Source organism: Bacteroidales bacterium (assembly GCA_022647615.1).
In the GTDB taxonomy this organism is placed as follows: Bacteria; Bacteroidota; Bacteroidia; order Bacteroidales; family UBA932; genus Egerieousia.
This window is the reverse complement of sequence record JALCKZ010000001.1, coordinates 1,845,489-1,903,159: the sequence shown is the minus strand read 5'-3', so window position 1 is coordinate 1,903,159 and position 57,671 is coordinate 1,845,489. Positions and strand designations below refer to the sequence as shown.

Genomic DNA, 57,671 nt, shown 5'->3' with positions numbered 1-57,671 from the left:
CCAATCTGATGCTCCGGATGAGTCTCATCTGATATCCTGTTGATGCGTGCGTCAAACATTGTTTCCCATCCCATGTCAAACAGGATGCTTATCTCTTTATTACGCTCTTTTGGAATGTATCCAACCTTATAATTGCCATAGTACAAGGCAATTGCGTAGGGGTCAAATTCATTGTGCTTCTCCCTGACAAGCCTTAGCTGGGTGCCTACGTGTAAGTCATTAAATACAATTACGCCATCCCAGTAGGTGAAACCGGCCAGGTCAAAATTCATAAAGTGCAATCTTTCAGGTGTTTGCTCTCTATGATTATCAACTTGAATCTTTTGATTATTGTTGTTCTTCTTTGTTCTCTCTTTGTCTTCCATATAACTGCTGTTTTAAATGTTGCAGCAAAAGTATTCCGCTGCGGTGACAATTTTTGTCACGACAGATTATTTTTTGGTATTATTTGTGCAGTAAGGGCGGAAAGTTTGCATTGTATAGTAGAGAAAATTGGCAATTTACTTAATGCCGCAAATGATTTTTGTTCAAAAAATTAAGTTATTATGTTTAGAAATTTAGTTGCAATATTATTGATTATCAGTCTAATTCCTCTTGCTCAGTGCGGCAGGCACGGTTCTACAGATATGGTTGCACAGTATGCCGTTAAAGCATCTCCGGTTAGTTCAAATACAGCAGAAGATACTATATCTGCTGCTGATGTTTCCAGCAGCGTTGCATTTACTGTCGCTGACCATTATTTTGTAAATAATACTGTGAAAGAGTTTAATAGTCACAAGATTACGGATGCCGCTGAGTTTTCGCAGGTGTTTGGAATGGCGGCTGTGATGGGCAAGAACGGAGAGCCAACAAAAATAAATTTTGCAAAGCAGTATGTCATAGCTGTTGTAAAACCTGAAACTGACCATGTTACAACGCTTACCCCTGTAAGTCTTGTAAAGCGCGGAGACGGCAAAATGGTCTTCACGTACCGCTGTGAAACAGGTGCAAGCCAATCATATACAATGCGCCCATGCCTTATTGTTATTGTTGATAAGGCTCACGAAGGGGACATTTCAATAAGAGAAATCCAGTAAGGGAAACTACTTAACGTATTTAGCCGTAAAATCTTTGATATACTTCTCCAAACCGGGGGAGCTGATGATTTTTATATCATCCATAAGGCCAATCACAAAGCGGCCGACACCTGTATAAGAGGAGACCTTAGTATCTAATAACCAGTGAGTTTCATCAATAGGGGTGCAGTCTCTCTCTCCAAGCGGGAACTCCTCCAGCAGCAGATTATGCGCCATAACTCCAAGCTCCAGCTGCACTCTGATTTGTCTGTAACTGCTTATCCTGAAGATATCTACAAAGCCTGTCTTATGTTCGCTCTCAAACTTCCACTTTAGCGGAAGTCACATCCACTGAGCACATTCTGGCGGTGCGGAACAACTTATTTGCCTTAGCCTCGCAGTCATAGCACCACACCTCAACATAATTAGCGGTAAACCCAAACGGCTCCACTAATCTGTCGCGAACTTCCTTGGAATTAGATGATGCATAGTGCTTTAGAATAACTTGCCTTTTATCATTGATAGCTTCTGCAAGCTCATTTACGCACAGCGCATGAGAACCCTGCGTCACAATCTCAGTCATATTGGTGCAGTTATAGACGCTGGCAAGCTTGCGCCTCAAAGCCTGCTTCATAAGATTATCATCAGACAACCCATCTATCAGAGAATTAACCACATACGCCTCCTCATCAGAAAAGTGAATCAGCTGGGAAATATCCTTAAAAAATCTGCTCTCCTTCCCAAGACGGTAAACTCCACCCTCCTTCATCACAACAAAACCCGCCTCCTTAAACGTATCAATATACCTGTAAACAGAACGCTTATCAATCTCCAGCCGCTCCGCAATATCATCAACGGTATAATTCAAATTTCCTGTCAGCATCTTCATTAGCCGCAGAACTCTCTCAATTTTAGGTTGGTCCATAATAAAATATCTTTTTTTATTTCACTAACTAACAATTAAAAAATTCGGAAAACTAACAAGTAAAAAAACGCTTGCGTTTTTTTACCGCGCGGAGCGCGTGCATCTCCGCGGCGGTAGCCGCGTGAACCACAGTGCGTTGCGCTGCTTTGTGGCACAACGCTTCACAGTTTGCAGAGCAAACTGTGTGTTTTTGTTCACTTCTTAAGCAACCATTTCCATGCAGGTACAACGTTAATATCCAGATTATTAATCTTTATAATCTCTTCATCATCATTAGTTACTATTGTCAGATTTTTACAGCCAGTTGCTTTACTTGCCTCTAAAATTCCATTTAATTCTCTGTTACGTGTAGATTCTGCATGCATATCCCATGTTACTTGTATTAGGTTACTTATTTTGTCACCGTTTTGCTTTACAAAATCACATTCATTTTTTCCTGAATAATAATATATTTTATCTGTTGGTAAGCAATTACGTTTTAGATGTAGGAATACGCTGTTTTCTAGCGATTTGCCATTGTCTTCATTTTGTGGTATGAGTACAGAATTCTTCAATCCGTTATCTATGCAGTAATATTTATGTAAAGAATTTTCTTCTTTTATTATTGACTTTACATATTTTGGTATTTTAAAGAACATGAATATTGAGCATATATGCTCAGAAAGTTCATACAACATCTCTTTGCCTACCGCATATCCTTGAGATTTTATATCCTTATAAATTTTAAGAATAGAAGTAGGGCATCCGATATTTGCCATAATCCTTTTTATAAAATATCTCGCTATTTCTGGATTAGATATTTTATAATGCTCCACTAGATCTCTAAATAACATAGTGTTAAAGTATCCTTGCAATTTATTGTCTTTTAGAGAGTTTTCTTTAGTTAACGCAATTTCAGGGAAACCGCCTCTATTGTTAAATTCAATAAAAGCTTTTTTGATTTTGGCCTTGCCATTTTCTGTATACGATGTATAATCAACTTGTTTAAAGTTGCAGAATTCTTTAAATGACAGAGGGTATGCGTTATATTCAATTGGCCAACCTCGTAGTGCGGAAGATAACTCACCGGATAATAGAAATGCATTACTGCCTGATATATAAATATTTTTGCAGTATGATTTATACAGTCTCAATACAAATAATTCCCATTTTTCAATTATCTGTATCTCGTCAAAAAACATATAAACTTCCCTGATTGAAATATCAGGAAACATTTCCGAGTATGCTGTTATAACTTCATCTAGTTCGCTAGTTGTCATGTCATATAGACGTTCGTCGTCAAAACCAAGCCATAGAATTTTTTTCTTATCAATGCCTTTTGCAATAAGATCATTAATGGCTAGCATCATCAAAGAAGATTTGCCACAGCGTCTTACACCTGGAATAGTGATTATCTTTTTCACTTGCAGTGGAAGCTTTAACTCTCTAGCATTCACACTAAAAGGTATTTCTGACTGTTTATTGGCAATAAGCGCCTGTATTATTTCTTTCCTTTTCATAAGGACAAATATACAAAAAATTTATCTTTTACAAGGAAACTTTCTCCAAATAATTCACTACTTTCCCGTGTGCCTTCGCATACTCAATCTCGCTCCGCGTGCTGTTTCCAATATACCCGCCCACGTTAATCACAAAAATCTCATCTGCCATATCAATCTTCCTCTTATGCATATCATCCAGCATCTCCTTGGTCCCTGCAGTCCAAACTTCATCATCCCCGCTGTGCCCAAACAGTCCAACAGAAATAACAATGCATCCCTCAAGAGTCAGCCGCTTCTGCTCAGCAAAAAACTCATCCTTAAACTTGGTGCTCCCGCACAAAGTCACCACCTTATACTTTCCTACCATATTGCAGCCAATTAATTGTTATTATTATCCTGTTTCTCAACTTCTCCCTGATACTGAATGCTATCTCTCCCGGCCGGCTGCATCCTTATATATGTCTGCCCGTTAGTAAAAATCTGCACCCTGCAATTAATCTGCTCATGCAAGTTAACATTCTCAAAATTAAACGTTAACCACCAGCACTTCTTCTTTGCATTAAACACCTTATTCATACTAACCGGCAACGCCTCAGCCTTAATTCCGGTATCATCACTCCCCATAATTGCAGTTTGTGAAGTCCCAATATAAGGCAAATAACACGTCAACTTCCCGTCCTTCAACTTAAAAGAATAACTATCCGTAGACACATCCTTCATCCTCATAGATAGGGGAACAACCTGTTCCACATGCACATACACACATCCGCTCTCCACAGCATCCTTAACCATAGCCGCCTGCTTATCCTTCTTGGTCTGACCCATGCAGAACACCGGCAGCAAAATCAGCAACAGTGTAATAATCTTTTTCATAACCAGTTATTTTTTAAAACACAAAATCAAATCAATAACCCCCACAAGCGCCGCAATCGCCCCGCAAACAAGCTCTCCGGTATTAGACTCCAGCACGATAAAGAAAAACGCAATTCCAATCAAAGAAGCAATCACCGCATTCCCCGTGGTCGCATTCTTATGCGTCATTTCCAGCAACTTATCAATCAAAATTCCACCGCAAATCGCCACAATCAGCGCTGCCAAAACTCCCGACTTCAGCACCAGAACAGCCACTATTGCAAGCACTATAAAAATAATAAGGTAGATAGTTTGTTTTTTCATCTCGATAGTTTTTTAAATGTTATTACTTCAAATATACACTCATTTTTTCACAATCTCCATGCCGTTATTTTTTACACATTTTACAGTACTATACTGCCCTCAAAACTAATTGTACTCCTCCCAGGCGCTTGTATTCTCAAATAAGCCAATCCATTGCTATACAGCTGAATCTGGCATTCTGTCTTCTCGCTGTCCTTATCTCTAATAAATGCAATGTTAATTTTCCATAATTTTTTCTTTGGGTTAAAAACGGTGGTACATTCAGCCGGAGTATTGTTAGCCCTAATTGAAAGATCCCGGTCATTAACCACTCCAGAACCGACGTTGCCATAATATGGCAAATCACAGTTAACCTTTCCCTTAATATATTGAATGTAATAATTACTTGTATAAAGATCTATTATGCTCATACCAATAGGTTCCGCAATATTCACGTGAATAAAAACAGATTGACTCTCAACCTTTTGTTGAATAAATGATGAAAGAATTTCTTCATTGGACTGCGCCTGCATAAAAACAGGCATAAGCAGTAGAGCAATTGTTAAAAGTTTTTTCATCTTATTAAGTTTAAATATGTTTCTCAATTCCTCCCTGATACTGAATACTATCTTTTCTCTTCTGCTGCATCCCGATGGTATTATTTAACTACTAACTACTAATGATCTTGTCCCCAAGGCCGAAGGCCCGCGACCGTAGGGAGCGTGCATCCTCGCGGCGGTAGCCGCGTGAACCACAAGGCGTTGCGCTGCTTTGTGGCGCAACGCTAAAAGGGGTTATAAACCGTAAAATGCAACGCAATCATCTGAATCACAAATGATTTTTACATCTTTTGATAGATGACAAAATGGACAATTATTTAATTCTTTTTCCATATCTTAAATCCCATATTTAAAGCTATCTGTTCAAGAGGGGAAAATGTTTTTTCAAAAACTTTGTAGAAACTTTTATCATCCATTTCTATTAACTCATCAATGCTACTTCCAAGAGATAAGTAGTCCTCTAAGATTTTATTTGACTTGCTAACAACAGTAAAAGTCTTCAACGCCTTATGTTGAGAATCAGCTAATTTGGGTAAATAAATTTTTAAATCAGGTAATCCATCACTCTTACTTGAATTGATTTCAGGACTTACGGGAACGAGATTCCATAATAAGTCATGTGATACAAAACTCCATGGAATAAAATGATCTAAATCATATTCTCCTACTTGAAGTTCTTTATTTGTGTATATACACTTAAAATTACCTTCTACGGTTATGACTGTATTCCAGAATTTTCGCTGACTGTTTAATGAAGTCCTTAGATCAGGCTTGATAAGCTTGTTAGGTATGTTCGGAACGTTCGGATTGCGATTTTGTAAGAATAGTGCCAAATTCCAGTAGGAAAAATCAAGAAGTATTTTGCAATTAGTTGTGATGTATTCACTCCATACGGGATTTATATCAATCCACCAATCATTTGATTCTCTTCGAATTGCATATAGGCAGCTATTTTCGAAATGAGTTGAGCGTTCAACTGTTTCTTTATCGTCAGAAGTGTCAATCCATGGCCTTAGAAATCTAAATGGAACATTCAGGGTAAAAATTCGTAGCAGATTTTTTACTTTATTACTTTTGACCTCTTGTTCTAATATGCTGATTATCTCTTTCTTATCTGTATCAATAGGTATGTTAGTTATATTTCTTAGTTCCTTTACGACGTCATACATTGAGTCGCTTTTGCCAAATGATAATTTAAAATAGTTGATAGGGTACCATGCGTTTGCAACCATTCTAATAATGATGTCCCATAGATTAATCCTTGGATTGTTTTTCTCTGAATATATCTCCAGAATTGATATGAACCAATAAAACTTATACGTTGCCACAGTCTTATTGAAGATTTGGCTGAGACGATTTATTGGTAGATATGGTGAGGATGGGAGGTTCATCGCTTTTATATAACCTTAACAAAGATATGAAATAAGTGACAAATGGCGTCATTTATTTTAGTGATTTTTTATAATAATTTATTGGGATACAATGTAATTGCAATTTTACTAACTTTGTGAGTGATCGAGAGTGGTTATGAAATACTATATCGGAAATACAGATAAAGATTGGTATGATTTCCTTAAGGAATTGTCTCCAGACGATATTAACTTCTGGCAACCGGGTGGTTCCACTGTATTTCGTGTTCTTGAGCCAGGTGCTCCATTCTTGTTTCGTCTTAAAAGTCCAATTAACAAAATTGCTGGAGTTGGATTCTTTACTTCAAGCTCAATACTTCCATTAAATTATGCTTGGGAAGTATTTCAGGAGGAAAATGGAGTAAAAAACTATCAAACTTTTGGTAAAAAGATCAACGGTTACAGAAAACTGTCCCTGAAAGACAATCCTAATATTGGTTGTATTGTACTTTCAAATCCAATTTTTTTTGAAATAAATGATTGGATACCAGTCCCTAATGGCTGGCCTACAAGCGCCGTCCAAGGTAAGTCATATTCTACTGATACTGTGGAGGGTTTAGAGTATTGGAATAAAGTGTCAGAAATGATTATGAGATATTCTAAGCCAGGAATTAAAACTGAACCTATTCTTGAAGACCTACAGAAGCCAAGATATACCCAGAGAATCTCTAATGTACGCATTGGACAAGCAGGTTTTAGAGTTCTTGTAACTGATGCATATACAAGAAGATGTGCAATTAGTGGCGAAAGAACTCTCCCTGTACTTGAAGCTGCGCACATTAGACCATATTCTAACGATGGACCAAATGTAACTAGTAATGGATTGCTATTGAGATCCGACCTACACAAATTATTTGATGATGGATATATCACTATTACTGACACATACAATGTAGAAGTTAGCAAAAGAATAAAGGAAGAATTTAATAACGGTCGTGATTATTATAAATATCATGGCCAGAAACTACTTATTCTCCCAAATACTATTTATGACCAACCTAGTAAGGATTTTTTGAGGTGGCATAATGAAAATGTATATAGATAAATTATGAATCGCTCCTTCTACACATCCACCATCTCAACCTTCCTAACAACCTCTGACACAGAGATCATGGGACAACTAGTGAATAACGGAGAATTCAGCATAGACATCACCCAACGCGACGCCTGGCAAACAGAAATCGCGCTAATGAAACAAATCCTGCCACTATACACCGGTCAAATCCTCTTTGAATACTCCATACCAAGACTAAACCGTCGCATAGACATAGTCCTTATAATCAATGGAATAATATTCGTCCTAGAATTCAAAGCCGGCAATGACACATACACAAACGCAGGATTAGACCAAGTATGGGACTACGCATTAGACTTAAAGAACTTCCAAAAAGGAAGCCACAATGCCACAATACTTCCTATCCTAATAGCCACACAAGCTCCTGATTTAGGATACTTTACATTTGAAAAATACCAAGACAAAATAGCCAACGATGGGGTATACAAACCAATTGAGTGCAACAGTAATAATCTTGGAGAAGTCATAGGAGGAGCAATTACTGCACAATTAGGGACAGCGACTTTAGATTCTGTAGAGTGGGGGAACAGTGCTTATTCACCAACCCCAACAATCATAGAGGCAGCTTCATACATGTTTCAAAACCAAACAGTTGAAAATATTACAAGTACTGCTGCTTCAGCAAAAAACATTGAAGATACCTGTAAGAGTATATTTGATATAATAGAGGACGCTAAGGCAAACCATAAGAAAGCAATCTGTTTTGTAACCGGTGTTCCGGGAGCTGGAAAGACGTTAGTAGGGTTAAGGGTAGCGGTGGAGCAACAGGATAAAGACAAAAGCATTCCAGCTGTATATCTGTCTGGGAATGGGCCGCTTGTAGCAGTATTGCGTGAGGCTTTAATACGTGATAGTATCAAACGTGCAAAAGATAAAGGAGAACGTTTAACCAGAGTCAATGCAGGTGTGACTGTAAAGGAGTTCATTCAAAACGTACATAACTTTAGAGACGATTGTATTCAAAAGCAAGGTCCACCACCAGAGCACATTGCGATCTTTGATGAAGCTCAACGCGCATGGACAAAAGATTATGCGTCATCATGGATGGCAAGGAAAAAGAATGTGTCTGACTTCAACTATTCTGAATCTAACTTCTTAATTTCCTGTCTAGACCGTAATTCTGATTGGGCAGTAGTAATTTGTCTTGTAGGAGGTGGACAGGAAATAAACAGTGGAGAAGCCGGTATAAGTGAGTGGTTTAATGCATTAAATGAAGAGAAACTTTCTAATTGGGATATTTATGTTTCTCCGAATTTACACGATAGTGAGTATGCTGCTGATGAGGCATTAAAAACCATTGTAAATCCTTCCAGAATCCATTATAATTCTGCTCTACATTTATCAGTTTCTATGCGTTCTTTTAGGGCAGAAAAGCTTGCCTTATTTGTAAAGGAATTGTTGGATCTGCGCCGTGACGTTGCGGCCTCAACTTATTCAGAATTAACTAAATATCCGATAGTATTAACACGTTCTGTAGAAGCTGGTAAGAAATGGATTAAGGAACATGCTAGGGGAAACGAGAGGTATGGCGTCATGGTTTCTTCTCAGGCATATAGGCTGAGGCCATTTGCAATTACAGTTCAGTTGCAAACTGATCCGGTTCATTGGTTTTTGGATGATAAAGATGATATACGTTCTTCATATTTCATGGAAGATGTAGCAACCGAATTTGATGTTCAAGGATTGGAACTAGATTGGGGTTGCATTGTTTGGGATGGGGATATGAGATATACTGCAAATGGTTGGGACCACAATGATTTTAAAGGCTCTAAGTGGCAGCATATCAATAAGGAAGAGAGGCAGTTATATCAAAAAAATGCCTATAGAGTTTTGTTAACTCGTGCTCGCCAAGGTATGTGCATTGTTGTTCCAGAAGGTAACAATGAAGATGCTACCCGTAAATGTGAGTTTTACGATACTACTTACAACTACTTGAAATCCATCGGGATTAAAGAGATCTAAATTTTTAAAAAAATCAAGCGGTGCGGCACAAGTGCACCGCACCGCCTTGTGGTCTAACGCGCTCCGCGCGAAGCTGCACGCTCCCTACGGTCGCGGCCTTCGGCTTGGGGAATATGTCCTCTATCTCGCTTTTCTAGCTATAAATGCGCCCAGATTTTCACCTGCTTCCTTCAGCGCATCTCCCATTAAATTAGAAATAGAACCATGGCTCCCACCTGAATGCGAAAAAGTGACCTTCGCTAAAGATTTATCTGAATCATTAGGTGTAAAATCTATAATGCCTTTAATTCCGCCTTTGCGATTGACCGAAATTATATAAACTGTGGCCTTATACTTTGAATCTAAGTTATTTACAATCCGCAAACCAGATCTATGTTGCGACAAGGCTTGATTCATATTGTTAACAAACTCATACCTAAGCACGTCGTTATTAAGTGTTTTTTTATTCCACCCTTTTTCCTCATTATCAAGTGATTCTGACTCCAAGGGAATAACGTCAATGAATTGCTCAGCAGTAGCTCCATTTATATCTGCTTGAGAGAAATCAAGAATTATTTTAAGATTTCTTTCAGTTTGAAGAAAATCTAAATTGCCTTCAATCAATTTTTGGTATACATCGTTTTTCAGCTGTTTTTTATATACCTCAGCATACTTAACCTGTGCAAACAAACTGCTCGTAAATAAGCAGATAAAAAAGAGCATCAATAATTTTTTCATAATCATAAGTTTATGTATCAAAATTAATAAATTACCTGCAAAGATGAAACACCTCTTTGACATTTTCTGTCGCGAGTAAAAAATCAAGCGGTGCGGCACAAGTGCACCGCACCGCCTTGTGATCTAACGCGCTTAGCGCGAAACTGCACGCTCCCTATGGTCGCGGGCCTACGGCCTTGTTATCATTAATCTATGATAATCCGTCGAGATTTTAAAATTTTTTTTCTTTGTATAGTAGCACACCCTTTTCTGTGAGCAGATATTTTTGATGCGGGTGCTTTGGGCTCTCTGGGTATAGCATGGTGATATATCCGGCTTTCATTGCAGGGGATAGATATTTCTCCATAAAATTTTCACGATCTTTTAATTTCATGGCAAATAACATTTCTTTTACTGATAATTGTTTGCCATTCAAGATTTTAATTAAAGATTGCAGTGCAGGAAAACTTGTCGGGTACTTGTCGGGTACTTGTCGGGTACTTGTCGGGCGATGACTCATTTTATTCCAATTGGCCGGAGCGTTGATTAGCATGGAGCGGTTGATCAGTTCCGTTTTCTCTCCCATCATTAAGTTTCTAAAAAAGGAAATTAGGAACCGTTTATCCGGCTCAATCTCTTGACTGACATTTCTATAATTTGCACGAACTAATGCATTGCGAAAATACCATGAATTATTTGCGAATAAATCATTGTCCACTTCAAACCCAATGGAACGTAAATATTTAATTGTAAAAACCGCAGTGGTACGTGTGTTACCCTCTTTAAAAGGGTGAATCTGCCATAAATTTGAAACAAATCCAACAATGTGGTTTACAATATTATCCATTGATAGCCCTTTGTAGGAGAAGTTATTTTCCTGCTGCAGATCATACTCTATGGCTTTAAGTAAATCTTGATAGTTTACATAGAGTACTGTTGCTCCGCCAAGAACCCACTCCTTTTTAGTGATATCATAATCCCTAATTTTGCCTGCAAATTCAAATACGCCTTCAAAAAGACGTCTGTGAATTGATAGAAAACCTGCTGCTGAGAATGAAAAAGACTTCTCATTCAAAATTTTAGCGATATTTGCTGAGACTTTGTCAGCTTCTTCAGTATCTAGACTCTCTTGTGCGTGTGATGTTTTTGACTCGTAATAACTATGAATAAGTTTTCTGGCTTCTTCAATATTTATATCACCTTCAATATGCTTGCGTGCAATATCTTGCAGGTAAACAGAAGTTTGTAGGCCATCCACTTCCTGCAGTCCAATGGCTGTTCTCCATGCGTGGGCTTTCTCCTTTCTTTTTGGTTCACTGCCATGTATATATGAGTCAAAATTTATATGCTTTCTTTTAGGCATATCTCTAGGCGTTGTTTATCAAGTCCAAAATTATAAAAAATAAATTATTTGGTAAGTTTTGACTAATAGCACTGTTTTGCAGTCTGATTGTCATTACTTGATTCCATAGGCGATATAATTAATTTTTCACTTGTAAAAGAGCTCTACCACAATTTTCATATCCTCCGGAAGAAAGGTTAATGCTCTGTTTTTCAGCTCTTCAGGAATACCGTATTTAGCCTCTGCAATGCCGCCGGTGATGGCAGCTATGGTGTCTGAGTCTCCGCCAATGGAGATGGCATTGCGGATAGCATCCTCAAAACCGGTACTCTCCAAAAATGCTACTATAGCCTGTGGCACAGTGCCTTGGCATGTTTCATCAAACATATTGGTTTCCTGTAGTTTAGTACAGGTCATATTAAGATTGTATTTGAATGCCGCCCTGATTTTGCTTTTGATCTCTTTCATGCCATTCCCGCTTTTTGCAAGATAAACTGCAAGCGCAACTGCCTGAGCTCCTTTGATTCCCTCCGGATGGTTGTGGCTTACAACAGCCGTTGCTTCCGCATAATCCAGAATGTTTTTGACATTGTTAAAATAGACGCCAACTGGTGACACGCGCATTGCGGCGCCATTGCCAAAACTATTGTAAGGCTGTGGGTTAGGGGAGTTGAACCAATTATGAAAACTGCCTCCGTAAGAGCGCTTTGGCTCCGGGTATTTAAGGCACCATCTCTGCAGAATGTTGGTGTAGGTATCATTGCCCGTGAGCTTTGCTCCTTTGAGCAGCCAATCAATGGTTGCAATTGTACAAACAGTATCATCTGTAAAATAACAATCATCGGCAAGGAGCGTGAACTCCTTGCTGCGGCGATTGTTGAACTCATACTTGGAACCCGCTATGTCTCCGATGATTGCACCTAACATTTTATAAACGAATTTTAACTTGTGTAACTTTTATCGGGTGCAAAGATACTGCGGTGTTGTGACAGGTTTTGTCACATGTTTCCTATCTGATGAAATTGGTGCGGGCACGGACGGACTCTGGCTGCGGAGTCTCTTTACCATGGGTGTTTTTCATTAGCCAGGCAAGATTTTTTGCAAGGGTGCGCATGATTTGCATTCCTTCTTTGTCTTGTGCCGCCTCTCCTGGCACTGCTCCATGGACTCCGTTCCAATATTGTGATGTGGCAAGGGGCATGTTGTTGATAGTGAAATACTTGTTAAGCCTGTCGAGAGTAGCAGTATCACCACTCCTGCGGCATACGGCAACTGCTGCTCCAGGCTTGTACATGAGCAAATCTGAACTGGAATAGAACAGGCGGTCCAGAATTGCGCAAAGAGCTCCGTTGGGGCCGGCATAGTAAACCGGTGAGCCAATGACAATTGCATCTGCCTCTATTGCAGCGGCGCGAATTTTCTTAAAAGCTTCATCTTGGAAAACACAATCTCCTTTCTCCGCGCATTTGTTGCAGGCAATGCATCCCATGACTGGCTTGTTGCCTATGCCAATTATCTCATAATCAATACCATTCTTATTTAACTCGTTTCCTATTTCTGTTAATGCAAATGCGGTGTTGCCGTTGTTGTGAGGGCTGCCGTTAATTAGTAGTGCTTTCATCGTTTTATGATTTTATGTCTCAAATTTAATTATATTTGAGTATAAATTTAAAACTGAATTATCATGGATGTAAAATTTTTTAGATGCAGACATTGCGGCAATATAATTGCCTATGTACACAGCAGCGGAGTTAAAGTTGTTTGCTGCGGAGAACCAATGCAGGAACTTGTCCCTAATACTACGGATGCAGCTCAGGAAAAGCATGTTCCTGTTGTTGAGGTTTCCGGAAATAATGTTACTGTTACAGTTGGAAGCGTTGAGCATCCAATGACTCCGGAGCATTACATTCAGTGGATTTGCCTTCAGACAAAGCAGGGCAACCAGCGCAAAGAGTTAAAGCCGGGTGAGAAACCTTGTGCTTGCTTTACGTTATGTGAAGGTGATGAGGTTGTTGCAGCATTTGAGTATTGCAATCTGCACGGCCTTTGGAAGAAGTAAGAGTATGCCGATGTTATAAAAAAAAGGCCGCAGAAATGTGGCCTTTTTTATGTTATTTTACGTACACAAGTTCCTCTGTATTATCCAGTTTGCCGTGTTTGTCATACGTGATGCTTTTAACGGGGCCTATGCCGCGCGCATACCAGTTGACCGTGCGTTCTGTTTCTCCAAACATCATGGCTTTAGCCTTTTCCGTTTGCTCTATTTTGCAGCAGTCATAGGTAACACTGTTTATTGTAAGTTTCTCAATTGCAGTCACCTTTCTGTTTAATGCTAATGCTGTCAGCTTAAGGAACTTAATCTTTACTGCAAAGCTGTAGTTAGGAAGAGTCTCTCCAACCTTTGGATTAACGGGGAAGAATTGTGGTTCACCCGTCCCGATAAATGATGTATCTACGTCAGTGCTCTTTCCTGTCTTCTTGTCTTTGAAGGTTGCATGAACAGCAATTTTTGGGGCAGAAATGTAAAGGTCTCCATTTTTTATAGTTGCGGTGCATGACATGTCCCCCATATCCTGGAGCTTTTTATTTTCATCTAACATCTCTATCCTCATTATAAGCGTTCCGTTGGATTTATCTGTCATCTTGGAACTTACGATGGTTGTTTTGGTGTAGCCGCTAAGTTTGCCAGCAGCGTTTTTTTCTGCTGTTATCACGATAGTTCCCGCTTTAGTAGGAATGAACGGTTCTTGCGCTTGTGCTTTTTGTGATATGCCGGCAGCTGATAATGAGAGTATTGCCAGAGCAATAGCAAATAGTATTTTTTTCATAGATTTTGCTTTACTTTGTTCTGCTTTGATTTATATGACAAAGGTATAGAATTTAATTCTAAGATTATGAAAAAGAGAGTTGTAATCATGGGCGCCACTTCTGGCGTTGGGAAAATGCTGGTTGCTAAGTTTTTACATGACGGTTTTATTGTGGGTGCAGCTGGCAGAAGAGTTGAACTGCTGGAAGAGTTGAAGGTGCAGGCGGCTGCAAATGCGAGTGCAAGTGCAAGTGCAAGTGCAAGTGCTTGTGCAAGTGCTTGTGCCGGATGCAGCTTGTTTACAAAAGTCATTGACATAAACGAAGATACAGCTGTCGGGAACTTAAAAGATTTAATAAGTGAAATGGGCGGAATGGACATTTACTGCCATGTCTCAGGCATTGGATTTTATAATCCCGATTTGGATGAGGTGCGGGAACTTTCAACGGTTCAGACTAATTGTCTGGGGTTCAGCAGGATGGTAGGGGAGGCCTTTAGGTATTTTGCCATGAGGAGAGATGCGGCCAATGGAGGTGCTGTTGTGAGAAATGCTGGTAATAAAGTTGTTAGCCCGGGATGTTTTCAGATTGTAGCAGTAAGTTCAATTGCCGGGACTAAAGGCATCGGTGCTGCGGCGGCATATTCCGCTTCTAAACGCTTTCAATCCAATTACTTGCAAAGTCTGTCCCAGCTCTCAAAGATGCGCGGATTGGGAATTTGTATTACGGACATCCGCCCTGGCTTTATGCAGACAGCGTTGCTAAAAGATGATAAATATCCTATGACCATGAAGCCTGAATATGCTGTTCCATTGATTTACAAGGCAATACGCAGCCGCAAACGCGCCCGTATCATTGACTGGCGTTATTCTGTGCTTGTATTTTTCTGGCGGATTATGCCGCGCGGTTTCTGGGAGCGGTTGAAAATCAAAATATAAAAATAGTATTTTGTATATTAAATATATTTTATATCTTTGTAACGATAAATATAAACTATATGGCTACAGTAAGTTTAAAAAGGAAAAATATCGATTTGCCAACGGATGCATTTAGAAAGCTTTCCATTATGGCAGCGGCGAATGGTGAAAGTGTTAAAGCTTTTATAGAAGGTATTCTAATTAGCAAGGCTGAGAGCATGCAAATAGAAGTGAGCGCAAATCCTAGTCCAAGTGGTGATAAGTGGTTTGAAGATAATCAAAATTTAAATGAAACCATCTCTAGGGCAGAGGCTTATAAGACAAAGAAATCTAAAGCTGCCGTTACATTAAAGTCAGAAAAGGAGATAAAAGAGTATTTTAAAAAGTTTAAGAAGTAGAGGTAAGGTTATGATTTTCAATGTGGTGTTGACTAATGAGGCGGAAGACGATTTGGAAAAATTGAGAAGTTCTGGCCAAAAAGCAGAAATTAGGAAAATAGAGAAATTACTTGTCGAGTTAGCCACGCATCCTAGAAGTGGCAGTGGTCAAATTGAGCCTCTCAAAGGCTCATTAAGCGGTTTTTGGAGTAGGCGAATCAGTAAGGCAAACAGACTCATATACTTTATTGATGACCAAACAAGCACGGTAAATGTCATTTCTTGTATGGGACATTATAAATAGCATGCAGTGCATTTTTTTGCATGCATTTATTGTTTGTCAATTACTCCATATTCATAATCTTAATTGTAGTATATCTAGCAGTGAGCTTGGCAAGCTCTTTCATGTCTGATGCTTGGCCGTTTTGATTGCCGTAATGGTACGGATAGAAGATTTTTGGACGTATGGTTTTGACTGCCGCCGCCGCTTGTTCAACTGTCATTGTGAATGGCTGGTTTACCGGCAAAAACACAACGTCGATTTTCTTTAAGTTACTCATTTCCGGTATGTTCTCAGTGTCCCCCGCAATGTAAATACGTGACCCTCCAATGTTGATTATGTAGCCGCAATCTTTGCGCGCTTGTGGGTGAAATTGCAGGTGACCTTTGGTTGTATTGTACGCCGGAACCGCCTCAATTTTTATCATCATGTCATTTGATTTTGCCCCCGTCATCATACCAATATGCGCAATGCCGTGTTTGTTTATGCTCAAAGTTGCAGCCTGTCCCGGAGACATTGTCATGCAAGTTGCTTTTTCCTGATTTTCAGTTGAATTGCTGTTTTTCCCTCCGGCTTCTCTATCCAAAGATGAAACTCCAATTGATTTTACCGCAATGGTTTCTATTGACATGTGCCCTTCATTAGTGTCTGATTGTTTGCCTGTTATGGACTCAGCAGAAGTCCTGTCGCTGAGAATAATAGTCATATTTTTACTTAGCTCGGCGATGGCAACCTTGTCCAAGTGATCTGGATGTGAGTGGGTTATGAGAATGGCTGCGGCTTTGGGCTCTTTGTAAAATTCTCCATATCTGTTAACAGGATCTATATAAATAAATGATTTATTAGCAACCTGTGTTTTGCCTAACGCTTTTTGATTGTTTGTTGTAGTTGGCTGAATCTCAATGGCTATTGAAGAATGACTGTAGAAATGAAACACTAGTTGCGTTCCGTCTTTTGTGACATATTTTTCTGTGCGAGGTGCTTTTATTGATGAACCTGCAGACCCATTTTCAGTTGTATTTGCAGCGCTGGCCGTGGTTGAAAATGCAAATAGTGAAGAAATTCCAATAATCATAGCACAAAGAATCTTTTTCATAATGACCGTATTTTTATCAAAGTTATGAATTATATTTGTTTATGGAATACAAACTGAATACCAAACTGAACGGCAACATTGCCATAACTTACTATTTGCATAAAAGTCCTGAACTTCTGAGAGATAGGAGCCTTTATAAATTCATCTGGGTGCAGAAAGGAAGTTTGCAGATTGTGGTTGACCATGTGCCATTGACAGTGAAGGCGGATGAGATTGTCTCCTTGAGTCCGATGCATCATCTTGAATTTATGCATAATACCACAGAAACTGTCGGGAATAAAAAAGACTTAAAACAGCCGGTCTATCTTAGTCTGCTGTTTAACAGCAACTTCTACTGTATTTATGGTCACGATAGTGAGGTCTCCTGTAATGGTTTTTTGTTTAACGGTTCTTCTAATTTAATGACACTCAAGCTTTCCAAGGCTCAATCTGAGCGGCTGCACAGCATCACCGATATTTTTATGGATGAGTGCAGCATACAAGATGATTTGCAGGAAGAGATGCTGCGCATTGTGCTTAAGCGCTTTATAATAACATGCACCAGAGTCGCCAGGCAAAAATATGCCGTGACTAAAGAAAACGAGAAGAGTTTTGAGATAGTGCGACAGTTCTATGTGCTTGTAGATAACAACTTTAAAGAGAAAAAACAGGTGCAGGATTATGCCGATATGTTGTTCCGTTCTCCAAAAACGCTCTCAAATCTATTTGCCTCTTACAAGCTGCCGTCACCATTGCAAGTCATTCATCAGAGGATAGCTGCGGAAGCCAAACGCCTTCTGCTTTACACCAACATGAGCGCCAAAGAAATAGGTGACATCCTTGGATTTGAGGACGTTGCATCCTTCAGCCGCTTCTTCAAAAATGAAGAAACTATCAACATCTCAGATTTCCGTGCACGTGAATTGAAATAATTGCACGCCGTTATATTGGATATTACAACGTTATACCAGATATAACGGCGTCATTTTGGGTGCCATCGGGAAGTATTGCCAACAGGGGCGGAAGTTTTGCTATTTATTTATGAGGTGTGGAACCTCATCTTTGCAGTGTGAAATTAATCTTAAAATTATAAATGATATGAACACTGTATGCAATTCTAACTGTAAATGTAAACAATTGTGGGATAAGTTCCTGCAATGTGCTGCCAGCAAGGAGAAACTTGGTGCTAATCTGATTCGCGTGGCTATTTTGATAATTTTTGTCTGGATTGGCGGACTTAAATTCTGGAATTATGAGGCGGAGGGGATTGTGCCATTTGTTGCCAATAGCCCTTTTATGAGTTTTTTCTATACGCAGAAAGCTCCTGATTATAAGCAGTATAAACTTAAGGAAGGGGAGTTTGACCAAAAGAAATTTGAGTGGCACCAGGCCAACAATACTTATGGATATTCCCATTTGCTTGGAGTTGTGATTATGAGCATTGGAATCCTGGCATTTCTTGGAATGTTCTCTCCAAAAGTTGGAATGGTTGGAGCTTTCTTGGTGATTTTCATGATGATAGGGACGTTATCTTTCTTGGTTACCACTCCGGAGGTGTGGGTGCAAAATCTTGGAAGCGGAGAGTATGGGTTCCCATTACTTAGCGGCGCCGGGCGGCTTGTAATCAAGGATACTGCAATTATTGCCGGTGCGGTTGTACTCATAACTGATTGTGCCAAAAGGATTTTGGCTAACAGAGAAAAAGCATAAGCAGGTAGATTTTATACATTTTGTTAAACACAAATTAATATGAAAACATACGATGCAATAATAATCGGGTTTGGCAAAGGCGGAAAGACACTTGCCGCAGATTTTGCTAAAAGAGGAATGAAAGTGGCTGTCATTGAAAGGTCTAGCAAGATGTACGGAGGTACATGCATTAATATTGGGTGCATCCCGACAAAGACTTTGGTGCACATGGCTAAGCTTGCTACGCACATGCCTGCAGAGGAGCGTGCTGATTTCTTTGCTAAGGCATTGGAAATGAAGGAGAAAGTAACCTCCGCACTGCGTGATAAAAATTATCATAATCTTGCGGATAATCCTAATATAGACGTGTTTACGGGGACAGGTTCTTTCTTGTCCAAAAACACTGTGAATGTGCATTTTTCCTCCGGGACTTCTGATTTAGTGCTTAAATCTGACAATATCATAATAGACACAGGCGCTGAAACTGTGATTCCTAAAATTAAGGGAATAGATGGTCCTCAGGGAATTGCATCAATTCCAAATGTATTTACCAGTACCTCTATTATGGAGGAGATGAAGCAGCTGCCAAAAAGTTTGGCGATTGTCGGAGGCGGTTATATAGGACTGGAATTTGCCTCAATATTTGTTTCATTTGGCACTAAAGTGACTGTGCTTGAGTATTTTCCTGAGCTAATTACACGTGAAGACAGAGACATTGCTGCTGCCGTTAAGAGTGCATTGGAGAAGAAAGGCATTGATTTTAAGATGAATGTGAGTGTGCAGGAACTTGCAAAAAGGGGAGGAAAAACTGTCGTGAGATATATGTATAACTCACAGCACGACGTTATTGAAATTGAGTCAGATGCGGTGTTGCTGGCTACCGGGCGCAAAGCAAATACGGTTGGTCTCAACCTTGCTGCTGCCGGCATTGAGACAGATGAACGCGGCAATATAAAGGTTGATTCCAAGCTGGTTACGTCTAATCCTAATGTGCGTGCGGTTGGTGATGTTAAGGGCGGTCTGCAGTTTACTTACATTTCACTTGATGATTACAGGATTGTTAGGGACAACATGTTTCCTGAGAGGGATATAATTCAAGGAGATGTTTCTAATGAGCGTAGTACGGCGGATAGAAAAGATGTGAGCTATTCTGTTTTTATTGACCCTCCTTTGTCCAGGATTGGACTTGGAGAGGATGATGCAAGGAAGATAGGGCTTGATGTAATTGTTAAAAAACTTCCTGTGATGAGCATCCTAAGAGCTAAAACAATAGGTGAGACTGAGGGAATGTTAAAGGCTGTTATTGAGAAGAACACAGGAAAAATCCTTGGCTGCTCACTGTTCTGTCCGGAGTCATCTGAAATGATAAATGAAATTGCAATTGTTATGAAGGCCGGATTGAGTTACAAATTCTTGCGTGATTTTATTTTTACTCATCCTAGCATGAGCGAGGCGCTTAATGACCTGTTTATGTAGAGCGTATGAGTTTTTTTTGTAAATTTGAACGTCTAAAAAAAACAGCTATGAAAAAGTACAAATGTGATGTTTGCGGTTGGGAATATGATCCCGCAAAAGGAGATTTTGAACTTGGTATCGCTCCCGGCACTCCGTTTGAAAGTCTCCCGGAAGATTTTAAGTGTCCTGCTTGTGGCGCTGAAAAGTACAATTTTTCTCCTGTAGAGGAGTAAAAAATGCCTGGCCCGTTTAAATATGCCGTCACGAAAGTGACGGTAATATTCTTTGTTATATGTTGTACTACAGCTTTTTGCAGTAGTGCACAGGGCTTACATCATTATACTGGTAAAGTTGCAAGTAGTAATAACAGACAAGTTGCAAGTGATTACAATATGCAGGTTGCAAACCTGCGTGATAGCCTAGATTTATTTCAGTCAGCAAAGACTCTGATGCGGGTTAGCAGAAAACTGTATAATCTTGCTGCAGCTCATAAAGATATTCCTGTGCAGCTTGAGGCTCTGCATGCTTTTGGAAATACTGGAAACATAGATACCCTCGGCTATTATATATCTAAGGCTGAGAAACTTCCGCGTTCTAATGCAAGGGATGAGGTCATCACTCTTTTAAAAGTTGACCGCGCATTTTTAGGATTTGGGCAGGTTAAAGAGGAAGAGAAGCTTAAGAATTTGGAAAATATAATTCTTAAGTATAACAAATCTCTTGGTCATGACATTGGCATATACGGCAATATTCAACAGCTTTTTGGTGTTTGCATATCTGTCTTCTACTCTACAAATGGCAGATTATTCAGCAATTACATGAAGCAGCTGGATACAATGATTAGCAATTTGCCTAAGGATGGAAACAAATATCTGCCCTCTTTGTATTACATTTTTGCTGGCATATTTTACACCAGGGCCGGGATGCACAAAGAGGCTATAGCCGCTGATTTAAAGAATATTAGCATGCTGGACGGACTTATAGTAAAAGCAAGAAAGCAAGGTAGAAAGTATGCTAATTTTGATTTCATTTATTATGATTGTTACAGCCGCTTGCTTTCCAATTCTTCATATTTGTCTCACGCTCAGATTGAACATATCTATGCCAGAATGAAGGAGTTATCTGACCGCAGCTCCCACCTTGCGGAGGAGTTTAACTCACCTTATTCAATTGACAGAATCCGCTATTACATGGCTGCAAAGAAATACTCTGATGCTCTTCCTTTGCTTGATGCCTATTTTGCATCCGGCAAGGAGGCTATCTACAAAGATGAATGCATGGATTATTATCTAACCGCTTCAAAGGCAAGCGGAAAAACCGATAAGTTGCTTCCCGTTGCATTGGATTACATAGAATTGTTAAAGCAAAAGTCAGAGGAGGATATTGCCGCAAAATATACTGAATTCCAAATATTATATGATATAAATTCCCTGCAGCAGAAGGTGAAAAACCTTGATAATCAAAAGAAATTGGCAGATGCCAGGCTTGCAAAGAAGCGCGGGGAAATTGCAATGCTTGTAGCATTTCTGCTTTTATTGTTATCTGTTTACGCATATATTTCTTTGCGCAATAGCCGCAAGCTGGCACGTCAGCTGGTTAAGGCAAAAGAGGAGGCTGAAAGTGCTAACAAGATGAAAACCATGTTCTTGCAGAATATGAGCCATGAAATCAGAACGCCTCTTAATGCGGTTGTTGGTTTCTCTGCTTTAATATCTGAGAATCACAAAGAGCTTTCCGATGAGGATGCTAAGGAGTATCAGGAAATGATTAGCAAGAACGGAGAGTTGCTGCTTACTTTAGTTGGTGATGTTCTGGATATTGCAAAGATGGAGAGCGGGGAAATGCAGTTTAATATCACTAATACTTCTGCTAATTTCTTGTGCGCTACTTCATTAGAAAGCGTGAGAAACAATGCAAAGCCTGGAGTAAATATCTCTTTTCTTCCTCACGATAGCGATTTCCTTTTTAATACGGATCCGCAAAGAGTTGAGCAGGTGTTAATTAACTACCTTACCAATGCTTGCAAGTTTACGGATAAGGGCAATATAAAGATTGATTATTACGTAGAAAAGCAGCGCAATAATAATTCTGCGCAGGATGCTAATAGTGCTGAAAACAAGATTGTTGCGAATAACCAAATTGTTTTTTGCGTGGAGGATACCGGAATAGGAATTCCCGCAGATAAAATTGACACAGTATTTAAACGCTTTGAAAAACTTAACAGATTCGCCCAGGGTACAGGGCTTGGTTTGCATATTTGCAAGCTGATAGCTAAGGGATTGCACGGAAAAGTATGGGTGGAATCTGAGTATAAAAAAGGTTCAAAATTTTTGTTTTCGCTCCCATTTGACAAGTAAATTATCTGTGAAAAAAAGAGACAAAAATTAATGAAACTAAAGACGTGCAAATATTTCTTGATAATTGTTGCTGCGGTATCTGTAACAATTATTTCATCCGTTTGCACGGGGCAAAATTATCATAACAGGCATGCTCGCTATTCAGTCTCACTACCTGTAAATCAAAGGATAAGACTTAAAGATTCTCTTGTAAAAATTCTTAATTCATCCACAATTGCAAAAGATAATTCATCAGCTGCATATAAGCGGAAAGTCAATTTGCTTTTAAATATCTGCGATTTGTCTGTTGATGATTCTTCAATGTTTGCCTACGCCGATAAGTTATACAATATGGCCTCTAAGCAACATGATTTGAATGGCCAGATAGATGCTCTTGTAATTCTTTGTACTGACGAACAGCCAGAACTTCAAAGGTATCTTAACGTTGCATTAAGGCTCCCAAAGAATAACCGTTCCAGGGAAATATCTGAATTGTTCCGTTATAGGATACTGATTAACAGCAAGGAAGCGGCAACTGACAATTCAAGAACTAAGCTTATAAAGGAGCTTATAAAGAAGTATTCTCAAAATGTATATTCCAACGATTATGAAAGGGTTGGAGACTTGCTTGTCCTTTGCAAACTTATTTCTCTCTCTACCAGAGGTGAACTTTATTCTAAGTATATAGCTTATGCTGATAAGGCGATAAAGGCGCTGCCTCCTAACGGAGGAAATATTCTTTCTCTTTTTTATTACACTCAGAGCGCAACTTTCTACGCCAGCCATGATATGCAAAAAGAGGCTTTGGCTGCAGATATGCAACTATTGAAGATTTACAACATTTTAGAGGCTTCTTATAAAAGTCAAGGTAGAGCCTATCTAACTATGAATCAGTACCGTTACCTATGCTACAGGCGATTGCTTACATACAGCAGGGTACTGTCGGGAAAACAATTAGACATGGTTTTTAAAACATTAAAAGAGCTGGCCGCCGCAGATCCAGTTCTCTATAATGACCTGTATGCCAGCAACTCCATTGGACTTGCAAGATATTATTACGGAAAGAAAGAGTATAAAAAAGCAATTCCGTATTTGGATGCTGCAATTAAATCTAATGCTGATTCTTTACAGTGGAGAATGCCTGAGACCTTGAAAATGAGAGTGAAGGCGGGTGTTGCTCTGAATGATACAACTAACTTGCATGAATCTCTTGTGAGGTATGCAAATTATCTTAAAAAGAGCAAAGAGGCTGGAATTACAGAGAAGGAGGCGGAACTTGAAGTCCTGTATGATTTGAGTCACATGAGAGAAAGGGCTAATAACAGATTGCTGTTCCTGATAATTATGTCAGTTGTTATTCTGGTTCTTGCTATTGCTGTGGTATTCAGATTGCTAATGCGTTCCAGAAGAATGAAATCTTCTCTTAAATCGGCCCAGCAAAAATTGCAGGAAGAGAAGAAGATAATTTCCTCCACCATGGTTGATTTAATGAAGGCGGAAGACTTAGCCAACAAGGCCAATAATCTAAAAACCATGTTCTTGCAGAATATGAGCCATGAGGTAAGGACTCCGCTTAATTCTATAATAGGTTTTTCTCAGTTGCTTGCCTCTTCCGGAAAAGAGATGAGTCCTTCTGATGCAGCTGCTTACGTAGATTTAATATCCAAAAACAGCAACCTTCTTATTACCATTATCAGCGATGTGCTAGATATTTCCACTATAGAGACAGGGGAAATGAAGTTTATCCCGACAGATTTTTCTGCTAATGAAATATGTACCGCATCTATTAAGAGCGTAGAGAAAAATGTAAGACCAGGGGTAAGTATATCTTTCTGCAAACATGAGAATGACGTTAAAATGTTTGCTGATATCCAGAGGGTTCAGCAGGTGATTCTTAATTATTTAACTAATGCCTGCAAGTTCACGGAGAAAGGTTCTATAGTTCTGGATTATTTTACTGATAATGATAAGATTACGTTCTCTGTAACTGATACAGGCATTGGAATTCCCGAGGACAAAATGGACCTAATTTTTAACCGTTTTGAGAAGTTAAATACTTTTTCACAGGGAACCGGCCTGGGACTTAATATTTGCCGGCTGATTGCTAATAAGCTGAAAGGCAAAGCGTTTATTGATAAGAATTATAGAGGCGGGTCAAGATTCTTGTTTGAGATACCAATAAAAGAATCTTCTATAGATGATGATAAAACCCGATAATGAGTAATTTTAAAAGACATATTGTTATGGCTTGCGCCGCGGTGCTGATGCTTCTTTCAGCAACGCAGGCCTACTGTATCAAACCGCCTCAAAAAATTGCAGATGAAGGACTTTTAGGTAATTCAATTGGTAATAAGAGTACTAGAGATAGTCTTATTGCAAAGTATAGAAGCGGCAAGTTGTCTTATTCAGAGAGAGTTAAGCTGATTTTGGATATTTATGATTTATCAGTTTCAGACCCTGCAAGATTCAGCGCTGCAAAAGAGATGTTCAATCTTGCTAAGAGCAAGAATGATATACCTCTTCAGCTTGCTGCAATGAGGTACCTGGAGAATAATTATCAAGAGCAGTCTGCAATGGTTCCGTATTTTGATTATTGCAGGAAACTTGCTCCGTCAAATAATCAGAAGGAGACATTCCAGTATTTGAGATATGGCATTGCAGTTCAAGGAATTAACAGGTATGATGACAAGGCTGCGGCCAAGATTCTCCATGTTTTGATAAAAGAATATTCAGAAAGGAAGAAATCTGACATTTATAGCAGAACAGGGGATTTGCTGATTCTTTGTAAGTTCTTGTCTAAATCTTCTGCGGGCAAGTTGTATGCAGATTATTTAAAGACGCTCGGAAAATTGATAGAAAAACTTCCTGATGACGGAAGAGCTGTTTTGCCAGGTACGTATTACAGCATGGCGATTTCATTCTATATAGACCAGGATATGTTGGAGGATGCGTATGCCGTAAATAACGCAATGCTCTCATATTATGACGGCTTGGAGAGAGAATATAAAGCTCAGGGGAGAAAATATATTTCATTTGATACTTACAGGTACATCCATTACAGGAGGGAATTATCAATGAGCCGAATCCTTTCCAAGAATCAAATTGAACTGGATTACTCCAAGATGAAAGAGCTTGCCGATAAAAATAAAGAGATATATTATGATTTTAGTTCAGCTTCTTCTCCTGCAAAAATAAATTATTACATGGCTGTTAAAGATTATGCAAAGGCAATTCCTTTTTTGGATGCGGCGCTGGATTCAAATGCTGATTCTTTAAAGTGGATGCTTTCTGACTGTCTGAAAAACAGGATAATAGCTGGTAATGCTATAAAAGACAATAATATGGATAAGTACTTGTTTATGTACATAGGCAGGCTGGAGGTGGAGCTCTCATCTGACATAGAAGGCAAAACGAAAGAGCTGCAAACCATGTATGATTTAAATTCATTTAAACAGAAATCTACATATAGGAATTTAACAATTGCTTCCGCAGTATTTTTCTTCCTTCTTGCGCTCTTCTTTATTATGCTAAAACTTTTGAACTCATCCAGAAAGATGGAGGTTTCGCTTAAGAAATCCAGCGTTCAGCTAGAAGAGGAGAAGAGGATTCTATCTGAAGCAATGGATAAAATAAGAGATGCAAAGGAACAGGCAGAAAGTGCTAATAATCTTAAAACAAGGTTCTTAAAGAACATGAAGCAGGATATCAGGAAACCTTTGGATTCTATTGTAAAATTCTCTCAGCTGCTTATTGCGGAGAGAGGTACCATGGATGAAAAAGAGGCGGCAAGATATGTGGACGAAATTGTAAATAATGGCCGCTTACTACTGAAAATTGTTGGTGATGTGTTGGAGTCTGCTAGAAAAAACGCAAATGAAATCAAGTAAAACTCATATATAATGGCAGCAAATTTTTATAAGAATATGTATAGAGGATTAGTGATTTTTGTGCTATCTACATTGCTGTTGCCGTCTGCTATTTATGCTCAGAAACAAGCAGCTAAGGCTCCTACGCGAATATCTGACTCTAGAAGGATAGAAATCAGCGATAGTCTTCAAAACGTTTTGAAGCATAATAAGCTTTCATATAAAAATAAGGTCCATGTTCTTTTGGATTTGATGGACCTTGCAACAACTGATTCTATCAGCGAATGTTATGCCGATAAGCTGTTCTGGGATGCAGTAAAACATAAAGACTATCCTCTGGTTAATGAAGCTGTCGGAAATGTTGCCAGCGATATGCGCTTTAATACAATTGATTATTATAATACTCTTTTAAAACTTCCTAAGAATAATTATACAAAAGAAGCATTGCAATTTACTCGTTTTTACCTGGTTAGCCAAAGCATGACCATATACAACAGTAAAAAAATTTCGCAAATGCTGCATGCTTCTATTGAGAAGCAAAAAAGCAGTGAACATGCCGATATCTATGAAAGGGTTGGAGATTTATTTGTGCTTTGCGCTTTCATGGGAAATTCCTCTAAAGGCAAAGTGTATGCGGATTATCTATCAAAATTAAATGCTCTTGTTAAGCAATTGCCTTCTAATTCTCGCACGCTTTTGTCAAATTTATACTACGTAATGGCTGTTACTTATTACTTAAAGCAAGATATGCAGAAAGAGGCGTATGCTGCTAATAATGAGTTGCTGAAGATATTAGATGAGCTGGATAAAAAACATGCGGTTCAAGGGAGAATATATAGGAACATGGACGCATTTAGGTATGTATGCTATAGAAGGATGTTTCAGATGCCTGACGTACTTAACAGAGCTCAGATAGATGAGGCGTATGCAAAGATGAAGGCGTTAACGGATGGCAATGCTGAATTATATGAAGATATGTTCTCTGATGATTCTCCAGCTCAGATTAGATATTATATGGCAATAAAAGATTACAAAAGAGCAACGCCATATTTAAATACTGCATTAAAAGATAGCGCAGCTTCATATAGATGGTTTCAAAAGGAGGCCCTTAAAGATAAAATTATTGCCGGCAGAGCATTAAAAGATAAGGATTTGCAGCCATATCTGGAAAAATATATAGATCAGCTTGAGCAGGATAAAGAAATAAATTTTGAAGCAAAGACTAAGGAACTTCAATTGGTTTATGATTCAAATGCCATTGAGCAAAAATCTATAAGACGCACGCTGCTAATCACTAGCGGCTTTTTGCTATTAGTTGTGGTTTTATTGATTTTGACAGTCCGCCTTCTTTTGCGCGCCAAGAAAGATGAGAAAGAACTGGTGGTTGCAAAAGATGCTGCTAACAGCGCTAATAAGATGAAAACCATGTTCTTGCAGAATATGAGCCATGAGATAAGGACCCCGCTGAATGCTATAATCGGTTTTTCTCAGCTTCTTTCTGAAAATCAAGGAACATTGTCTGCAAAAGACTCAAGTCAATATGTTGATATGATAAATAAAAACGGAGATTTGCTTCTTACATTAGTTGGTGATGTTCTGGATATTGCAAGCATGGAAAGCGGAGAGATGAAGTATAAATTTGCTTCATTTTCCGTGAACTCTGTCTGCAGCATGGCTGTTGATTCTGTTAAGAAAAATTGCCAGAGCGGAGTTCAGATGATTTTTAAATCCCACACCCAAGATGTCTCTATAGTGTCTGATTTCCAGAGAGTTGAACAGGTGCTGATTAATTATCTTACTAATGCTTGCAAGTTTACAAAGTCAGGCTCTATTGTATTGGATTATAAAACAGACCACGTCTCAGGTTATATAACTTTCTCTGTAACAGATACCGGCATTGGTATTCCGGAAGACAAGATGGATGAAGTGTTCAATCGTTTTGAGAAATTAAATAAGTTTTCTCAAGGCACCGGTCTTGGACTCCATATATGCAAACTGATTGCCAGGGGATTGCATGGCACAGCATCAGTTGACAAAAATTATAAGAGCGGGTCCAGATTTATTTTTAGAATCCCGATGGTTTAATTTTAAAGTTTGTTTATGAAGTTTTTGAATGTCGCCCCTAAAGTATTTATTGTCACCTCATTCTTATTGTTTCTGTTGTCAATCACCCCGGTTTCTATTGGTGCACAGAGTGCTGCGCATGTCAGAATTGATAGGGAGGCAATAAGAGACAGCTTGCTGCGTGTCTATAACCGTGCCGGCAAAATGCCTTACAAGCAGAAAATAAAAATTGCGCTTGATATATATGATTTAGCTGATAATGATTCACTTAGAGGTATCATTGCAAAAGACATGTACAGGCTTTCCAAAGAGAATAATGACTATCATATTCAGATAGAATCTATCAAAGACATTGAGCAGCTGGAGGATCCTACAAAGTTTGATTGTCTGGAACTTATAGAAAAAGTTCCTGCATCAGACGAACAAAAAGATGTAAAACAATTTATAAGGTACAGGGAGAACGCAAAGGTTAATGACTATACAAATGAAAAGGTAAAAGCCGCGCATATAAGCAATTTAATCAAAGTATATGAAGAGGGCAGAGGAGGGGATATCTATCAAAAATGCGGCGATTTGCTAATTCTTTGCTATAACCTTTCATATTATTCAAAGGGTGATTTATACGGGAGATATTTGAAGGACCTTGGAAAAATGATAGATAAGCTGCCGCGATATTCCGGAGTTAGTTTAATTTCAAATACATATTATTCTGTTGCAGCACTTTACTATTTTAAGCAAAAGCAAAATAAAGAGGCGCTTGCTGCTGATTTAAACCTTCTTAAGCTGGAAGATAACATGGAAGCATACTACAAATCTGTGGGGAGAATTTATAAGAACATGGACCGCTTCAGGTATGTCAGTTATAGAAGAATGTTAACTTATTCTAATGTCCTTTCCAGAGGGCAAATTGATGCTATTTTCCAGAAAATAAAGGTTTTAGCTGCAAAACAGGATGATGTCAATGATGATTTTTATAACACTCCTATAGCGAGGTCCCGCTACTATTTTTCTACTAAGCAGTATGATATTCTTATTCCAATTTTGGACAGCGCTCTTAAAAAGAAAATTGCAGATAAGGGTTTTTTAAGAGAGGCATTAAAATACAGGCTGGTTGCAGGAGAAGCTGTCGGGGATAAAAATATGCAAGATTATGCTATTCAGTATGTTGCGTGTCTGGAAGAGATGCAGCAGGAGAACATTGCTGAGAAATCTAAAGAGCTTCAGGTGGTATATGATTTTAACAATCTTAAGCAGGCGGCCACAATGAAGATTCTATATATCTCATTTGCAGCGCTTTTTGTTGTTATTGTTCTTCTAATAATTGCTCTTTACTTTTTGAGGCGGTCAAGAAAATTATCTGTCAGGTTATCTAAAGCAATGCGCAATCTTAATCTGGCAAAGCAGAGAGCAGTTAATGCCAATAAGATGAAGACAGTGTTCTTGCAGAACATGAACCATGAGATAAGGACACCGTTGAACGCAATTAACGGATTTTCCAGACTGATTGTGGAAGAGGGAGATACGCTATCCAAAGAGGAGAAAAATGAATATATGCAGCTTGTTACCAAGAATTCTGATTTGATGCTTTCCATGGTTAGTGATGTCGTAGATGTGGCGGAAATGGAGGCAGGGGAGGTTAAATATAACCTTATGCCAAATAGTCTAAACGACATTTGCAGTTTTGTGGTTTCCAGCGTTAAAAATAGAGCCGCCGAAGGGGTCCAGATGATATTTAACCCTCATCCTGAGGATTTTATCCTTGTCACCGACAGAAACAGATTGGCGCAGGTTCTGATTAACTATTTGACAAACGCATGTAAATTTACTGTAAAGGGAAGTATAACGGTTGAATATAGTCTTGAGCAGCAGGGCTTTGTGACTTTTTCTGTGACGGATACGGGGAGAGATATTCCGGCTGATAAGGCAGATGCTATATTTAGACGCTTTACAAAGTTGGACAGATTTAAACAGGGGAGCGGCCTTGGCTTGCACATTTGTGCTTTGATTGCCAAAGGATTGCATGCGGAAGCTAAATTAGATACTTCTTACCGAGGTGGTGCAAGATTTTTGTTCATTCACCCGATAATTAATAATTAAACTTTCTACCTTTGAGTGCAGAAAGCAACCTATTATGAAAAGATATCATCTGTTTGCGGTTGCAGCAGTATTGCAGTTTCTGTTTTGCATATTTGCTGGTCATGTGAATCTAAATGCACAGGAAAATATTCAGTTTCCGGCATTTAGAAGCAATACAAGAGATAGTCTTGTGCGCATATACAATGATAACCTGCCCTATAAACAAAAAATAAATATTCTCCTTAATATATTGGATTTGTCTGATTCCAATGAGGAGAGGAGGAATACATCATTACAGATTTTAAATCTTGCATCCGAAAATAAAGATGTTGATAACCAATATGTTGCTCTGGCAAATCTTGCAAATGAATTTGAAAAAGAGATGCCAAGATTTTTGGATATGGCAAAGCATCTTCCAGTATCTGATAAGCAGAGAGAGCTTGTGCAATATTTAAGGTATTATGATATGGTTTCATCCATATCTCACGGATTGAATACCGCTGATTTTTCCATAAAGGTAAAAGCGTTTAGAGACAAAATTCAGAATAACAAATTCCCAACGCTTTATGAAAAAACGGGCAACTTGCTGATTCTGTCTTATTTGCTCTCATATACCTCTGCCTCTGAACTTTATTCCCATTATATATATGCTACAAGAGATTTGCTGGGAAAGTTTAAGAATCGTCCAAGCTATTTGCTAAGGAAGATTTATTGTTCCATGTCTTCTAAATTTTATTTTGGAAGCAATATGGAGAATGAAGCGCTGGCATCTGATGTTCAATTGATTAAATTCTGCTCAGACTTTGAAAATATGAAGAAAAAAGAAGGCAGAATTTATTTTACAAGAGACCCTATGAGATACGTCACTCTCTGCAGAATGCTCACCCTTTCTAATGTCCTGTCGAGAGCTCAAATAGATAAAATATACTCTTCTATCAAGGTTATTGCCTCCAGGAATGCAGAAGTTTATTATGATTTCTCCAGTCCCGCGCCTATCTCGAAAATTAGATATTATTTTTTTACTAAACAGTATGACAAGGCGTTGCCGATACTTGATGTAGCTGTAAACAGTCCTGCGGATTCTCTTAATTGGATTAGACAAGAGTGCTTGAATTACAGAATAATAGCAGGTGATTCTCTGCATGATAAGAATATGCTTCCTGCTGCCATGAAGTATTTTTATACCACTCATGATTCAACAAATGTCTATTTTGAGAATACTGCCAGGTCTCTTAGATTCTTGTATGATGTTGAGAGTGACAAGCAAAAAGATACTATTAAATTCCCTTATTTCTCTTTGGCGGCGCTGCTGATAGTCATTCTTTTGCTGGCAATTACATTCCATCTGCTGAAAAACAGCCAGAGACTCTCCCAAAAACTATCGGAGACGCTAAAAAAATTGAATATAGAGAAAGAAAAGGCGGAGCATGCCAACAACATGAAAACAGTCTTTATCCAGAATATGAATCATGAAATTCGTACTCCGTTGAATGGTATTACAGGTTTCTCAAGATTGCTGGCGGAGGATGGGGATGTGCTCTCTTCTGATGAAAGAAAGGAGTATATGTCATTGATAGACAAGAACACAGCTATTCTGCTTGGGATGGTAAATGACATTCTTGATATTTCAGAAATGGAATCCGGCAACATGAAATTTGAGTTAAAGTCATATAGTATAAATGAGATTTGCCAGTTTGCTGTTGCAAGTACTCAAGGTTACGCAAATAAAGGTGTTGAGATTTTGTATAAGCCTCATGCAGAGAATTATATGTTTGTCACCGATAGAAGAAGAACTATTCAGGTTCTTGTGAATTTCCTGACAAATGCATGCAAATTTACAAAGGAAGGGAGCATAACAGTAGACTATCAAATTGAGCCGGACAAGTTTGTCGGCGATTATGCTTTAATCCAAGATACAAAGAATGAGGAAGATAGGGGATTAGAGGATAAGGGAGTTATTTTATTTTCAGTTACAGATACCGGGCGTGATGTTCCTGCGGAGGAGGCGCAAATGATTTTCCGCAGATTTGCACGGCTGGATAAATTTGTTGCGGGCAGCGGAATAGGACTTCATATTTGTGCGTTGATTGCCAAAGGGTTACATGCAGAAGTTAAACTGGATACTTCATACCACGGAGGTGCAAGATTTTTGTTTGCCCATCCTATAAAATAAATGTTGCATAAATTGTAATGCATTGGATAAAGCAAATCATTTAATATGAGATATTCCTTTAAGAAAATATTCATATCCGTACTTGCAACTGTATCGCTTGTCATCTTATTTCCGTGTGTGACAGCTGGTTCGCTTTCTAAAACATCAGACAGTCTTGTGGCGGAGCTTTCCAAGCAGCCGTCGTATTCAAGTAAAGTTAGATTGCTCCACAACCTTATGGATATAACTTCAGATACTGCTCATTACATAAAATATAACCGTTTGTTGTGGAACATTTCATCTGAAAGAAAAGATGAGATAACGGAATTGGAAGCAATTAGGAATCTGATGAATATAGATAAATCAGATACAATAGCCCGCTATATTGTACATGCCGAGAAACTTCCTTCCAGCAATGCACAAAAGGAGGTTGTTACATATCTTAAGTATGTTTACACTATTAAGACCTTTGATTATAAAAGTGATAGGGAAAAATCTGAAATGCTATGCAATTTGATTGAGAGTGCTAAGAAAATAAATATTGATGATGCTGATTTTATATCCTCTAATAAAAAGGGGAAAATATATGAATCTGTCGGGATGCTTTTTAACCTTTGCGCTGCGCTCTCTTATGTCACAACTGATAGTCTGTATGCTGATTATATTGGTGACTTGGGGAAATTAATAAACAAGCTCCCTTCTGACGGACGAGAAGTTCTGCCGGGCGTCTATTATGTACTTGCTGCAAATTTTTATTCCCGCAAAGGAATGTTGGAAAAGTCTTATAATGCTGATTTAAAATTGATTGAAATAGGTTCTAAATTGGAGAATAAATATAAAAAAGAGGGGAGGAAGTTTAGAAAATTGGATTCATATTACTACGTCAGCTATAGAAGGATGCTTATGGATACAACGGTTCTATCCAAAGCTGAGATTGAGGCATTGTTTGTAAAAATAAAAGCATTGGCAGATGGTAATCCAAAAATTGCAGAAGATTTTGATGCTCCATATTCTATCTCATATATAAGATATTATATGGCTACAAAACAATATGAAAAAGCTATTCCATATTTGGATGCAGCTCTAAATAGTAAAAGCAAATCTGAAAAATGGATGTGGCAAGAATGTTTGAGAGACAGAGTTCTGGCAGGGCGCTCTATTCCTAATGATCCGGATTTGTTAAAGTATACCCTTGAGTATCTTGATGCTGTAAAAGCGGAGAGAAGCGAGAGTGTTAAGGAAAAAACTAAAGAGCTGCAGGTTCTATATGACGTTAACAAACTTAAAATTGATAATGCCCGTTCTGATTTGAGGTTCAGCAGGATGGTAATTATAGTAGCAATTGCTTTTCTTGTTATACTTACGATTTTGCTTATTGTCGCTATAAAGGTTCTGGCAAAAACCCGCATTTTAAAAAATAAGGCGGAGAGCGCCAATAAACTGAAGAGTGTATTTCTTCAAAATATGAGTCATGAGATAAGAACTCCTTTAAATGCAATTGTGGGTTTTTCCGATATGCTGGCGGATGAAAATTCTGATTTGGAAAAGGCTGAAAAAACGCAATTCTCCAAACTTATTAAAGAGAATACAGAGATTCTTTTAACAAAAATTAATGATGTTATGGATATCGCCATGATGGAGTCAGGAGATATACAAATCACTAATTCAGAATGTTCTCTTAATTGGCTTTGCGATTATTGCATTTCTTCTGCAAGGAAGCATCCTCAATACGCAAATTCTTGTACAGTTATGTCTTTCTTGCCTCATAATGATGACATTGTTATTCAAACTGATAAACAAAAAATAGTCCGTTTGCTTGATAATTTCCTGACAAACGCTGCAAAGTTTACAAAACAAGGTTCAATAATTTTGGATTATGAGATGCTTATCGGAGGGTGCGAAGGTTATAAATTGCCATCTGAGAGAAAAGTTAATCGTAAGGCAAAGACGCAGGAAGTATCAATTAATTCTGTGCTTAAGGGAGCAGATAAAGGCTTGATATTGTTCTCTGTAACTGATACCGGAGTAGGAGTGCCTCAAGATAAATCTGATGCTATTTTTGAGCGCTTTGAGAAGCTTGATACATTTGAACAGGGGACTGGTTTGGGACTTCACATTTGCCGTCTGATTGCTCATGCGCTTGGTGGTGAAGTCTATTTGGATACTTCATATCATGGCGGTTCTAGATTCTTATTTGCTCTTCCTTTAAAGCAGATTTAAAAGCTCCATAAGAACCCGGCCATTACATTGCGCGGACGTATTCTGTATGAACTGCTTACAGATGTGGAGCCGCTGAATACGGTGTATGCGTATTCTTTCTTGTTGAACAAGTTATATGCGTACAAATTGATGCTCAATGATTTATTGACTTTCCACTGAAGCATAAAATCTTGCAAAAGCATGTCTTTTGTCCGCTTGCCTTTTTCTGATGAATTTATTGTTGAATTTGCTCCACCCAGTTCCGTATGATAATGTTCAGTTACAAGTTGGAATGTTACATGTTTTCCCACAACAAAATTCAAATCCAGTTTTTGGCTATAGCTGTTGTGAGAAGTGGTTTTCCGGTCTGCAAATTTTAATGTAGAGTGTTGATAATTAAGCGTATATTCTGTATTAAGCCAGCTTGAAAAATGGAATGTTAAGTGCGGGCTAATGGAGAGTGTGCTGCTAATATATTTGATTTTGTTTGCGGCTGTTGAGATACCCTGAACTCCTGATGATGAAGCAGCAATGCTTTGCATTAAATTATAATTGAAGCGAGTATAACTTGCGTCTAATTTAATTGGACCTCCAAGAGCATCAATATTTTTAGTTATCCCGCCATATAAAAAGTCTGCTGTTGTGTTGTGGCTCTCTTTATAGTATGAACTTATAATATATTCATTATCAAATTGCTGAGAAGATAAATATGGATTTTTGTTCCATGTCCTGGCTGCTCCTGCGTTAAAGAAAAGTCCATTTAGCGGGTCTTTGTAATTAACGGAAACAGAAATGCTTTTAGACTTAGATTGAGCAAAATCATTTATACCGCACGATATATTTCTGTAGCCGGACATAATGCCGCCTGTATATATATTGTCCACATCTGTCGCATCTTTCCCAATTGAGGCGGATGCGGAGAGCATGAATTTTCCTGTAAGGTACCATGTAAAATATATTTCTGGCTTGTAGGTTATCATGCCTGAATTTTTATCCTCTAAATTTCTCCATTTTGCGTTTTCTCGCTCTAACTTTTTATCTGCCTGGCGGATAAAAGAGTAATAATAACCTGTCGGAATCTGAAACTCTATTCTAATTGACGATGTCTTATATGTCAGCGACGGCTTTACATAACAGCCTAAATATCCTGTGGTCAAGTTATTAACCATTATTAGAGATGTGTCTTTTACCCCTTGCAGATTTGTCTTTAAGGATTTCCAAAGCGCTTCTGCACCGCAAGAAAAGTCATACACAAAAGCTCCAACGTTTCCGCTAAAAGCTATGTTATTGTTTGTGTATAAAGCTTTTGTGTTGATTGTCTGATGCTGAAGCAGGCTGTCTGCTGCTACCGCTGATGATGATGATGATGACGATGTTGATGTTGATGTTGATGTTGTTGTGCTGATTGCTGCTGATAATGCTGTAGCAGACGCAATTGCTGATGTATCTCTGTTCACTTGAAGATTCTGATTCTGAGTTATGTATTTAATTACGGAAGCTATTGTGAATGTCTTGCTGTTATCAGCATTTTTAATGTACTTTAAATTGTTTTGGAAACTATTCAGCGGCGTCCATGCATTTTGCCTGTTGGGATAAGTACCTGCTGTGTAAGTTTTTGCATCTTGCCAAGCAAGTCCTGCCTTAAGGCCTTCATACATATAAAACTTATCAGTATTTGCTTTCAAATGCATCTTGATGTCTGCCTTATGGGTGTACGCTTTTGCTGCTTCAAAAGTATTGTCATTTATTGAGCTGTCTTTTAGGTAGTACTTTGTATTGCCTGTATATAAAGATGTTAGACGGTCATAATAATAATCCAGATGAACATTGAATGTGTAATCATCACTAAGCTTTTTTGAATTGTCAAATGACATTAGAGCAGAGCGGTTGAATCTTGTTCTTCTGCTGTCCAGCGGTGCAGCGGTTGTTCCTGCAGAGAACCATGTTTCTGCTTTGTAATCCTTTGAGTCTGCTGCCTCATAATCTTCTATTGTAAAGCTCTCTAAATCAGATGAAAAATCTTTGCCTGTGTTATCTGTTTTTGCAGAAATCATTGTCTGATTTTTTTTCCCCATCCTCATTAGGAAGGCGTTCCCATTATATAGTATAGATCTATTATCTACTTTATCAGCTTTGCTGGCTTCAGTATATGAGCTGTTTGCATATCCTCCTGCTCCCGACTGATTCCCGGCCCATCTGGCTTTGGCCGATTCTTTTAATTTTAAATTGATTGCTGCTTTATCGCTGAATACCTTGTTTTTAAGCGACTTTATTGGCTGATGATGCTCCAGTACTTCAACCTTTTGCACATCTTCCGGTTTTATATTGTTGGTAGCCAGACCATATCGGTCACTTACCATGTCATTTCCGTCTATGTAAAATTTATTTATGGGTTCTCCGTTGTAGTAAATTTCTCCGTCCTTTTTAATCTCAATGCCCGGCATTTTCTTTATTACATCCCCAATATTCTTGTCCTGCGCCTCTGCGTAACTTGCTACATTGTAGGCAAGTGTATCTCCCCTTAATGTAAGTTTAGGGGCCTTTACATAGACTTCTTTTAGGTTAGTGGACTCCATGTTCATCAGAATAATGAGCTTGCCGGCAGATGCCATTACAGAGACTTTTTTGTAGCTCATCATGGAAAATTCCAGTTTCACGGGATTCTGGATGCTCATTGCAAAATCTCCTGCTTTGTTAGTTGTAGTGTATTTGATAATTTTACCTCTGCCATCCAATGCCGTAACAATAACACCTGAAAGCGGCTGTCCATCAGCCTTATCTGCTACATGTCCGCTGTATATTTGCGCAGCCGCTTTTCCGGTTGTTATCAACAAAAACAACACTACTAAAAATATGTTTAAGCCTATGTACTTCATCTATGTCATGATTATTTTACAAGTTCATTTACAGAAGTTGAGCGAGTGCGTTTCGTACGAGTAAGCCAGAGCGAAACCTGTAAATGAACTTGTAAATGGAATTATAAGTGTGCTTTTATTGGAATTACAAGAGTACTTGTAAATGCAATGCAATTACTTCAGTTCAAGTTGATTGTACTGCAAATTCCTGAACTGGCTCATATCAGAAGGAGAACCATCCGGATTAGTAATGGTCATTTTGATATTGGAGTTAGTTGACATGTAGTCTATTGGAGCCTTTTGATACTTTATCTCCTGCTGATTGAACTTTTCTCTATTTGTGCTGATGTATTTAGCGTCTTTATAAGTTATTGGGTGCGAGCATTTTCTAAGTCCTGTGGCTTCATAACTGATGATTCTGGAATCATCTTTTACAGAGAGAATCAGGCCAGGGAGACCGCGGAACTTCCATGGACCCGATGAGGACGGAATCTCATTTGTGTACCATGCTTCATAGTTTCTACCTCTGAATGTGCATGTTGCACGGTTACAGCTATAACCGATTACTTCCTTTGTTTCCGGCTGCAGCATCCAATCTATTTCCGGTTCAGGTTCTGTGTATAAAAATGAGTCCATCAAAATATTGTCTGTATATGTGAGTTTGCCGTCGGGATAATTATGATAGATGTTAAAAGTTACACCGCCATTGAACTTCTCCAAGTTTGCCATAATCTGGTCAGCTGGAGTTACTTCTATAAGGGAGTCTTTTTGGAACGTCTTGTATGAGAAGCATTTGGAAATATTTTTGCCAACCTGAAGCAGCAATAAATCTTCAAAATTTTCCTTATCATGAAACTTCTTTTTCAACGGATCATCTGGGTTTTTAAACCAGAACATTTTGTATGTGACTTCAAATGTGGTAGTGTCAATTGTTTTGATGTCTTTCTTTGAAGCTCCTTTGGTTGAGGTAGAAACTCCGTTTTTATTGAATGTAATTACGGTTTGGGCGTTTATTGTGCTGCATTCTAAGGTTGCAACTGCAATAATGGCGATTGAAAATGCTTTAGATATTTTTCCCATGATAGATTTTTATTTGGTTTATCAACGTTGCAAAAGTGGGTTATAATCAAATACGCGTGTGTTAATGGATGCTTAAGAAGTGTTAAATAGTGTTAAAAGAGAATTTTGTGCACCCTTAATTCCTACATTTGCAGTGCAATACAAGCCCTGTTTAATTAACGGGCTTTATTGACTGGCTGAAAGTAAATTATGAAAAGTGCTGGCATAAATAAAAAATCTTACAAGAGGGTGATTTGGTGGGTAATATCCTGCCTGTTGCTGTTGGCTGCGCTGCAGACTTGGAGCCTTATTAGCATCTATCGCGAGCGAAATGCAGAATTTGACAAAGCCGTTATATCTGCAATGAACCGCGCTGCATATGAGGAGGTTACGACATTTGCATCTGCCAACAAAAAATCTCTTGCTACCATAGAGAATAAAACTGTTATTGAGTCTTCTGAAATCCCTAGAAGCTTGAAACCAAGTTCAATACAGGCAATAACAGTCAAGAAATCAAGTGTTAATGACTCTGTGGATTTAACCAAGATTTATATAGACACTAAAATAGGTACCAAAAAAGATTCTGCCCGTCATTCTACTAAACAAACTTTTAAAACCACATTTGTCTCCTATGGAGGCAACAAACTTGTGTATAATTTGCACAGGTATGATTCTCTGCTTCAGATACATTTGCTTGCCAATAATATATCTTTGCCTAGCAAGGTGGACATTGTTAAGAAAAACATTGATTCTCACAACCTTAAACAAATTAGTAAGAGGAAAAGTGGTGCTGTGCAGGAGATTTCAATCAGTCATGATTCTACTATAATCGATAATAAATCAGATAGTTCTGTGGTTTTGCATAATCCGCGGGCTTATTCAATCAGCGTATATAATGGACATGGTCTCTATTTCCGCGTCAGAATTGATAATCCTAACAGAGTGTTATTTAAAGAGTTGCGGTGGATAATTTTGACAACGCTGCTAATTCTTCTCCTTGTGGCTTTCATTTTTGTTTATCTGTTGCGTACAATTTTCAGACAGAAAACATTAGAGAAGATGAGGATTGATTTTACTCACAATATTACTCATGAACTCAAGACTCCAATCTCTGTAGCGTATGCCGCAAATGACGCTTTGGAAAACTTCGGGGCTGCTGATGATGAGAAGAAACGTGCTAAATATCTGGAGATTATACGTGAACAGCTCAAGTCACTTTCTGGGATGGTAGAGAGAATCCTCTCTGCATCACGTGATGAAGTAGGTGGCTTGCATCTTACTAAAGAGAAGATAGATTTATACGATTTTTTGCAGGATGTGGTTGAGCCATATAGAAGTGAGAACGTGCAGCTGGATGTATCTGTTGAGCCGGATAATTTGTTGCTTGTCGCCGACAGGTTCCATCTTGAGCATGTTTTTGATAATCTGATAGATAATTCTATTAAATATTCAAGCAATGATGCAAATTCGCCTCTCAGTGGATGTGGTTCTGCAAAAACAATAGAAATTAAAATCGCAGCCTGTCGGGAGGAAAAAATAATAATAAAATTTACTGACAACGGGATGGGAATTCCTGCTGCGGCTCTGCCTCATATCTTTGAGAAATATTATAGGGTGACTAATGGTAACTTGTACACTGCCAAGGGATTTGGGCTAGGGCTTTATTATGTTAAGATGGTGGTTGAAGCGCACGGCGGGACTATTTCTGTGACCAGCAAGGTGGGGAAGGGGACATCATTTGTAATTTTATTGCCGCTGTAAATATGTCTGAAAATAAAATTAAAATATTGCTTGTTGAAGACGAATATACTCTTGCTGAGATAATTGCAGATACTCTTGGAGAGAAAGGGTTTGATGTGAAGATTGCGCATAACGGGGTTGAAGCGCTTAAAGACATGGCTTTTCTTCCTGATGTGGTTGTTACGGATATTATGATGCCGCAGATGGATGGGCTCACTTTTGTAAAAGAGCTGCGCAAAACGCATCCTGCACTGCCGGTCCTGTTCCTGTCAGCCCGTACAACTGCAGAAGACGTTGTGGAGGGGTTTGAAACCGGCGGCAATGATTATCTGCGCAAACCTTTTGCAATGAGCGAGTTAATTATAAGAATCAAATCTTTGATTGCCCGTTCAGGCGGAACAATCGTAAAAGAGTTTAAGATTGGCAAGTTTACATTTAATGTTGAACGTATGACTTTAAAGCTCACGACAGATAGTAGTTCCTTCTGCATCAGCATCAGACTCTTACATGGTACAGTTATCAACCCGTGAAAGTCAGGTACTTGCAATGTTGTGCGCTAAGATGGGAAATGTGGTGACCAGTAAAGATATTCTTATGAATCTATGGGGAGATGACAGTTTCTTTAACTCCCGCAGTTTGCAAGTTTACATCACAAAGCTCCGCAAGCATTTAGAATCAGATAGTTCCATCACTCTCTCAAATATTAGAGGAGTAGGGTACAAATTATTTGTTTTGTAATCATAGCCGTGTTATTGCGCAAATAGTGCGTCATTGAATTTTCATTAACTTTGTAACAAATGAATTACAAAGTATTGAAAGAATCACAACGTAACAACAAACTACAAGGTATTGAAAAAATCACAACGTAACAACAAATTGCAAAATAATGAATCATATAGAACATCATAAAGTTTTTCTTATTGCCGGCAGCGAGCCGCTTGGTAGTGCCGGTATTCAAGCTGATATTAAGTCAGTTACGGCTTGCGGAGGATATGCCGCAGGCGCCCTTACTTGTATTGTGAATGAGGATACCAGGGAGGTTAAGGGTATTATAAGCATACCAGTGGAAATGGTTGAGGGCCAGTGCCGTTCATTTTTGGGAGATGTCGGGGCTGATTGCATAAAGACCGGAATGCTTTATTCCCGTGATGTAATACATGCTGTGGCTCAGATACTTAATGACTTTAGTTCTGTGCCTTGTGTTGTTGATCCGGTAATGGTCTCTACCGCAGGGGCGCGACTTCTTAAGGATGATGCCATTGAATGCTATAAAAATGAGCTATTTGCGCACGCTACTATTATAACGCCAAACCGTCGTGAGGCAGAAGTATTGCTTGGACGCCCTATGAATCCGCGCAATATGAAGGCTGATTTGCGTGCTTTGTGTATTAATGGCAATGCGGTGATTGTTAAGTCAATAGGGGAAGCAGACTCTGCCGGCTGTTCTGGCAGTTCTGTTGCTGGCATTTCCAGATCTGCAGCAAATGCAAGTGGCAGTGTTGCTTATGGAGCTGCCGCCGGCTCTGCTTGTGAAGGCGGAGTGCTTAAAGATTATTTTTATGACCCGGCGACAGACCGCATGCGCATCTTCTCAAAGAAATATATTAAGACAAATAACCGCAACGGTACAGGTGATACATTGGCCTCAGCGATAGCTACTTACTTGGCTCGTGGCTTCAAACTGGCAGATGCTGTCGCATATTCGGAAAAATTCATTCAGAAGGCAATTGCCGCCGGCGCCAACTATGATTTTGGTTCCGGTTTTGGCGGCACTCAGCCGTTCTTCCGTGATGTTGCCCGCTACGAACGGGAGTTTGAAAAGTACAGTTCTATGAAATAAAAAAGGCAGAGCCTTTTTGAACTCTGCCTTTTCATGCTTTCTGTCATACTTTTTCTTTGACTTGTGCACTGCGCTAATTCTCACTAGTTTGCCGTGCACATCTATCTCTTCCTGCCGGCTTGCCCGCCGGTTGGCTTTGAGATAATCCTTCTGTGTTATGCGTAGAGTTTTCATACTGTGATACATTTATCGTGTGGCAAATGTAAATAAATAATTTTTTGAGGTATAATTTTTGCTGAGAAAAGAATTATAACGCTATAAAATGTCATGAAACAAATTATCTTAATTATTGCTGCTGAATTATTGAGCTTTACAAGTTGTTATGCTATAATACCTGATACTGTATATATTAGAAGGCCAGAACAATTAGGGCTCGTATATAGGGATTTGAATGTTGTTACAAAGGATAATTACAAAATTAAAACATGGTTTTTCCCTGCTCAGTATAAAGATACTACGGAACATGAAAATACTTCAGATGGTGCAGGCATAACGTTAAATAAAGTTATGAGAGAATCAAAGCGTCCAACCATAATAATTTGTGATGGCGATGCTGGCAATATGTCTTACTTTCCTTTGCATTTAGCTCTTGGATGGACTTCTATGGGGTTCAATGTTGTGGCTTTTGATTGGCGTGGATTTGGGGAGAGTTCCAGCTTCCCCATGAATCATAATTACATGTGTTATACGGAAATGCTTGAGGATTACCGTGCTGTTGTTGAAGAAGTGTATAGACAGAAAGATGTAAAGAAAAACGCTATCGTAGTTATGGGCTGGTCTACAGGATCATATCTATCTATGATTACAGCCTATAACAGTAAGAAAGTTAGTGCTTTTATAGGTCGCTCGCTACCGACAGATTTTAAGGATTGCATTCCGCTTGTGATGAAAAAGAAGGGAAAAAACTTAGATCAGTTGTTGATTCCCAAAGATTTTCCTGTATCTCAAATGCCTGTCTGCATTGCATCAAAATTTAATAAACCTATATTTTTGATTGTTGGTGAAAATGATACTCGTACACCGGTTTGGATGAGTCAAAAAGTCCTTAGTCTTCTACCGCCAAAAACTCACCATGAATTGATGATTGTAAAAAATGCAGCGCATGGCGGAGGAGATGATCCTATGTTGATTGCATTTGATGAATTTCTAACAAGAACTGCTGTATTTTTGGAGCAAAATTTATAGCTATTATATTGTCGCTCAGAATAATAATGTTACAAATTATAACGCAGTTACTTTATAAGTTATGGCGATATTTTTTTTCTTTTGTAGTTTTGTGGCAGCTCATGCGTCTAACGGAGTGTAAACATTTTTGATGAGCATTTTTTAATGCATGCTTGCAACTTTTAATGTAAGTTTTAGCATTTTTTAATGCAAGCTTTAACAACTTGATGTAAAACTTATGAATAGTTTAGAGAGACAATTTGCGCAAACTGTCAAAGAGAACAAGAGCACCATATACACTGTATGTTTCATGTTCTCAAAGGATTCCACAGAAGTGGATGATATGTTCCAGGAGGTGCTTATAAACCTTTGGCGCGGCTATGAAAAATTCCGCGGAGAAAGTTCTGTCGGGACCTGGATATGGAAAGTCAGCCTCAATACCTGTATTACTCACGACAGAAAAAAGCGGCACCGGCTTAGTACGGTTCCTCTTGATATGAACATCAATTTATATGAGGATACAGATAGTAATTCAAAGCAAATCAGAATATTATACAACCGAATTTCTAAACTTGGTCCGTTAGATAGGGCGATTGTTCTGCTCTGGCTGGATAATATGAGCTATGATGATATTGCTGCTATTATGGGAATGTCCGTTAAAAATGTTTCAGTAAAACTTGTACGTATTAAAGAACAATTAAAAAACATGAACAATGGAAACGAATAATTTTAACGGAAATATGGTTGCGAATAATGATTTTGAGAGCTTGGAGCAGATGAAACAGCAGATGGTAATGCTTAAGGAAAAGCTTGATCACCAGAATGTTGTGAATGAAAAGCTGATTCTAAAATCTGTGAAGTATAAGAATGATTATATTCAAAAAAGTAATCTAAGGTTTGCAATTTTAGGTATTTGTGCGATTCCTCTGTGCGGGTATGCATTTAGCAACATTGGCATGTACTGGTGGTTCATTGCGTATACAATGGTTATGCTTATATGGAGCGTGAGCCAGGTGATTATCAATAGAGTAAAGTACAATGCGGCAAAGTACATTGATGATGATTTGGTAAAGTGTCTTAACCAAATGATAAAAGCCAAGTTGGCTTTTTCTAGAAAACTTAAGATTGGTATTTGCGCCATTTCTGTTTTCATGCTTTTGTTCTACTTGAATGTATATCTGATTCTTGCAACTAATGGAACAGCCACATTTTCTACTGGAACAGGAACAATGGACAAGTGGTATTACATTGGCCTTGCCATAGGCGGTACTGTTGGTGCAATAATTGGAGCTGCTATTGGATTTACAAATAACGCAAAACAGCGCAGGTATGTAGATGAGATTATTGCAGAGTTGAAGGGGTTACAGTAGTGTTAATGCCACTACAATTATAAAAAACAGGCCATCAAAAATGATAGCCTGTCTTTTGTAATAACAATATGTTGCAGTCGCAACATGCTGTAATCTAACCTTCTGTAATCGTAACTTGCTGTAAACCAACGCTGTTATGCTCCGTGGAACATGTATTCTTTTTGGATGTCCAATGTTAGACGTGTGAAGATTTCTTCTATTAAACTTTCCGCTACGCTCTCGGCTTTGTTAAGGATGCTATCAGAGAATTGTTGAAGCATTTCGTTTGCTTTGATTGGCTCATTCTTATAGAGTTTAAGGTATTCTTTCTCCATCTCTTTTTGTCTTTGGTCATTCTCGGCTTCCAACTTTGCGTAGGCCTCTTTGATGATAGGGGCGTAAGCGTTATAGTTGACCATGCCAAGTGTCATAACCTTGCGGAATTTCCAATATGCTGATTGGTTATCTGAGTGTGAGTTGCCCATTTTGTATGTGGCAGGATATGATTTAACTCCTTGATAAAGAGGTAAAAATACTCCAAGGTCAGACATTCCCATTGCTACGTAAGAGACACATCCGATTTCTTTAGGAAGGTTAGGACGTACTTGCAGCAAATGTGTCTGCGTTGTACGGAATATTCCTACCGGACGATATGGTTCTTTTCCGTTGGAATGAAGATATGGGTCATGCTCTGTGTTATCATAGTGATATCTGAATGCTTTGCGGAAATCGCTGATTGTCATCGGCTTTTCTGCAATTGTATATATGGGGAAAGTGTTTTTTGTAACATCATTTTTGATTGATGGAGAAAACATTTTCTGCAACCCCCAAACACGCGGATAGTTGTACGTTGTATCAAGTTTCTCATCGCGAGTATAAGCTTCATGAAAATCAAATTTTCCATTGGCAGGATTCCACAGCTTGTTCTTTTTTGCAAACTCTATAAGATCCTTGGAAGCAATGAAATTCTCTTTGTCCTTAGGATCATAGTCCCTGTAACGGCTTTGATTTCCCGTCACAAAATATCTGTCGCGAGGCATCTTACAAGCCAAATAACGGTGTCCGCCCGCATTCTCCAAATACCATATTTCTTTCTTGTCTATGAAGCCTATTCCAAACCCCTCTGCAGAACCGTATTTTTCTATGAGCATGCCAAGACGCTCTACTCCCTCACGCGCAGAGTGAATATAAGGCAATACTATATTGTACGTGCAATTCTCTGCTAATCCGTCAGTTACATAAGGATCAACATTAAGCGCCTTTTGGCTGCTGAATATGGTTTCCGTAGAACTCATTCCTACGCCAAGAGTGTTAAAACCGGCACTTCCCCATTCTCCAGGAAATTGATAATCCGGCAGGGCGGAATAACCCAACGCCTCTTTTGGAAGCGGGCAACGGAACTTGCTGTCTTTAGCTACAAATTCCTCAGGCCCAAAATTAGTGTCTTCATGAATCTCAAAATTAATCGCCATCATGGCGTCAAAGTCGCTGGAGCGCGACAAAATAAATGATCCGTCAGCTGTCATTTTATCGCCGGCGATAATCGTTGTACATTCCGATAGAAGTTTTTTATTCATTTCAGTTATCTTTTAATCTTATAATTAATCTTATATCTAATCTTATTTCACAAGGTAATAATTATTTCTCTACAACCTTTTAAGTAGAATCAAAATTAGCGTGTGTTAGAGTCCTAACACTTTATCAATCAGAATCAAATGTATTCTTCCTTTGGGAAAGCAGCGTGGAATGCTTAGGAATATATTGCAGATTCTATCTGGAGCGTTGCAATCTTGGCATTTGCCGGTTACGGCGCATGGTGTTTTAAACTTTGGATGGCGTTTAACATTCTGTGGCGCAGCTATTTGTCTGATGCGCTCTATTGCCGCCTCAGGGGTTGGGGAGATTTTATTTGTACCGGCAACCAGTATAACATGCTTAGGCCCAAAGGTTACCGCGGCACATCTGTTACCGGTCATATCAATCCAGTGCAAACTTCCATCTTCACTTATGCCGTTAACCCCTGTTATAAAAAGGTCAGAAAGTAGTGCCTCGCGACGGTTTTCAACTAGCTGGGTGCGAGATATTTCTGCAGTTGCAGAGTCTGCGGCAGGCACTGATGTAGCTGAGCTTTGTGCAGTTGTTCCCGCAAACTGCGCATCTACCTTGCAGCTGAAAGTCTGCAAAAATTTTGGGCTGCGTTCCTTGACTTCACCAAGCACATTAAGTGCAAGCAAAGTCATTGAATCTCCCGCCGCAACAATTTGCGGCTGTAACTTTTCAAGCTGATTTATGACTCTGTAGTGAGCTTCAGCAGCCGTACTAACTAGTTCAACTTCAAAGCCGTGCAGCTGCAGATTATGTATTGTTTTTTCTATATTCATGGTATAACGTCCAATCATAATTTCTCCAAAATCATCCACAACGCGCTCTGCTCCGGCATCCAAAATCTCTTGGCGCGTGCCGTTTCCGTATGTGACGCCGCAGGTATGAGCGCCTGCATTTACACCCATCATGATGTCATATTTTGTGTCCCCTACAACCAGCGCTTCCGATGGTTTGCAATTGAATTTTTCCAGCGTTTTCAGCACCGGCTCCGGGTCCGGCTTTGCGTTCTTAACATTGTCAGCACCAATAGTATAGCTTATTAAATCGCTCATGCCCAAATCTTCTACGTACTTAGTAAGAGAGCCGTTCCCTCTGCTGCTAGCTATCGTGAGGATAATGCCTTGCTCTTTTAATTCTTTGAGAGTAGGGAGAACCTTTGGAAATAAAGTTACAGCTCCCGGTGTGTTGAATTGGGAAAATATGCGGCGATATGTTTCTGTAAATGACGTACTTAATTGTTCTTTACGCTTACAAAATTCATTAGAATCTTCACTTGGCATTTTATGAAGTTCCGGGAAGAGCGCAGCCGGAGTATCCATCAAAGTGAGTCCAATCATTTTTTTGCACTGCTCATCTGTACGGGCGGGCAAGTGTAACTCTCTGATTGTAGCCTGCATAGTGTTTATAATGACTTTTACTGTGTCACCGATGGTTCCGTCAAAATCCAGTATGATAATTTTTATTTTTTGCATTAAAGTTTTATGCTCCACTTATGAATTAATATTTTTTGTGTTGTTACTTTAAACATGGATTTTTCCTAAAAAACACTAAGTTTAATCACCTGCTGCCGTCTTTTCTCTCTCTAGCAGCTGCTTTTTTGCCTTCAGTCCGCCGGCGTAACCGCCTAAGGTGTTGTTGCTTGCAATGACTCTGTGGCAAGGGACAATGATTGACATAGGATTTGCTCCAATCGCGCCGGCAACGGCTCTTACCGCAGTTGGTCTTTTAATTTTGCGGGCAATATCCATGTATGAAACTGTCTGACCATAAGGGATTTTCAGCAGTTCATTCCAAACTTTCTTTTGAAAATCTGTGCCTGCAAACAATAGGGGAATGTCAAACTCTTTCCGCTTGCCTGCAAAGTATTCTTTAAGTTCTTTTATTGTTTTGTTAATCAGAGAATTGTCGCTCTTTGTTTTTTTGTTGCAAGCTGTAATTGTGTTATACTCAACTTTTGTGAATTCCGCTCCCAAAATTTTTGAAATGCGTTTACTAATCTTGTTGTGCCGTGGCTCCAGAGCCCAGTCGCACATGCACAGCATTTCCCCGCAAGAGCCCAGGATGAGTTCTCCGTCGGGAGTATTAAGATTATATATTTGAATTATAGCCATTGCTTTACATTTCTACAAATGTAATAACTTATAAAGTTTATGGTTACTTTTGTTTAACCTAATAAGACTCAAACAAATGGAAAAAATTATTACTCTAGAAGGCTACGCTCAGTCTGGAGAGGGAGCTACCTCTGTAACTTATAATCATCGCGACGGTCATACAATGCTTAAAGTATATAAGCCTCTATTAGCTGATGATGAGAGTATTAGAGAGCAAGCTATGAATAAAGCTCTTATTAAAATGGGTATCACAACCCCTAGAGCCGGTGATATTGTAACCGTACAAATGACTGACGGAGAGAAACGTAATGGTTTGCTGTTTGAGAGGATAGTTAATAAGAAGTCTTTTGCGCGGCTGATAAGCGACAATCCGGATAAATTAGAAGAGTACTCTTTGATGTTTGTAAATGAGTGTAAAAAGCTGCATGCTACTCCTTGTCATCCAGAGGATTATCCGTTAATTCCTTCAGTTGTGAAAAGATCTTTGGAGACAATTGATACATACGTTGGAATAGATGAAGATGAGAGAAAATCATTGAGAGACGTTGTAAATTCTACTCCTGAAACTTACACATGTCTCCATGGAGATTTGCATATAGGAAATATTATTTCAGATGGAACTCACAATCTGTGGATTGATACTGCAGATTTTACTTTTGGTAATCCATTGTATGACATAGGGTTTACAATGATGTTTAATTATATTCCTCAAGATGGCGTTTTGGAGATGTTTCATATTACTTCCGCGCAGTATCACCAGTTCTGGAGAATTTTTACGCGTGAATATTTTGGTGTTAAAACAGATGAAGAGAGAAGAGCATTGGACCGCAAACTCCTTCCTTACACGATTTTACGCGTTATGTGGGTTACCAGAGAGAAAAACAAAGAATTGTTTAACAGGTTTATGCAGTTTGTTGCCAAAAATGTTCTGGAAAATGACATGGAGGATTACTTGTAACTTTTTGGAAATATGCAGATGCGGGCGTTAACATAGCACTCATTGATAAGGCTTCTGCTTCGGTATGCGGCAGGCCATTTTTCCATTTTGATGATTTTTTCTGTCAAACATTTACTCATATTAATGTTATTTCATTTGGCAATTAATAATGGTTTTATTCTCTTATCGTCCAGCTGCAGCAATTGAAGCATCCTTCGTGACACACAAGGTCACGAGCATCAACCATTTCGATGCGCCCTTTATATGATGGTATAAGTTTTTCAATCTGGCGGAATGCCTGCTCATCTTCTGGAATTTCAAATTTTGGCAGAATTAGAACCTTGTCAGTCTGGAGCCAGTTCACATAAGCCCAATTATTTTCATTTGGTTCTTTCACTTTATAGCGAAGTTCTTTTGATGCTTTTGAAATGAGGCTCCAGACAATCAAAGAAGCGATTAGCATAATCTTCATCAAAGTTCCAATAGTTTGTCAGTTGCAAGCTGATTTAGCTGATTCTCGACTTCATCGTTCAATGATAAATTCTCTGTGACGAAAGGTTACTTCGGCTTGAAGTGCTGCCAGCAGATAGTCATAGATTTCTTCTTTTGGCAAGGGAAACTTAAAACGGTCCCTTATAGTTCGACGTTGCAGTATCTGGGACTTCAACTTTTCCACGTCGATCGAATGATTGTGATTGGTTATTTCCATAATTCTTGTGTTTTATATATTCTTTGATAAGTTTGTTGTAGAAATGACTGCGACATTGGCTTTCTTCTCTTTCCCTAAAATTGCATATTTTTAGGTAGGAGAAGAATTGCTTGTTGTAGTCGGAAAGAGATTTGCCTTCTAGTAGGAGAAAATTGGAAATTAAGAGTTGTTTCGTAACTTGTTCTTATACCTCCAAGCCATATTTTTCGGATGACGAATCTGTCTTATTATGATTTCTGATTTATTTCTCTTCTTAAATTCTGCAAATTATTGATGCTCAAAAATTCAGAATCTTGAGCAGACTTCAACACGTCTTGGCTATTTGTTCTTTTTGAACCTCGAATCATTATGCAGGCCTTTTTTGCCCTTGTGATTCCCACATAGTGAAGATTCAAGTCTTGCTCCCAATCTGGATAGAGAGGATTATTAAAATCATTATTCTCAATCTTCTTCATAGGTAATTCCCATTCGCACACATTTAAATGAATTACTACATCAAACTCTAATCCTTTAGATTTATGGAGTGTCATCAACTGTACTTCATTTGCATCTACTGGCATATATGAGTTAAGAGCATTTTCGTCCTCAAGAACATTCTTCAATTTAATCATTGATGAGACATCTCCGATTCTTGGCAATATGATGTCGGCAACTCTCTTAAAATGAATAGACAACTCATCATAATTGTCATCTTCTATAGATCTAATAATAAGACTTTCCTCAATCAGACGTTTTTTGTCATAATGAGAAAGGACTTCAAAATCCACATATTCGTCTAAGACGCTTATGAAAGGCATAGATTCATCAAAATAAAAACGAAGGAGAAACGTATACAGACGAGATCTTGGATTTAGATCTTCGTCAAGTCTTGTTGTTTCAACCACTCGATGAGGGGTTGAAAGTGTTTCATGAATTATCTTTTGGGTTCTCCCATTTCTCACCAGTATTGCTATTTTGCAATTATCCGAAACTTGCCAATTCTTACGAATAGATGATATATTGTAATCAATAAACTCTGCAATTTTGTCTTCTGCCCCTTCAAGTCGCAATAGGAAAACCGCATCTTGATCCGTTTTAAGTAAAGGAGAGTTTTTATCTAGAAGTCGGTTTGAATAATTTATTATTGGAATCGCACAACGAAAATTTTCGTTCAAGGTAAATGCAGTAAACTTTGGATTCACTTTTAATTCTCTTAAATATCTGCTATCCTTATGTGCAAAACCAAAAATCGATTGGTTCTCGTCGCCAACTGCTACACCTATTAACCCTATTTCTACAAGAAGAAGAAATATTGCATTTGTATATGTGTCTGCATCTTGATATTCGTCAATAAATATGTACTTATATCTAGCGCAGATATAGTTTCTGCATGCTTTGCAGTTCTGAATGATATGAAGAGCAACTAACTCAAGGCTTTCAACCAACACATGCCCATTAATGAATAGTGAAGATAAATCAGATATTTGTCCTTCTTCAATATCGCAATAGTCGGGATGTTCTTCTCTTATCCATTCAAATTTTGGGATGTCATCTTTTGACAAGTCTTTAATTCCAATTATTTCCAGCTCTTTCTGTGGATGGCCAAAAACATAACATCCAAAACTCTCAATTATCTGTGTCAAACAGAAATTGTCTATTGTGCCAAAAAAGGAGTTCTTTTGTATGATACCATCACCAATGGTGCGATTTTTTAGATTAGCAGATGCTTTTCGTGTATATGATATAGCTATCACTCCTTGGTATGGTAACAGATTGTCGCTTTTGATGACACGTCTTATCATCTCAGAAATAACAAATGTTTTTCCGCTGCCAGGAGAAGCAAGAACTACTGTGTTTCCTTCATGTCTAATGATGTCTTTTTGAATATCAGTAGGTACCATACATTTCTTCAATGTGTTTTTTTGCTCGTCTTAGAGGTTCTGCAATTGCGTCATCCTTCAATTCTTTAAGAATTGCCTTTTTTGACTTTAAAAAGTCGTACATATTAATGGCCTTTTTTGCTTTCATTTTTGAAATTATCTCCTGATCAGTCAGTTCTTCGCCATAATATTCTTTTAGTGTCTTTTTAATTGGGCTATAGAACAAATCTTCCTCTAATCCAATTGTTGCAAGTAAAATATCATACTTGCCCAGGATCTCTATCAAAGAGTTTGCAGAAGTCTTGACATCCTCTGCAATGTTGTCTATGTTAGGGAATCCATGAATTTTTCCTTTATTTGCATCTATGATAGCTCGATCGTCAGCCTCAATCTCATAAGATTGCTCAAGAAACGATAAGCCCCTTTCAACCCCAGCATATCTGTATCCGTCAACATTAGGAATCTTCATAATATCATTATCTGTTCGAAGCACCCATTCGATTTCCAATGCATCTAGTATCTTGATATATGTTTTGAAGCCCACGCCTTCAGCACTCATAACAGACACATTTAGACGATCTAAATTAATCTCTATTTGTTTTGCTAAAGTCTTATAAAGAATAAGTTCTGACGGACCTTCAACTAGTATCACGTAATCCGAGAAGAAAGCCTCTGCTGGAATTACACTCATACGATATCCAAAGTCCTCAAATCCTTCCTCAATTACTTCTGAACAACCATTTGAAGCAACGAGTGTATTATTACTAGTTTTCTTGTACAGGCGGATTATTGAGTTTGGACTAAATTCATTAACAACATATGGAGAGTGACTTGTTAAGATTACTTGTCCCTGTAGGGTTCTTCCTAAATATGCTGCAAGCTCTCTTTGCTGATGCGGGTGTAGATATGCTTCTGGTTCCTCTATTACAATGATTGATATCTCATTAGAAATATCCGTATGCTGATTTTGCGAAGCCCATAGAGAAAGATAGATCTGATTGATGCGACCCTCACCACCGATGAGCATTTTTTTCTCTCCATGTTTAGATGTGACAGATACATTCGTAATTACTCTATCAACATCTGTTGATGCTACATCAAATACAATTTGCTGTTCATTGTTATGTATTGATAGCTTATTCAACTCTTCGTTAAGATGGTCGGTAGCATTCTTAACATACGACAATTGAGGTATCTTATCATCAACCTCCTTAAGTTTTTCTTCAATCTCTGCATATAATCTATCATCGATTTCGACATTCTCTGCACTTCTATCACCTTTAGCTTGGAGAAGGAGATCATTCTTTGTTTTATTGATATACCCCCAAAATTCTCTTCTACTGCTGATATACTTCAGATTGAGATACTTCCGATAATATGGACTATCAATTTCCTTCAAATCTTCTTCTGTATCGCTTTTGCCACAAAAGAATTTGTAACTAACCTTACCATTATCTAACTCTGCCTTGTACTGCAAAACTAAATCCCCATCATCGCTTAGTTTCCCTCTCATCCTTGCAACAACACAATCCTCGGTAATGTTAGAGAGGAAGGCTTTTATGGTAATGGCTTTGGTGTCTTCATATGCATAGAAATCAGACTCTTTCAATTCAAAATCATAATCAGAGAAACCTCGATCAAGTAGAAGTCTCAATGCATATATTAAGTTTGTTTTCCCTACGTCATTTGCTCCAATGATTAAACTATGTTCATTGAAATTGACAGTGACCTCTTTGAAGTTGCGAAATCCAGCAATATATACTTTGCTTAATATCATATGATTAAATCATTTATCGTTGAATACTGTGCATCATACCTTGTCTCTGGGGTGTATGCTTTGCGAGAAGAGTGAAGGGAAGAGGAGTCGAGCTCAATCTTCTCGAATTCTACCACAGCATACTTCCTTGCGGTGTTGATGTTTTTGTAGATATTGACAGAGTACTCCTGATAGATAGCTGTCAGAATAGAAGTAATCCGCATTGCATTGTCCATAAAATTTTTCATCATTATAACTGTTTCGTTAATTGTTATCGATTAAACCTTTTAGAAGGAAGTCATATAGACTCATCACTAGTATTCCTTCCTCGTTATAATGAGTGATGTATCTGTCTCCTTCAATGAGGATCTTGCGAAATCCGTCCGACAGGTTGCGGAATGATGCCAATTCTTGTTCAAGTTTCTCTTCATCTGGCATCCGATAGGCAGACTGAATATATAAACGCTGATCGTGACGGTTCACAACAAAGTCTATCTCAAGATTCTTGCGAGTGATTTTACCAGTATCATCTCGGCTGAATGTTTTAACGAGTCCAATGTCTACGTTGTATCCCATCTTACACAATTCGTTGTAAATTACATTCTCCATCGTGTGATTAAATTCAATTTGTCGGAAGCCAATAACCGCATTTCTAATGCCAAGGTCCTCAAAATAGTATTTAGTCTCAGTGCCTATGTATTTTCTGCCTTTAACGTCATAGCGCAAAGATTCACTTATAATAAATGAATCTTGTAGGTACTCGAGATAACGGCTTATGGTGTTTGTGCCAATCTCAATATTGCTTACAGATTTGAATGTGTTTGAGATTCTTAATGCATTCATACTGCTACCCATGGTTGAAGCTAAAATTCTAACAAGTTCGCGCAACCCATCAGCATTTTTAAGACGATTGCGTTGCAAAACGTCTTTGAGATAGACTGTTTCGTAAACATCTTTGAGATATTTCTGTTTATCTTCTGGTTTCTCTAATTGAGCAACAGCAGGTAACCCTCCATATAAGTAATATTTTTCTAGAGTTTCCTGTTTCTCCCCACCGACTCCGTCATAGTATTCGGCAAAACTCAATGGACGGATCCTAATTTCCCATCCACGACCACGGAATTCTGTAATAACATCCTTTGATAGGAATTTGGCATTTGAGCCAGTCACAAACACTTCCGCATTTTCAATATGCAGATATGAATTCAATACGTCTTCAAACTCTGGGACCAACTGTATTTCATCTAGAAGGATGTAATACCTATCGAAATCTGTCATCTTCGAGTCAATATGTTCCAGAAGTTCGTCGGGATTGCGAAGTCTCTTATTTCTTCTATCCTCTAGGTTTACCTCTATGATATGGTCTGCAGGTACTCCTTTTGAGAGAAGGTGCTGTTTATAAATGTTGAATAGTAGGTATGACTTACCACAACGTCTAATACCGGTAATGATCTTAATCATCCCGTTTCCTTCAGCTGACGTTAGCTGCTGTAAGTATTGTTTTCTTTCAAAATACATAGTCTTATGAAAAATATTTGTGTCTTGATACAGATATTCTCCACAAAGATATGTTTTTTCTTTTATCTGAATCTTGATAAGGCTGAAAAATTGCTGTTTTGGCAAGAAAATATTCATTTTGACTTTATCATAGAATATATGACAAGTAAAACAGACTGCTCACTGATTAGAGGAAGAAGCCTGAATAATGCAATGTCAATGGATTCTATTTCAAGGAAATCTTGTTGACTCTCTCTCGTTTCTTTTCGTTAACAAGATCGGCATATATCTGCGTGGTTGATACATTGCGATGGGTCAGCATATTTGAAACGGTGTAGATGTCCGTGCCTGAAGCTATCTGGAAGGTCGCATAGGTGTGGCGGAATCCATGGAAGGTGATAGGCTTTGTAATGCCAGCAGCGTTGATCCATTTCTTCAAAGGATAGCGCTTTAATTCCCTTGAATACTTAGCCTGTCGATTTCTCGCCACAGAGCTCTAATGCCTCCTCGCTTATAGGTAGCATTGCCTCGGTCTTTGTCTTTTGAGTTCGTATGCGATGGCAATAGCCCATGTCTGGCGCAATTTCAAAATCTTCCCATTTTATATTGAGAATATCACTAATACGTAGTCCAGTCAAACAAGAAAATAACGAAGCCTGCTTCAATACCAGTATGTCGCACGGCGTTTTGGAAAGCAGCTTTACTTCGTCGAGTGTGAGATATTGTTTCTTCACGTCTTCCTTCTCGATCTTTTCAAGAAAGTTAAATCTTTCATTAACTTGGGATATCACACGCATGCAACGGATAGCCTCTGCTTTTTCTAACATCTCGCGATTAAAGTTTCGCTGAATCTCGTTGGCTGGCTTCGCATATATATACCCAAGTACCCAAGTATTTACGTCTCGTCATTTTCATTCTATCATGGCGACGGATTGCAGGATAAAAGTCAAGATACAAAGATAATAGGCTATCAGGAATTGGCCTTTTTAATAGTGATGCGGTAGTACAAGTGTGTTTGTTACTCATAATAAGAATTTTTTGATAGTTATTGATTTTATTTGATTGTGTGACGCAAAGAAAGGTGGTTAATATCGTAATGAATGGTTATATCTTACATAACCACATAAAGAATGATAATAACCATTACCACTTCTATATCAGAGGTGGCGCAAGCAGTTTTTCCAGTTCTTTGCTGGAAATCTTTGTGTATTTTCCTCCCTTAATCTTTGGTGTGTTATGCCAGTTTACATAGTGATACAATTGATCACGCGTCATATTATATTTCGCCATAGCTTCTGGTATTGTATAATATTTAGGCTCTCTTAGATCTGTTTTGTTTTTGATGGCATCGACGTGGTCTTTTGAGTAGTAAACTTTTCTCTTGATTTTTTCTTTGGAATCTGAAATGTAGATACAAGTGAATATACTGCTGTAGTGGTCATCTGATATTTTACTATAATTTCTACTACAGAGTACTATTCGCTAATAGCTTGTTCGGGAGCTTTATTCGAGAAGTAAGCATCAAAATGTTTTTTACTCTATAGTGTTTTCTCTTAATGAAAGACTTTAAGGATATTCTGTTCTTTAGCTACTTTGAATACCAAAGGAAATCTATATTGACTTTTTGTTCAACTTCGGCTGTGGTATAAAATTCTGTAATGGGCGTATGTCCATTTTTGTGTTTTTTTTGATAAAGATTACAATCGAGCATAAGTTCTGTATCAATCCTTTAAATAAGAGTTATGCGACTACTTAATTGTGCCGCTTTGAGAGAACCTTTATAAATGAGGTTATAAATAGGACGCGTTGAAATACCAACCACAAACGCTGCTTCTCTAGGAGATAGCTAGTCTTTGTGTTGGCATTTTTCGATGGGTTTGTTTTCTTGTTCTTCTTGAATAATTCTTTCAACTTCACAAAACTGCTTTCTCCTGCGTTCTAATTTGTATGAACGGCAGTTACAGGTCTTGGGGCAAAATCTAGTTGAAGTTTTGTAAGCAATGAATTCTTTGCCACAAAATTCACAAATCTTTTTGATTTGAATTTTACTTGCCGCCATTTCTACAGTTTTTTGGGTTTAAATAACTACTCTATGTCGCTTTGTAGAGTACGCTCATCGTGAAACATCATGAATCATGATAAACCATCGTGAAATTCGTCCACTACTTAACTGACGTGTAGAACTACCCAATTTCTCTGCGGTACGAGAGCGGTACGAGAATTGACGCAAAAAAGGTCA

49 protein-coding genes and 3 pseudogenes (1 of these 52 only partly in view) are annotated in these 57,671 nt (G+C 38.5%); 25 read left to right on the top strand and 27 right to left on the bottom strand.

The window, feature by feature from the left end; all coding sequences use genetic code 11:
- On the bottom strand, positions 1-365 hold the 5' portion of the coding sequence (locus LKM37_08275) for an HIRAN domain-containing protein (GenBank protein MCI1720979.1). It extends 34 nt beyond the left edge of the window; 365 of the gene's 399 nt are visible here — the first part of the coding sequence; it begins with the start codon at positions 363-365; its stop codon lies off the left edge, out of view.
- Between the two features lie 180 nt (positions 366-545).
- Between LKM37_08275 and LKM37_08270 the strand changes: the two genes are divergently transcribed.
- The gene (locus tag LKM37_08270; GenBank protein MCI1720978.1) at positions 546-1,076 is read left to right on the top strand and encodes a hypothetical protein; all 531 of its coding nucleotides are present in this window, start codon (positions 546-548) and stop codon (positions 1,074-1,076) included.
- 6 nt (positions 1,077-1,082) lie between these two features.
- Here LKM37_08270 and LKM37_08265 read toward each other — a convergent pair whose 3' ends face one another.
- The 8 genes from LKM37_08265 to LKM37_08230 form a co-directional block, all read right to left on the bottom strand.
- Positions 1,083-1,313: a hypothetical protein gene (locus LKM37_08265; protein MCI1720977.1), complete on the bottom strand. Its 231-nt coding sequence runs from the start codon at positions 1,311-1,313 to the stop codon at positions 1,083-1,085.
- A gap of 61 nt (positions 1,314-1,374) precedes the next feature.
- Positions 1,375-1,980, bottom strand: coding sequence for an HTH domain-containing protein (locus LKM37_08260; protein MCI1720976.1), 606 nt, complete (start codon positions 1,978-1,980; stop codon positions 1,375-1,377).
- Positions 1,981-2,174: 194 nt separating this feature from the next.
- Complete coding sequence (locus LKM37_08255) at positions 2,175-3,479, bottom strand: ATP-binding protein (GenBank protein MCI1720975.1); 1,305 nt, start codon at positions 3,477-3,479, stop codon at positions 2,175-2,177.
- Positions 3,480-3,507: 28 nt separating this feature from the next.
- Positions 3,508-3,828, bottom strand: a complete 321-nt coding sequence (locus tag LKM37_08250) for a hypothetical protein (protein ID MCI1720974.1) — start codon at positions 3,826-3,828, stop codon at positions 3,508-3,510.
- Between the two features lie 11 nt (positions 3,829-3,839).
- Positions 3,840-4,334, bottom strand: a complete 495-nt coding sequence (locus LKM37_08245) for a DUF4251 domain-containing protein (GenBank protein ID MCI1720973.1) — start codon at positions 4,332-4,334, stop codon at positions 3,840-3,842.
- Between the two features lie 6 nt (positions 4,335-4,340).
- Complete coding sequence (locus tag LKM37_08240; GenBank protein ID MCI1720972.1) at positions 4,341-4,637, bottom strand: hypothetical protein; 297 nt, start codon at positions 4,635-4,637, stop codon at positions 4,341-4,343.
- Between the two features lie 80 nt (positions 4,638-4,717).
- On the bottom strand, positions 4,718-5,194 hold the full coding sequence (locus LKM37_08235; protein MCI1720971.1) for a DUF4251 domain-containing protein: 477 nt from the start codon (positions 5,192-5,194) through the stop codon (positions 4,718-4,720).
- A 299-nt stretch (positions 5,195-5,493) separates the two neighbouring features.
- The gene (locus LKM37_08230) at positions 5,494-6,504 is read right to left on the bottom strand and encodes an HNH endonuclease (GenBank protein ID MCI1720970.1); all 1,011 of its coding nucleotides are present in this window, start codon (positions 6,502-6,504) and stop codon (positions 5,494-5,496) included.
- A gap of 199 nt (positions 6,505-6,703) precedes the next feature.
- Here LKM37_08230 and LKM37_08225 point away from each other — a divergent pair, with 199 nt between their 5' ends.
- Positions 6,704-7,630, top strand: a complete 927-nt coding sequence (locus tag LKM37_08225; protein ID MCI1720969.1) for an HNH endonuclease — start codon at positions 6,704-6,706, stop codon at positions 7,628-7,630.
- Positions 7,631-7,774: 144 nt separating this feature from the next.
- Entirely contained in the window at positions 7,775-9,622 is a 1,848-nt protein-coding gene (locus tag LKM37_08220) for a DUF2075 domain-containing protein (protein MCI1720968.1), read from the top strand.
- Positions 9,623-9,742: 120 nt separating this feature from the next.
- On the opposite strand, the gene LKM37_08215 is transcribed toward LKM37_08220, so the two are convergent.
- The 4 genes from LKM37_08215 to LKM37_08200 all read right to left on the bottom strand — a co-directional run bounded on the left by LKM37_08215 (position 9,743) and on the right by LKM37_08200 (position 13,281).
- A complete protein-coding gene (locus LKM37_08215; protein ID MCI1720967.1) occupies positions 9,743-10,339 on the bottom strand; it encodes a hypothetical protein in 597 nt (198 codons plus the stop codon).
- A 211-nt stretch (positions 10,340-10,550) separates the two neighbouring features.
- A complete protein-coding gene (locus LKM37_08210) occupies positions 10,551-11,681 on the bottom strand; it encodes a Fic family protein (GenBank protein ID MCI1720966.1) in 1,131 nt (376 codons plus the stop codon).
- Positions 11,682-11,807: 126 nt separating this feature from the next.
- Positions 11,808-12,587, bottom strand: coding sequence for an ADP-ribosylglycohydrolase family protein (locus tag LKM37_08205; protein ID MCI1720965.1), 780 nt, complete (start codon positions 12,585-12,587; stop codon positions 11,808-11,810).
- 82 nt (positions 12,588-12,669) lie between these two features.
- Positions 12,670-13,281: a flavodoxin family protein gene (locus tag LKM37_08200; GenBank protein MCI1720964.1), complete on the bottom strand. Its 612-nt coding sequence runs from the start codon at positions 13,279-13,281 to the stop codon at positions 12,670-12,672.
- Between the two features lie 63 nt (positions 13,282-13,344).
- Between LKM37_08200 and LKM37_08195 the strand changes: the two genes are divergently transcribed.
- A complete protein-coding gene (locus LKM37_08195) occupies positions 13,345-13,719 on the top strand; it encodes a desulfoferrodoxin (GenBank protein ID MCI1720963.1) in 375 nt (124 codons plus the stop codon).
- Between the two features lie 52 nt (positions 13,720-13,771).
- On the opposite strand, the gene LKM37_08190 is transcribed toward LKM37_08195, so the two are convergent.
- Positions 13,772-14,488: a hypothetical protein gene (locus LKM37_08190; protein MCI1720962.1), complete on the bottom strand. Its 717-nt coding sequence runs from the start codon at positions 14,486-14,488 to the stop codon at positions 13,772-13,774.
- Positions 14,489-14,554: 66 nt separating this feature from the next.
- On the opposite strand from LKM37_08190, the gene LKM37_08185 reads away from it, so the two are divergent.
- Genes LKM37_08185 through LKM37_08175 form a run of 3 tightly spaced genes read left to right on the top strand, consistent with a single transcriptional unit; the run spans position 14,555 to position 16,063 of the window.
- Positions 14,555-15,403 carry an SDR family NAD(P)-dependent oxidoreductase gene (locus LKM37_08185; protein MCI1720961.1) on the top strand — a complete coding sequence of 283 codons (849 nt, stop codon included), beginning with the start codon at positions 14,555-14,557 and terminating at the stop codon, positions 15,401-15,403.
- 59 nt (positions 15,404-15,462) lie between these two features.
- Positions 15,463-15,780: a hypothetical protein gene (locus tag LKM37_08180; GenBank protein MCI1720960.1), complete on the top strand. Its 318-nt coding sequence runs from the start codon at positions 15,463-15,465 to the stop codon at positions 15,778-15,780.
- 10 nt (positions 15,781-15,790) lie between these two features.
- A complete protein-coding gene (locus tag LKM37_08175) occupies positions 15,791-16,063 on the top strand; it encodes a Txe/YoeB family addiction module toxin (protein MCI1720959.1) in 273 nt (90 codons plus the stop codon).
- A 40-nt stretch (positions 16,064-16,103) separates the two neighbouring features.
- Here LKM37_08175 and LKM37_08170 read toward each other — a convergent pair whose 3' ends face one another.
- Positions 16,104-17,114: an MBL fold metallo-hydrolase gene (locus LKM37_08170; GenBank protein ID MCI1720958.1), complete on the bottom strand. Its 1,011-nt coding sequence runs from the start codon at positions 17,112-17,114 to the stop codon at positions 16,104-16,106.
- 62 nt (positions 17,115-17,176) lie between these two features.
- Here LKM37_08170 and LKM37_08165 point away from each other — a divergent pair, with 62 nt between their 5' ends.
- The 11 genes from LKM37_08165 to LKM37_08115 all read left to right on the top strand — a co-directional run bounded on the left by LKM37_08165 (position 17,177) and on the right by LKM37_08115 (position 34,972).
- Positions 17,177-18,046 (top strand): helix-turn-helix domain-containing protein, encoded by an 870-nt coding sequence (locus tag LKM37_08165; protein MCI1720957.1) that lies wholly within the window; start codon positions 17,177-17,179, stop codon positions 18,044-18,046.
- Positions 18,047-18,212: 166 nt separating this feature from the next.
- Positions 18,213-18,824: a YkgB family protein gene (locus tag LKM37_08160; GenBank protein MCI1720956.1), complete on the top strand. Its 612-nt coding sequence runs from the start codon at positions 18,213-18,215 to the stop codon at positions 18,822-18,824.
- Positions 18,825-18,863: 39 nt separating this feature from the next.
- Positions 18,864-20,279 carry an FAD-dependent oxidoreductase gene (locus LKM37_08155; protein ID MCI1720955.1) on the top strand — a complete coding sequence of 472 codons (1,416 nt, stop codon included), beginning with the start codon at positions 18,864-18,866 and terminating at the stop codon, positions 20,277-20,279.
- Positions 20,280-20,326: 47 nt separating this feature from the next.
- Positions 20,327-20,491: a rubredoxin gene (locus LKM37_08150; protein ID MCI1720954.1), complete on the top strand. Its 165-nt coding sequence runs from the start codon at positions 20,327-20,329 to the stop codon at positions 20,489-20,491.
- Between the two features lie 3 nt (positions 20,492-20,494).
- On the top strand, positions 20,495-22,615 hold the full coding sequence (locus LKM37_08145) for a HAMP domain-containing histidine kinase (GenBank protein ID MCI1720953.1): 2,121 nt from the start codon (positions 20,495-20,497) through the stop codon (positions 22,613-22,615).
- Between the two features lie 30 nt (positions 22,616-22,645).
- Positions 22,646-24,811, top strand: coding sequence for a HAMP domain-containing histidine kinase (locus LKM37_08140; GenBank protein ID MCI1720952.1), 2,166 nt, complete (start codon positions 22,646-22,648; stop codon positions 24,809-24,811).
- Positions 24,811-26,481, top strand: a complete 1,671-nt coding sequence (locus LKM37_08135) for a hypothetical protein (GenBank protein MCI1720951.1) — start codon at positions 24,811-24,813, stop codon at positions 26,479-26,481. The genes LKM37_08140 and LKM37_08135 overlap by 1 nt, the downstream gene beginning before the upstream one ends.
- Positions 26,482-26,493: 12 nt before the next feature.
- The gene (locus LKM37_08130; GenBank protein ID MCI1720950.1) at positions 26,494-28,545 is read left to right on the top strand and encodes a HAMP domain-containing histidine kinase; all 2,052 of its coding nucleotides are present in this window, start codon (positions 26,494-26,496) and stop codon (positions 28,543-28,545) included.
- A gap of 15 nt (positions 28,546-28,560) precedes the next feature.
- Positions 28,561-30,621: an ATP-binding protein gene (locus LKM37_08125; GenBank protein MCI1720949.1), complete on the top strand. Its 2,061-nt coding sequence runs from the start codon at positions 28,561-28,563 to the stop codon at positions 30,619-30,621.
- A 34-nt stretch (positions 30,622-30,655) separates the two neighbouring features.
- Positions 30,656-32,773 (top strand): ATP-binding protein, encoded by a 2,118-nt coding sequence (locus tag LKM37_08120; GenBank protein ID MCI1720948.1) that lies wholly within the window; start codon positions 30,656-30,658, stop codon positions 32,771-32,773.
- A gap of 45 nt (positions 32,774-32,818) precedes the next feature.
- Positions 32,819-34,972, top strand: a complete 2,154-nt coding sequence (locus LKM37_08115; GenBank protein ID MCI1720947.1) for an ATP-binding protein — start codon at positions 32,819-32,821, stop codon at positions 34,970-34,972.
- Here LKM37_08115 and LKM37_08110 read toward each other — a convergent pair.
- Positions 34,969-37,827: a hypothetical protein gene (locus LKM37_08110; GenBank protein MCI1720946.1), complete on the bottom strand. Its 2,859-nt coding sequence runs from the start codon at positions 37,825-37,827 to the stop codon at positions 34,969-34,971. The two genes, LKM37_08115 and LKM37_08110, sit on opposite strands and share 4 nt — an antisense overlap.
- Positions 37,828-37,980: 153 nt before the next feature.
- Positions 37,981-38,886, bottom strand: a complete 906-nt coding sequence (locus LKM37_08105) for a GLPGLI family protein (GenBank protein MCI1720945.1) — start codon at positions 38,884-38,886, stop codon at positions 37,981-37,983.
- 189 nt (positions 38,887-39,075) lie between these two features.
- Here LKM37_08105 and LKM37_08100 point away from each other — a divergent pair, with 189 nt between their 5' ends.
- The 6 genes and pseudogenes from LKM37_08100 to LKM37_08075 all read left to right on the top strand — a co-directional run bounded on the left by LKM37_08100 (position 39,076) and on the right by LKM37_08075 (position 44,979).
- Complete coding sequence (locus LKM37_08100; GenBank protein MCI1720944.1) at positions 39,076-40,626, top strand: HAMP domain-containing histidine kinase; 1,551 nt, start codon at positions 39,076-39,078, stop codon at positions 40,624-40,626.
- Positions 40,627-40,628: 2 nt separating this feature from the next.
- A pseudogene (locus LKM37_08095) lies at positions 40,629-41,343 on the top strand (response regulator transcription factor).
- 148 nt (positions 41,344-41,491) lie between these two features.
- A complete protein-coding gene (locus tag LKM37_08090; protein ID MCI1720943.1) occupies positions 41,492-42,445 on the top strand; it encodes a hydroxymethylpyrimidine/phosphomethylpyrimidine kinase in 954 nt (317 codons plus the stop codon).
- Positions 42,446-42,712: 267 nt separating this feature from the next.
- Complete coding sequence (locus LKM37_08085) at positions 42,713-43,630, top strand: alpha/beta hydrolase (protein MCI1720942.1); 918 nt, start codon at positions 42,713-42,715, stop codon at positions 43,628-43,630.
- A gap of 217 nt (positions 43,631-43,847) precedes the next feature.
- Complete coding sequence (locus tag LKM37_08080) at positions 43,848-44,336, top strand: sigma-70 family RNA polymerase sigma factor (GenBank protein ID MCI1720941.1); 489 nt, start codon at positions 43,848-43,850, stop codon at positions 44,334-44,336.
- Positions 44,323-44,979 (top strand): hypothetical protein, encoded by a 657-nt coding sequence (locus LKM37_08075; GenBank protein ID MCI1720940.1) that lies wholly within the window; start codon positions 44,323-44,325, stop codon positions 44,977-44,979. The genes LKM37_08080 and LKM37_08075 overlap by 14 nt, the downstream gene beginning before the upstream one ends.
- A gap of 134 nt (positions 44,980-45,113) precedes the next feature.
- Here LKM37_08075 and LKM37_08070 read toward each other — a convergent pair whose 3' ends face one another.
- The 4 genes and pseudogenes from LKM37_08070 to LKM37_08055 all read right to left on the bottom strand — a co-directional run bounded on the left by LKM37_08070 (position 45,114) and on the right by LKM37_08055 (position 48,674).
- Positions 45,114-46,535: a C69 family dipeptidase gene (locus tag LKM37_08070; protein MCI1720939.1), complete on the bottom strand. Its 1,422-nt coding sequence runs from the start codon at positions 46,533-46,535 to the stop codon at positions 45,114-45,116.
- Positions 46,536-46,640: 105 nt separating this feature from the next.
- Positions 46,641-47,339, bottom strand: coding sequence for a lactate utilization protein (locus LKM37_08065; GenBank protein MCI1720938.1), 699 nt, complete (start codon positions 47,337-47,339; stop codon positions 46,641-46,643).
- A gap of 21 nt (positions 47,340-47,360) precedes the next feature.
- Positions 47,361-48,035, bottom strand: a pseudogene (locus LKM37_08060) (HAD family hydrolase).
- A gap of 81 nt (positions 48,036-48,116) precedes the next feature.
- Positions 48,117-48,674 carry a methylated-DNA--[protein]-cysteine S-methyltransferase gene (locus tag LKM37_08055; protein ID MCI1720937.1) on the bottom strand — a complete coding sequence of 186 codons (558 nt, stop codon included), beginning with the start codon at positions 48,672-48,674 and terminating at the stop codon, positions 48,117-48,119.
- Positions 48,675-48,750: 76 nt separating this feature from the next.
- Here LKM37_08055 and LKM37_08050 point away from each other — a divergent pair, with 76 nt between their 5' ends.
- On the top strand, positions 48,751-49,632 hold the full coding sequence (locus LKM37_08050; protein MCI1720936.1) for a phosphotransferase: 882 nt from the start codon (positions 48,751-48,753) through the stop codon (positions 49,630-49,632).
- 154 nt (positions 49,633-49,786) lie between these two features.
- Here LKM37_08050 and LKM37_08045 read toward each other — a convergent pair whose 3' ends face one another.
- The 6 genes and pseudogenes from LKM37_08045 to LKM37_08020 all read right to left on the bottom strand — a co-directional run bounded on the left by LKM37_08045 (position 49,787) and on the right by LKM37_08020 (position 57,491).
- Positions 49,787-50,083, bottom strand: a complete 297-nt coding sequence (locus LKM37_08045; protein ID MCI1720935.1) for an agmatine deiminase family protein — start codon at positions 50,081-50,083, stop codon at positions 49,787-49,789.
- Between the two features lie 464 nt (positions 50,084-50,547).
- The gene (locus LKM37_08040) at positions 50,548-52,200 is read right to left on the bottom strand and encodes an ATP-dependent helicase (protein ID MCI1720934.1); all 1,653 of its coding nucleotides are present in this window, start codon (positions 52,198-52,200) and stop codon (positions 50,548-50,550) included.
- Positions 52,187-53,956, bottom strand: coding sequence for an AAA family ATPase (locus LKM37_08035; GenBank protein ID MCI1720933.1), 1,770 nt, complete (start codon positions 53,954-53,956; stop codon positions 52,187-52,189). The genes LKM37_08040 and LKM37_08035 overlap by 14 nt, the downstream gene beginning before the upstream one ends.
- Positions 53,957-54,199: 243 nt before the next feature.
- Positions 54,200-55,453: an ATP-binding protein gene (locus LKM37_08030; protein MCI1720932.1), complete on the bottom strand. Its 1,254-nt coding sequence runs from the start codon at positions 55,451-55,453 to the stop codon at positions 54,200-54,202.
- A 205-nt stretch (positions 55,454-55,658) separates the two neighbouring features.
- Positions 55,659-56,229: pseudogene (locus LKM37_08025) on the bottom strand (site-specific integrase).
- 1,049 nt (positions 56,230-57,278) lie between these two features.
- Positions 57,279-57,491, bottom strand: a complete 213-nt coding sequence (locus tag LKM37_08020; protein ID MCI1720931.1) for a hypothetical protein — start codon at positions 57,489-57,491, stop codon at positions 57,279-57,281.
- Positions 57,492-57,671 lie beyond the last annotated feature (180 nt).

Bases quoted from the DNA above. Each gene is read 5' to 3' on its own strand.
- LKM37_08070 (MCI1720939.1), bottom strand. From the start codon at position 46,535: ATGAATAAAAAACTTCTATCGGAATGTACAACGATTATCGCCGGCGAT.
- LKM37_08030 (MCI1720932.1), bottom strand. From the start codon at position 55,453: ATGTATTTTGAAAGAAAACAATACTTACAGCAGCTAACGTCAGCTGAA.
- LKM37_08155 (MCI1720955.1), top strand. From the start codon at position 18,864: ATGAAAACATACGATGCAATAATAATCGGGTTTGGCAAAGGCGGAAAG.
- LKM37_08110 (MCI1720946.1), bottom strand. From the start codon at position 37,827: ATGAAGTACATAGGCTTAAACATATTTTTAGTAGTGTTGTTTTTGTTG.
- LKM37_08120 (MCI1720948.1), top strand. From the start codon at position 30,656: ATGAAAAGATATCATCTGTTTGCGGTTGCAGCAGTATTGCAGTTTCTG.
- LKM37_08175 (MCI1720959.1), top strand. From the start codon at position 15,791: ATGATTTTCAATGTGGTGTTGACTAATGAGGCGGAAGACGATTTGGAA.
- LKM37_08115 (MCI1720947.1), top strand. From the start codon at position 32,819: ATGAGATATTCCTTTAAGAAAATATTCATATCCGTACTTGCAACTGTA.
- LKM37_08080 (MCI1720941.1), top strand. From the start codon at position 43,848: ATGAATAGTTTAGAGAGACAATTTGCGCAAACTGTCAAAGAGAACAAG.
- LKM37_08035 (MCI1720933.1), bottom strand. From the start codon at position 53,956: ATGATATTAAGCAAAGTATATATTGCTGGATTTCGCAACTTCAAAGAG.
- LKM37_08235 (MCI1720971.1), bottom strand. From the start codon at position 5,194: ATGAAAAAACTTTTAACAATTGCTCTACTGCTTATGCCTGTTTTTATG.
- LKM37_08130 (MCI1720950.1), top strand. From the start codon at position 26,494: ATGGCAGCAAATTTTTATAAGAATATGTATAGAGGATTAGTGATTTTT.
- LKM37_08240 (MCI1720972.1), bottom strand. From the start codon at position 4,637: ATGAAAAAACAAACTATCTACCTTATTATTTTTATAGTGCTTGCAATA.
- LKM37_08145 (MCI1720953.1), top strand. From the start codon at position 20,495: ATGCCTGGCCCGTTTAAATATGCCGTCACGAAAGTGACGGTAATATTC.
- LKM37_08195 (MCI1720963.1), top strand. From the start codon at position 13,345: ATGGATGTAAAATTTTTTAGATGCAGACATTGCGGCAATATAATTGCC.
- LKM37_08185 (MCI1720961.1), top strand. From the start codon at position 14,555: ATGAAAAAGAGAGTTGTAATCATGGGCGCCACTTCTGGCGTTGGGAAA.
- LKM37_08255 (MCI1720975.1), bottom strand. From the start codon at position 3,479: ATGAAAAGGAAAGAAATAATACAGGCGCTTATTGCCAATAAACAGTCA.
- LKM37_08245 (MCI1720973.1), bottom strand. From the start codon at position 4,334: ATGAAAAAGATTATTACACTGTTGCTGATTTTGCTGCCGGTGTTCTGC.
- LKM37_08150 (MCI1720954.1), top strand. From the start codon at position 20,327: ATGAAAAAGTACAAATGTGATGTTTGCGGTTGGGAATATGATCCCGCA.
- LKM37_08220 (MCI1720968.1), top strand. From the start codon at position 7,775: ATGAAACAAATCCTGCCACTATACACCGGTCAAATCCTCTTTGAATAC.
- LKM37_08050 (MCI1720936.1), top strand. From the start codon at position 48,751: ATGGAAAAAATTATTACTCTAGAAGGCTACGCTCAGTCTGGAGAGGGA.
- LKM37_08100 (MCI1720944.1), top strand. From the start codon at position 39,076: ATGAAAAGTGCTGGCATAAATAAAAAATCTTACAAGAGGGTGATTTGG.
- LKM37_08210 (MCI1720966.1), bottom strand. From the start codon at position 11,681: ATGCCTAAAAGAAAGCATATAAATTTTGACTCATATATACATGGCAGT.
- LKM37_08160 (MCI1720956.1), top strand. From the start codon at position 18,213: ATGAACACTGTATGCAATTCTAACTGTAAATGTAAACAATTGTGGGAT.
- LKM37_08270 (MCI1720978.1), top strand. From the start codon at position 546: ATGTTTAGAAATTTAGTTGCAATATTATTGATTATCAGTCTAATTCCT.
- LKM37_08260 (MCI1720976.1), bottom strand. From the start codon at position 1,980: ATGGACCAACCTAAAATTGAGAGAGTTCTGCGGCTAATGAAGATGCTG.
- LKM37_08020 (MCI1720931.1), bottom strand. From the start codon at position 57,491: ATGGCGGCAAGTAAAATTCAAATCAAAAAGATTTGTGAATTTTGTGGC.
- LKM37_08055 (MCI1720937.1), bottom strand. From the start codon at position 48,674: ATGGCTATAATTCAAATATATAATCTTAATACTCCCGACGGAGAACTC.
- LKM37_08125 (MCI1720949.1), top strand. From the start codon at position 28,561: ATGAAGTTTTTGAATGTCGCCCCTAAAGTATTTATTGTCACCTCATTC.
- LKM37_08065 (MCI1720938.1), bottom strand. From the start codon at position 47,339: ATGAATATAGAAAAAACAATACATAATCTGCAGCTGCACGGCTTTGAA.
- LKM37_08180 (MCI1720960.1), top strand. From the start codon at position 15,463: ATGGCTACAGTAAGTTTAAAAAGGAAAAATATCGATTTGCCAACGGAT.
- LKM37_08170 (MCI1720958.1), bottom strand. From the start codon at position 17,114: ATGATTATTGGAATTTCTTCACTATTTGCATTTTCAACCACGGCCAGC.
- LKM37_08215 (MCI1720967.1), bottom strand. From the start codon at position 10,339: ATGAAAAAATTATTGATGCTCTTTTTTATCTGCTTATTTACGAGCAGT.
- LKM37_08225 (MCI1720969.1), top strand. From the start codon at position 6,704: ATGAAATACTATATCGGAAATACAGATAAAGATTGGTATGATTTCCTT.
- LKM37_08140 (MCI1720952.1), top strand. From the start codon at position 22,646: ATGAAACTAAAGACGTGCAAATATTTCTTGATAATTGTTGCTGCGGTA.
- LKM37_08190 (MCI1720962.1), bottom strand. From the start codon at position 14,488: ATGAAAAAAATACTATTTGCTATTGCTCTGGCAATACTCTCATTATCA.
- LKM37_08040 (MCI1720934.1), bottom strand. From the start codon at position 52,200: ATGGTACCTACTGATATTCAAAAAGACATCATTAGACATGAAGGAAAC.
- LKM37_08205 (MCI1720965.1), bottom strand. From the start codon at position 12,587: ATGTTAGGTGCAATCATCGGAGACATAGCGGGTTCCAAGTATGAGTTC.
- LKM37_08075 (MCI1720940.1), top strand. From the start codon at position 44,323: ATGGAAACGAATAATTTTAACGGAAATATGGTTGCGAATAATGATTTT.
- LKM37_08165 (MCI1720957.1), top strand. From the start codon at position 17,177: ATGGAATACAAACTGAATACCAAACTGAACGGCAACATTGCCATAACT.
- LKM37_08250 (MCI1720974.1), bottom strand. From the start codon at position 3,828: ATGGTAGGAAAGTATAAGGTGGTGACTTTGTGCGGGAGCACCAAGTTT.
- LKM37_08090 (MCI1720943.1), top strand. From the start codon at position 41,492: ATGAATCATATAGAACATCATAAAGTTTTTCTTATTGCCGGCAGCGAG.
- LKM37_08135 (MCI1720951.1), top strand. From the start codon at position 24,811: ATGAGTAATTTTAAAAGACATATTGTTATGGCTTGCGCCGCGGTGCTG.
- LKM37_08085 (MCI1720942.1), top strand. From the start codon at position 42,713: ATGAAACAAATTATCTTAATTATTGCTGCTGAATTATTGAGCTTTACA.
- LKM37_08200 (MCI1720964.1), bottom strand. From the start codon at position 13,281: ATGAAAGCACTACTAATTAACGGCAGCCCTCACAACAACGGCAACACC.
- LKM37_08105 (MCI1720945.1), bottom strand. From the start codon at position 38,886: ATGGGAAAAATATCTAAAGCATTTTCAATCGCCATTATTGCAGTTGCA.
- LKM37_08045 (MCI1720935.1), bottom strand. From the start codon at position 50,083: ATGAAGATTATGCTAATCGCTTCTTTGATTGTCTGGAGCCTCATTTCA.